Raw genomic sequence first — 57,671 nt, 5'->3', positions numbered from 1 at the left:
CTTAGGAGTGAAGAGGAGAGTGTAAAATGTAAAATCTCATCTTTCTCTTCATCTGTTGAAAGCTGGAATAGATTAAATGATCTCCCGAGAAGTAGCGCTTCACCCCTGAGCATTTGCAAATAATGGGGAACAGCCTCGGCTTTCAAAGCCTTACCCTTCAAACCGACGGTTGCACCGCCATTTGCAAACTGAATCTGCGTCAACCACAGCTGATCTACACGTTGCCGCGCCAGCCCTGTCAATAAGTTGGAAAATGGATAACGATTAGCAGTAACGACGGAGTCAAGCATTGTAAGCAGTTGTTTTCTCGCCACGGTTTGTTGATTCAATTTATGGTTCAACGTGACAAGCGACTCATCTTTCTGCATCCCTTTAAGCTGGGCTTCCTGTTCTGAAACCTGCTGCTGAGCAAGATCCAGACGTTGCTGCTTTGGCAGGAGCTGCTCTTCAATATCGACCACCTCTGCACGATAGAGCAGCTGTATCGCGACCAAAACAACCAGCAATACCGAAAGCCCTGCAACCATTTGCGACAAAGGCAAAATTACTTTTGTTGGCTTTAGCTCGTGTGTATATAAGTTTATCTGCTGCATTAGAGCTGACTCTCCCTTAATGCGGCACCCACGGCAGCAAAATTCTGTATGACAACCTCACTGCTAATATCTTCGTCTTCAAATAGAGGCGCAACATCGAGGTTTTTCACGCTGACTGCCACATTCTGGCCCAGCATATTGGCCAGGGGAAACGAGCCATCAGGCCCAACGAGTAATAATTCTTTGGGTGGAACCTGCCCCATCTGGCTTTCATAGTAGTCCAGTGATCGCTGTACTTCTAAGGCCAGTTGCTGAATAGTGGACTCCTGAGTTGCCGTATTTCTGAGTGCATCTAACGAGAAGTCAAAGCGGCGGGAGAAGTACATCGTGTCGCCCTTACTGACCAGAATCATTCCAAACCCTGGCCGCATAAACAACAAGGCAAGCCCGCTACCCACCGCGTCATAGCGCATGGATATATTGCGCAGCACCAGCTCGGTAATATCGATACTCTGAAGATCCAGCCCGACTTCTGCCATAAGTTTTACATTTTGTTGCAACAAGGCCTTGCGCGCACTGACAACATTGACCAGGCTGCCACGCCCTCTTGTAGCATCATCAGGGAAGTCGAAAACATCCGTAATAGCATCATCAAGTGAATAGTCTATTAAGTCCTTCACTTTCCAGCGAATAGCTTCAGATAGCTCTTCATCTGCAACAGGTGGCTTGTCTGTCTGAAATATTTGATATTGATCCGATGTAAGCACCAGATTGCATGGAAACCCTTTCAACCCATACTCATCAACCAGCCCCGCTAGCGCATCTTTCCTTTGGGCGGCTTTGCAGGCGATAAAGTCCTGAAACACGACACTGGCCGAGCCACCATCACCAGGGAGTGATTGGGCAATAGATATACCGTCAGAGCGTACCTCTACCCCCACCAAGCCTACCTTAGACTTTTTCTTAAATAACGAAATCAGAATGGTGTCTCCCCAATACGACAAGCTCTGTAATAACCATGATTCACTCTTTACAACCATAGTTAGAATAGTTCAGTAACTGTTTGTTTGCCAATCCATTGCTTATAAACAATTGTAAAAACATAAAAAAGGGAAGCTCCCTGGCTTCCCTTTTTTTAAAACGCAAATTCCATTGCGAGTAATAACCATTTCAACCCCCATCATAGCCCGATAATCAAGCACTCCAAACGAGGGATAGTGTGTGTCGTGGATAATAAGTGCGTGTCGTGGATAATACATGCAACAGGCAAACAATTCAGCCTTTTTCCAGCCGAGCTAGCCGCATTTAAGTTTTACCTGGGTACACCGCAGATGGGTCAGCCGCAGCAGCAGATCGGTCCAGCAAACCAACATCCAGCACCGGTGAAGCATCAATATGCTGCGCATCCATCATTTGTGCGACACGTTGAAGACTCGAAATAATCATCATCTTTTCCCAGTCCTGAAGGTCATTAAACTGCCGGGCAAACTGATCTTGCAGAGGGGTTGGGGCTGTTTTCATTGTTTCGTTGGCTTTATCCGTTAAATAAGCATGAACTTTTCGCTTATCTTCTTTGGAGCGCTCTCGATACACCAGCCCCCGCTTTTCCAATCGGTCAAGAATGGTCGTTACAGTTGCCTGGCTCAAACTCATATCAACAGCAAGCTCGCCAATCGTCACTTCCCCCTTATCCCTGATCGTCTGCAACAGCAGTATCTGAGGCGCGGTGAGTCCGGTAGTTTTTGCCAAATGTTTAGAGTGCAAATCTGTCGCTCTAATTACCCTTCGCAAAGCCACCAAGACCTGATCTACATGATTCAAAACAAACACCTTATTAAAGCCGATAAACGCGTGATTATAGCGTCACAACCAACTGCTGTCCCCTCATCCCTAAAACCATACCTACCTACACTGATTAGAAATAAATGTTTATTTAGTGTACTATATTTAGAGATCTAAATATTATTACAAGCTTAATTGCGAGATACCAGTCATTAAGCTGTCATATAGACAATAATATTATTTAGAACTCTAATATTATTATTTTAAGAATGGAGAGGTTTAATAAGAATGCAATCTATTACGCTCACCCCACCTAACGACACTGATGGACATTCAGTCTTTAGTCTAGTTGAGCAATGCCCTCCCTTAGATACTAACTCCTTGTACTGCAACCTATTGCAGTGCAGCCACTTTGCAAACACCTCCGTTATTGCCAAGTCAAACGGCAAAACAGTCGGATTTATTTCAGGCTACTTACTACCACGACAGAACAATACGTTATTCATATGGCAGGTAGCCGTAGACAGCTCAGCCAGAGGACAAGGCCTTGCGCAACGAATGTTGCGCCACATTATTGAACGTGATGTCTGCTCAAATATCACCCACATTGAAACCACCATCACTGAAAACAACGGTGCATCCTGGGCGCTCTTCGAAAGCATTGCAAAGCACTATAGTGCACCGCTCGTTCGCTCTGTGATGTTTGACAAAAAAGAGCATTTTTCAGGTGCACACGATAGCGAATTATTAGCAAGGATAGGCCCTCTTAGTAAGTAGCCCTGCCTCTGCCCCCCAATTTCCCAATTATTACTTTTAAACATTTAACAGGAGAGAACATGAAAATTTTTGAAGAGATAGAGTCGGAAGTTCAGAGTTATGCCCGCTCATTCCCCCGAATTTTTAACATGGCCAAAATGGAACATCTGTACGACGAAGATGGCACTCAATATCTGGACTTTTTAGCCGGCGCAGGAACGCTAAATTATGGCCATAACAACCCGCTATTTAAGCCGCTGCTGCTGGAATATATTGAAAATGATGGCATTACACACGGGCTTGACCTGCATACCAAAGCAAAAGCGGAGTTCTTGGAAACATTTAACGAAAAAATCCTTAAACCCAGAAACCTTAACTACGTGATGCAGTTTACAGGGCCAACCGGCACCAATGCCGTAGAGGCCGCTCTAAAACTGGCGCGTAACATTACCGGGCGCGAGAACATCATTTCGTTTACCAATGGATTTCACGGTGTAAGCCTGGGTGCTCTCGCTGCAACAGGCAACTCTCACCACCGTGGCGCTGCCGGTGTGAGCTTAAGTGGCGTGAGCCGAATGCCTTTTGACGGCTATCTGGGGGACGAAATAGATACCACGGCGTATCTGGATAAAGTGCTATCAGACTCCAGTAGCGGTATCGACCTGCCTGCAGCCATTATTGTAGAAACGGTTCAAGGTGAAGGCGGAATCAACGCTGCCAGCTTTGAATGGCTGCGCAACCTGGAGCAGGTGTGTAGAAAGCACGACATTCTTCTGATTGTGGATGATATCCAGGCAGGCTGCGGCCGCACAGGTACCTTCTTTAGCTTTGAAGAAGCAGGCATTAAACCTGACATGGTCACGCTCTCTAAATCGCTTGGAGGTTACGGCCTTCCATTTGCGGTTGTTCTATTCAGCCCTGAGCTTGACCAGTGGAAACCAGGCGAGCACAACGGCACATTCAGAGGAAACAACTTTGCTTTTGTAACCGCCAAAGCCGCCATTGATCACTACTGGTCGGATGACAAATTTTCTAACGAGATCAAGCTTAAAGGCGAATATATCACCCAACGACTGAACGAAATTGTAGAGAAATACGGCGAAGGTAACTTTACCACTTGCGGCCGAGGCATGTTTCAGGGAATCAACTGTGTAAATGGCGAACTGGCAGGAAAGATAACCAAAACAGCCTTTAAGAATGGGCTGATTATCGAAACCAGTGGCGCAGACGATCACATCGTTAAACTGCTGTGTCCATTAGTCATTAGCCTTGAAAACCTTAAGGCCGGAATCGACATCATCGAGCAAGCCATTAAAACTGTTTGCGACAACGAGCAAAAAATCCCTGAAGACAGTGATTATTTTGACGATGTCAAAATGGCAAGCTAGGCCATATCTATATTTATTCACTGCAAACCAGAGGGCGTTAAATGAATTTCGTACAGACCAACAACGCAGTTCAATGTGTTAGAACTCGCTATGTTGACGGCCGTGAAATATCGGAGGTTGTCGTTAGTTTTGATGACCAGCTCTGCACGATAGCGCCCCACGTTTCAGCACACTTATCAAGCGAAGAGATCAAACAGCTGGAAGCATGGCTGGCAGAGCGAGCCAGGCTGCAAAACAAGCTTAAAGAAAAACCGCTGGGCACCACCGTTTTAGAAGCACTACCAAGCCTTCTACAAGAAGCCACAGATGCGGTTCGTCATTTGGATTCACTGGATGTAACGCTCCATAACCAAATAACGCAAAGCCTAAATCTCTTTAGTGAGGCTCTCGACAGCGCTCTTCACACCAGCCGTCATGAGCAGTCAGAATTTGACTCTCTACAGCATGAAGAAGTTCTAAAAGAACAGCTGAACAGTATAAAGAGCAAAGTTTAGCCCCGTGCGCACCAGCAACTAATTTTGGAGAAAATAGCTACATGATTATCAGACAGTTAAGCGAAGCGAATAATTCAGAGCGACGAGTCGTTTCACCGGACGGAAACTGGGAAAGCACCCGCCTGCTATTGAAAGACGACAATATGGGCTTCTCGTTTCATATCACAACGATTTACAAGGGTGCCGATTTCAGAATGCACTATAAAAACCATCTTGAGTCAGTCTACTGCCTGTCAGGGGAAGGCGAAATAGAAAATCTGGAAGATGGAAAAGTTCACCCAATCAAAGAAGGTACGCTATACATCCTTGATAAGCATGACCAGCATATCTTGCGCGCCAAGCAAGAGATGAAAATGGCCTGTGTATTTAATCCGCCGCTAAATGGCAATGAGGTTCATAACAAGGAAGGAGCCTACGAGCTAGCCTAGCAATACGGCTGCATAGCTTATGCGCACAAGTCACGCTTTATGCGATACCTAACCATTCTAGAAGAGGAAAAAATGCACTTACATACCGTGGAAAAAATTGGCGGCACTTCAATGAACGACTATGAAGCGGTAAGGGACAACATCATTCTTAACCCCTCACAAAAAGAAAACATCTACAACCGAGTTCTAGTTGTCTCAGCTTACAGCGGCATAACCGATCTATTATTAGAGCACAAGAAAACCGGACACCCAGGTGTTTTCTCACTGTTTTCAAACAGTATCAATGATAACAACTGGCGTGAAATGCTTGAGAAAACCAAGCAAAAGATGTTTGACACCAATAAAGCGCTTTTTCAATCAGAGCAGCAACTGAGCGACGCCAACGAATTTATATCTGAGCGTATTGATGACGCGGAGTCCTGCCTTAGCCATTTACAACGACTCTGCAAACATGGCCACTTTTCGCTTGAGACACACCTTGACTCAGTCAGAGAGATGCTTGCCTGTATCGGAGAAGCGCATAGTGCCAGAAATACCGCACAGCTACTGAACCTAGACGGAATCAACGCCTGCTTTATCGACTTAACAGGCTGGCGAAGCATGGATCAGGTTTCTCTGGACGAGCGCATCGAAAAGGCCTTTAGCAACATAGACCTGTCAAGTGCCATTCCTGTTGTAACCGGATACGCTCACAGCGAAGAAGGGCTGATGACGCACTTCGACAGAGGCTACAGTGAAATGACATTTAGCCGCATTGCCGTATTAACTCAGGCAAGCGAGGCCATTATCCACAAGGAGTTCCACCTTAGCAGCGCAGATCCAAGGCTTGTTGGTGAAAACAACGCCGTCCCCATTGGGCGCACCAATTACGATGTAGCTGACCAACTTGCAAACCTGGGCATGGAGGCGATACACCCCAAAGCAGCCAAGGGCCTGCGACAAAATAAAATTCCTTTGCGCGTAAGAAATACATTTGAGCCCGACCACTATGGAACCTTGATCACCCAAGACTATGTGAGCGACTCACCCTGCGTCGAGATCATTGCAGGCCAAAAAGGCGTTTGGGCGGTAGAGCTGTTTGACCAAGATATGACAGGCAAAGTGACCGAGTATGATCACACCATAGTCGATACGCTTAAAAAACTAAATCTAACATTCACCGCAAAGGATGTTAATGCCAACACGATTACCCATTACATAAACACAGACTCAAGCACCTTGAAGCGCCTGGTATCACAGCTCAAGAAAAGTTACCCAGACGCAGAGATAAACCAGCAAAAGGTCGCCATCGTATCGGCAATTGGAAGTGACATGCAGGTTCCGGGCATTCTCTCCCGGACGGTTAACGCCCTCTCAGAGCAAGGCATTAGTATTCTGGCTATCCACCAGTCAATGCGACAAGTCGATATGCAATTCATTATCGATGAGCGCAATTATGATACCGCAGTTAAAAGTCTCCACCGCTGCCTGGTTGAAGTGCACGATCACGGAAGAGCAATATGTCTCGCATCATAGCGATAGCATTCCTGGTTTTAGTTGCAACCGCCATTAGTGCCGAAGACAGGCCTGACGTTTTAGAAGTCAAAGACTTGAAAAATCCCATGTATACGCCGTTTGTAGAACTTTACGTGCTCGAAGAGCTCAAGCGGCTACGCATCGATATGGCCGACCAAAAGCATGAAATGATCCAGCAAATTGTCGACAGGGAGCATAGCTCTGTCGACCGTGCGGTGACTTATGCAACCGATACGGTGACATATTTCTTCTACCTTATTGCCGGCGCTAGCTCAATTATGGTTTTGGTTGGCTGGAACTCATTACGAGAGATCAAAGATAGGGTTCACTCGCTGGCAGATGAAGAGATATCAAAGCTGGTATCAGAGTACGAAAATCGACTGCACGCCATCGAGCAGCAATTGAATCAGAAAACACGCCACATTGAGGAGAACAGAGAAGAAATCGAACTCACTCAAGAGGTTCAGTCACTATGGCTGAGAGCAGGCCAGGACTCAAACCTGTCAAGCAGGATCGAGACCTACGATGAAATCTTGAAATTAAGGAGCGACGACTGCGAAGCACTAACCTACAAAGCAGACAGCGTTCTAGAACTTAATGAACCTCAGTGGGCCGCAAATCTCTGCCATCAAGCATTAAAAATCGACCCTGAAAACTGTCACGCATTTTATCAATTAGGATGCGCCTACACAGCAATGGGGCAATTTGACGATGCCATCAAGTATCTATCAGAGGCCTTAGAGCGAAAAGACAGCTACCGGGAAGAGGTATTAAATGATGAGGCGCTAATTCCTCTAAAAAACCTACCCGCGTTTCAAAGCCTTACAAGCTCAAGTGAATGATAAACAGGTTTGAGATAACATTTCCCTGATAAGCCAAAGCGGCAACAAAAAAGCCCCAGTTTATGGGGCTTCATTTGCATTCCTTTGTTATGAACGTTACTTTTTTACAGTAATAACGCCCTAGAACGGTATATCATCGTCAAAGTCATCCATTGGAGCTGGCGCTGAAGGCGCGGCATGATTAGGCGCTTGTTGTCCATACCCACCCTGCTGCGGTTGCTGATAGCCTTGCTGGGGAGCTGCTGGCTGCTGAGGCACAGACTGGGGCTGTGCTGCACGTTGTTGCGGTGCCGCTTGATGCTGTGGCGCACTCTGAGGCTGCTGAGCATACCCGCCCTGCTGTTGCTGATGCTGGTGTTGAGCAGGAGCAGAGTAACCACCCTGAGACTGATCTGCACCACCGCGGGAGTCGAGCATCTGCATCTCATTGGCAACAATCTCTGTGGTATAACGGTCTTGACCGCCCTGATCCTGCCACTTTCTAGTCTGCAATCGCCCTTCAAGATAAACCTTTGAGCCTTTCTTTAAGTACTCTTTTGCAATCTCAGCTAACCGGTTAAACAGAACGACACGGTGCCATTCAGTTTTTGGCACCATTTGCCCTGTATTTTTATCTTTGTAACTCTCATCAGTAGCAACACTTAAGTTCGTGATTGCGCTTCCCTGGGGAGTGTAACGAGTGTCGGGGTCATTTCCCAGATTACCAATTAGAATTACTTTGTTAATACCGCGTGCCATTTATATCTCCTAAATACTAGAACCCCATGGTTCATAGCTTTCAATTTTTTTATCACAGAGAACGACTCTGATCTGTGTGACAAATGCTAACAGAAAAGACCTCATTAGACATCAAAGCAACGAGGATTAATTGTGATCTTTAGCCAACTAACGCCATTAAATTGTCAGCACGTTTTGGCCATTTAAGCCCGTTAACCGTCTACAATACGCTTGAGTGAAAGACCTCTGCCTAGATTAAGACCTCAACGCATAGCGAAATGAGCTCAGGGCATGCTCATCCAGGTGAGCCTTATCCACTTTAAGGTAAGCAGCCTTCTCTTCAATCACAACCACCACATCCTCTACCCCTTTAATATTGGCAAGCTCATCCGATGCATTTTCTGCGTCAGACTCCGATAAAAGCGCGTTCAGCTTGAGGGTCAAACTTGTCGAATAGCTTGGCGTTCGCATCGTCAATGCTATAAAGAACCATATCCCTGCAAGCGCCGCAGATGCATAATAGATAACCTCTCCCCCCCACTCTGAAAGAACCCAGCCACCAACAGCCCCACCTAAAAATGCACCTAAAAACTGGCTAGTGGAGTAGATTCCCATAGCCGTCCCTCTTGCGCCCGCCGGGGCCTGCTTACTGACCAAAGACGGCAAGCTCGCTTCAAGTAAGTTAAAGGCCATAAAAAACACAAATAACGCAAACCAAATTGAGATTAGAGAACTCCCAGCCAAGGCAAGGAAGATGGAGCCTATTGCCAACTGCAAAATAGCGCCGACAAAGACTGTTTTTATTTTCCTTTTTTTCTCGCCAATAATGATAAACGGAACCATCGCAAAAAATGCTGTCACCATTACCGAAAGATACACCCACCAATGCTCCTGCCTGTCGAGTTGAGCGTCATTTACGAGCGATAACGGAACTGCGATAAAGAGAGCTGTCAAAATGAGGTGCAATAAGAATATTCCTACATCGAGCCTCAACAAGTCTGAGTTTCTCAAAAGCTCAAAAAACTCACCTCGCACAGCTCTTGTGTCCCTATGGCTGTGTGTTGTCACGGGCGTTGGCACAATCAGCAATACAATCGCAATCCCCGCTATTGCAAATATGGCGGTGAGCCAAAAAATTCCACTTAGGCCAAAAAAATCAGCAACTAATGGCCCTGCAACCAGCGCCACCGAGAATGAGAGCCCGATAGACATTCCAACAACAGCCATCGCTTTGGTTCGACTTTCATCTGTTGTAAGGTCACTCAGTAGGGCCATCAATACACTGGCAATAGCGCCTGCCCCCTGCAACAAGCGACCTGCTATCACCCCGTAAATACTTTCAGATGTCGCCGCTATAACGCTACCAGCACAAAAGATCAGCAGCCCGATTACAATCATTTTTTTTCGGCCGAACCGATCAGACAGCATGCCAAAAGGAACCTGAAATAACGCTTGCGTAAGGCCATAGCCCCCGATAGCAATACCAATCAGAACGCCACTTGAGCCTTCCAGTTCACCACCAAGCAAAACAAACACAGGCAGAACCATAAACAGGCCAAGCATACGCATCGCATACAAAAGCGCGAGAGAAAATACGGAACGTTTTTCGCTGACGTTCATTAAGGTCGCTACTCCGAGCAAAAGAAATGGGGTTGTGATTTTACAGGGGTGGCATTTTAACAAAATGATCTACATCGTGCAGACAAAATATATTGCAAGTTAACTTTGAGACCTTTCCCTTTTACACAGTATAATCACCCTCTTTTTCAAAATAATTGGCTATTATGGATAAAATTCTTGTTCGCGGAGCTCGCACTCATAACCTTAAGAATATTGATCTCGAAATACCAAGAGATAAGCTTATCGTCATAACAGGGCTGTCAGGCTCAGGAAAATCCTCGCTCGCATTTGACACGCTCTACGCCGAAGGACAACGAAGGTACGTAGAGTCATTATCAACCTATGCCCGCCAGTTTTTGTCGATGATGGAGAAGCCTGATGTTGACCATATAGAGGGGCTCTCCCCGGCAATTTCCATCGAGCAGAAATCTACGTCTCATAACCCCCGTTCGACCGTAGGCACGATAACCGAAATCTACGATTACCTGAGGCTTCTTTTTGCCCGTGCAGGCGAGCCAAGATGTCCGGATCACGACGAGCCACTTGAAGCACAAACCATTAGCCAAATGGTTGACCAAGTCATGGCTCAGGAAGAAGATCTAAAGCTGATGATGCTCGCTCCAGTCGTCAAAAACCGAAAGGGCGAGCACCACCATATCTTCCAGGAGCTTCGCAGCCAAGGTTTCATCAGGGCCCGTATCGATGGAATCGTTTCTGACCTGGACGATACCCCCGATCTGGAAAAGAATAAAAAGCACACCATTGAAGTTGTGATAGACCGATTTAAGGTGCGGGAAGGTATTGAACAGAGACTCGCTGAGTCATTTGAAACCTGTATTGGGCTTACCGACGGTATTGCACTGGTTGCCCCCATGGAGGGACAAGGAGAAGAACTAATATTCTCTGCTCGATTTGCCTGTCCGCACTGTGGTTATGCAATAAGCGAGTTAGAGCCAAGAATTTTTTCTTTCAACAATCCAGCTGGCGCCTGCCCAACTTGCGACGGCTTAGGGGTTAAACAGTTCTTTGACACCCAAAAACTGGTAAAAAACCCAGAACTCACTCTTGCTGAGGGAGCCATTAAAGGCTGGGACAGGCGAACCGTTTACTATTACCAAATGCTAACCAGTCTAGCCGAGCATTACGATGTCGACCTGGATCAACCGTTTGAACAGCTACCTGAATCGTTTCGCCAAACGGTTTTATATGGCAGCGGCAATGAGAAAGTCTCCTTCAATTACGTAAATACCCGCGGCGATATAGTGCAGCGCCAACACCCTTTTGAAGGGGTGATGCCTAATATGGAGAGACGGTATCGCGAAACAGAGTCTCAAATGGTGCGAGATGATTTATCCAAACTACTAACACATAAATCATGCCCGGATTGCCATGGCTCAAGGCTTAAAAAAGCCGCAAGACACGTATTTGTGAAAGATAAAAAGCTACCTGACATTACAGAAATGCCCGTTGGCCAAGCATACGAGTATTTTTCTACATTAACATTGGAAGGTCGCAGAGGTGAAATTGCGGCCAAAATACTGGCAGAAATCCAGCTAAGGCTTCAGTTTCTAGTCAACGTAGGATTAGACTATTTAACATTAGACCGCAGTGCAGACACACTTTCGGGAGGAGAAGCCCAGAGAATTAGACTGGCAAGCCAAATAGGCGCTGGCCTGGTTGGCGTCATGTATATATTGGATGAACCCTCGATCGGATTACATCAACGTGATAATGACCGCCTGCTAAAAACCCTTACTCACCTGCGAGACCTGGGTAATACCGTTATAGTCGTAGAGCATGATGAAGACGCGATACGTCTCGCGGACTATGTAATCGACATAGGGCCAGGTGCTGGCGTGCATGGTGGTCAAGTCATAGCAGCCGGAACCCCTGCTGAGGTGATGGCAAATCAAAACTCCATTACCGGTCAGTACCTATCAGGCGGCAAAAGTATTGCGATTCCAAGCAACCGCGTTCCCTATGACAAAAAGAAAACTCTCAAGCTAAGCGGTGCGACAGGAAACAACTTAAATAGTGCCGACTTGACCATCCCTCTAGGCTTATTGACCTGTATAACAGGGGTATCTGGGTCGGGTAAATCTACGCTGATCAATGGCACACTTTACCCGATAGCCGCGACAGCTCTAAATAAAGCGACAACGCTATCCATACAGCCGCACAAGAAGATCGAAGGGCTCGAACAGCTGGACAAGGTCATCGATATCGACCAAAGCCCAATTGGAAGAACGCCTAGATCAAACCCTGCCACTTACACCGGCCTATTCACACCCATAAGAGAGCTTTATGCAGGCACGCACGAAGCAAGGTCTAGAGGCTATAAGCCAGGTCGTTTCAGCTTCAATGTAAAAGGGGGCCGCTGCGAAGCTTGCCAGGGTGATGGCGTTATCAAGGTTGAAATGCACTTTTTACCTGATGTCTATGTCCCTTGCGATAGCTGCAAGGGCAAACGATATAACCGGGAGACTCTCGACATAAAGTATAAAGGAAAAAGTATACACGAGGTCTTAGAGCTTACCGTAGAAGATGCCAGGGAGTTCTTTGATTCGGTCCCCTTTCTAGCCAAAAAGCTTCAAACTCTCATCGATGTGGGCTTATCATATATCAGGCTAGGACAAAGCGCTGTTACTCTCTCGGGCGGCGAAGCACAACGAGTTAAACTGGCGAAAGAGCTGTCAAAAAGAGATACCGGGAAGACGCTTTATATATTAGACGAACCGACAACGGGCCTTCATTTCTACGATATACAACAACTTCTGAATGTACTGCACAGGCTTCGGGAACACGGCAATACGATTGTGGTCATCGAGCACAACCTGGACGTTGTTAAAACTGCCGACTGGATTGTTGATCTAGGCCCCGAAGGCGGAACAGGGGGAGGAAACATAATTGGAGAGGGAACGCCTGAAGATATTGCGAGAATAGATGCCTCACACACCGGCCGTTTCCTTAAAGAACTACTGTCAAAGCCCTCTATTAGTAATTAGAGGCCAACGCAGTAACCCAATTCCAGAAATTGGAAATTAGAACGTAAAAAGCCGGCTGATTAGCCGGCTTTTTTAGGAGTCTAACAACGAATTATTCTTCGTCGTCACTCTCTACTTCGACTGGGCGATCTACAAGCTCGACATAAGCCATAGGTGCGCTATCTCCAGCACGCAAGCCACACTTGAGGATACGAATGTATCCACCAGGACGGCTCTCGTAGCGAGGACCTAACTCGTTGAACAACTTAGCAACGGCTTCGTTGCTACGCAGTCTTGCAAAGGCCAAACGACGATTAGCTACTGTATCTTTTTTAGCCAATGTAATTAAAGGCTCTGCTACTGTGCGTAACTCTTTTGCCTTAGGCAAAGTTGTTTTGATCAGCTCATGCTCTACTAACGATGAAGTCATGTTACGGAACATGGCTTTTCGATGTGAGCTATTGCGATTAAATTTACGACCACTTTTACGATGACGCATTTCTCTAATTCCTTACCTGATTACCCTGAGGTTAGCCACCCAGTACCCTGTCATCACCCTTCAAACTGGCTGGAGGCCAGTTCTCGAGACGCATACCCAGAGAGAGACCACGAGATGCCAAAACATCTTTAATCTCTGTAAGTGACTTCTTACCTAAATTAGGTGTTTTAAGAAGTTCTACCTCAGTACGCTGAATCAGGTCACCAATGTAGTATATGTTCTCGGCCTTCAAGCAGTTAGCAGAACGAACAGTCAGCTCAAGATCGTCAACTGGACGAAGAAGTATTGGATCAACTTCTTCCTCTTCCTCAACTTGCTCAGGCTCCTTCTCGTTATCAAAGTTAACGAACACCGACAATTGTTGTTGCAAGATGGTAGCTGCACGACGAATTGATTCTTCAGGATCAATCGTACCGTTTGTTTCCAAATCGATAACCAACTTATCCAAATCAGTACGCTGCTCTACACGAGCTCTCTCAACAGAGTAAGCTACGCGAAGAACTGGACTGAAAGAAGAGTCTAACTGCAATCTTCCGATTGCTCGCGTTTCGTCATCACCAGAAGCGCGCTGATCAGCAGGCTCATAGCCTCGACCAAGCATCACTTTCAGCTTCATGTTAATTTCGCCAGCCGCTCCCAAGTGACATATCACATGGTCTGGATTAGCGATTTCGACATCATGATCTAACTGAATATCACTTGCCAACACTGGGCCTTCGCCCTTTTTGGTCAACGTCAATGTTGCTTCTTCACGGCTATGCATAGTGATAGCCAAACCTTTAAGGTTTAGAAGGATTTCAATAACGTCTTCCTGAACACCTTCAATAGCACTGTATTCATGAAGTACGCCGTCAATCTCTGCTTCAACAACAGCACTACCTGGCATTGAAGACAGCAAAATACGACGCAGAGCACTACCTAATGTATGTCCAAACCCTCGTTCTAAAGGCTCTAAGATAACCTTAGCGTGCGTTGGGTTAATTTCCTGTACTTCAATGTTACGAGGATTCAAGAATTCATTTACTGAACGCTGCATAAACGGCCCTATTCGCTCTATTGTTCTGCTTAAACCTTACTTGGAGTAAAGTTCCACGATCAAGTTTTCGTTGATTTCAGCGGACAAGTCCGAACGCTCTGGCGCGGACTTGAACGTACCGACCAATTTGCTCGAATCAACTTCTACCCACTCAACCGGTGCACGGTTTGCTGCCAACTCAACTGCATTCTTTATACGCAGCTGGTTTTTCGCTTTTTCACGCACACTTACAACGTCACCTGCAGCTACTTGATAAGAGGCAATGTTAACCACCTTATCATTTACAAGAATACTCTTATGAGATACCAACTGACGCGCTTCAGCACGAGTTGAACCGAATCCCATACGGTACACTACGTTATCAAGACGCCGCTCCAAGATTTGAAGAAGGTTTTCACCCGCTGCACCTTTACGGCGAGCAGCTTCTTTATAGTAACCACGAAACTGTTTTTCCAGAACGCCATATGTACGACGAACTTTCTGTTTTTCTCTTAACTGTAAACCGTATTCCGACAAACGTGCTCTGCGCGCGCCGTGTTGTCCTGGAGGGGTTTCAACATTACATTTTGAATCAAGCGCACGAGCGCCACTCTTCAAAAATAAATCTGTCCCTTCACGACGAGACAGTTTACATTTTGGACCAATATAACGTGCCATTTACTGTCTCCTTGATTATACGCGACGCTTTTTAGGCGGGCGGCACCCATTGTGTGGAATAGGAGTCACATCAATAATACTAGTGATCTTATATCCGCAAGAGTTGAGTGCCCGAACAGCGGACTCACGTCCTGGCCCAGGACCTTTAACCATAACATCTAGGTTTTTTAGGCCGTATTCAGCAGCCGCTTTACCGGCTCTTTCAGCTGCTACCTGCGCAGCAAAAGGTGTACTCTTACGTGAACCACGGAAACCTGAACCACCTGCGGTAGCCCAAGACAATGCATTGCCTTGACGGTCTGTAATGGTCACGATCGTGTTATTGAATGAGGCGTGAATGTGCGCCATTCCATCAACAACAGTCTTTTTCACCTTCTTACGGGTACGTGTACCTGGCTTAGCCATTCCTGTATCCTATTATTTACGAATCGGTTTGCGAGGGCCTTTACGGGTTCTAGCATTGGTCTTACTACGCTGACCGCGCACAGGCAAGCTGTGACGGTGACGCAGACCACGGTAGCAACCAAGATCCTTCAAACGCTTAATGTTCATTTGTACTTCACGACGCAAATCACCCTCAACAGTCATGCTGGTGAGTTCATTACGTATTGCATCCAACTGCTCTTCGGTTAAATCTTTAACCTTGGCAGTCGTTTTAACGCCAGTAGCGTCGCAAAGCTTGTTTGCTGTAGTTCTACCAACACCATATATATAGGTCAGGGAGATAACAGCGTGTTTATTGTCGGGTATATTGACACCGGCTATACGAGCCATCTATCTTACTCCGCGTTTAACGCATTGCTATTAAGGGAACATCATAAAAAAGGCGCAAAATAATAACGCTTGATCAATAATAAATCAAGCGTTATTTATTCACACTTTTTTAGCAAAAAGGGTTTTAGCCTTGACGCTGCTTATGACGTGGTTCTGTGCAAATGACTCTTACTGCGCCATTGCGACGGATTATTTTACAGTTACGGCAAATTTTCTTTACCGATGCGCGCACTTTCATGATACGACTCCAATTTGAGCTGCACTATTTGAGGCTCTCTACCTCAACTACACCTTTTTAAGGTTAGATTTTTTCATGAGGGACTCATACTGGTGAGACATCAGATGAGACTGAACTTGAGCCATAAAGTCCATCACGACCACAACTACAATCAGCAACGAGGTACCCCCGAAATAAAACGGGACATTCCAAGCCACGACTAGAAATTGCGGAAGGAGAGCAACCGCTGTTATATAAAGTGCACCAAACAACGTTAAACGAGTCAGGACACTATCTATATAACGAGCAGTTTGCTCGCCTGGTCGAATACCAGGAACAAACGCTCCCGATTTCTTAAGGTTTTCAGCGACTTCTTTCGGGTTATACATTAACGCCGTATAAAAGAAGCAGAAAAATACCACAGCTATAGCGAACAGTAAAATATATAGCGGCTGGCTGGGGGCTAACGCCTGAGAAAAATCAGACAACCACTCCATCCCTTCACCTTTACCAAACCATTGCCCCAAAGATGCGGGGAACAACAGAATACTAGAAGCAAATATGGGGGGAATAACACCAGCCATATTCACCTTAAGTGGAAGGTGACTTGATTGCTGCGCATATACTTTTCGGCCTTGCTGACGTTTTGCGTAATTTACAGTGATGCGGCGCTGGCCGCGCTCCATAAATACTACAAACGCAACAATAGCTATAGCAAAAAAACCAATTAACAACAGCGCGAGAATATTAATCTCACCCTGCCTGGCTTGCTCGAACGACTGACCAAATGCACCTGGTAAACCGGCCACGATTCCGGCGAAAATCAACAAGGAGATACCGTTTCCAATCCCTCTCTCAGTAATTTGCTCACCAAGCCACATCAAAAAGATCGCGCCGCTTACAAATGTCGCTACAGCAACAAAGTAAAAGCTAAAGGTATCTGTAAAGGTCACCCCTTGAGAGGCTAACCCTACCGACATACCCATCGCCTGAACCGTTGCAAGCACTACGGTAGCATAGCGGGTGTACTGGCTTATCTTACGACGGCCAGATTCACCTTCTTTTTTGAGCTGTTCAAGCTGAGGACTCACCACCGTCATAAGCTGCATGATGATAGACGCAGAAATATATGGCATGATCCCAAGAGCAAAAATACTCATTCTCTCAAGAGCGCCACCAGAAAACATGTTGAACAAGCTCAAAATAGTTCCTTGATTTTGTTCAAATAGCGCTGCCAATCTATCGGGATTAATTCCAGGTACGGGAATGTGAGCACCGACGCGATAGATAACTATCGCGACGAACACAAACCACAACCTGGATTTTAATTCTGCAAAGCCGCTAGCCGCACCGGCCGGTAGTGATCCTGTCTTAGCCATTTAGTCCTCGACTTTTCCGCCTGCAGCAGTAATCGCTTCGCGTGCACCTTTGGTAACACCCAAACCTTGAATAGTAACTGCTTTAGTTAACTCTCCAGATAAGAATACTTTCGCTGTCTTGGTATCTCTTCTAACGAGGTTTGCATTTTTTAATGCATCCAGATCGATAACATCGACATCTAAAGTAGCAAGCTCACTCAAACGAATTTCAGCAGCAAATGCTGATTTTCTTGACGTAAAACCAAACTTTGGCAAACGTCTCTGCAATGGCTGTTGACCACCCTCGAAACCAGCTGGCACGGTACCACCAGATCTAGATTTTAGACCCTTGTGACCACGACCACAGGTTTTGCCCAAACCACTACCAATACCGCGACCAACACGCTTGGCTGCTTTCTTTGTACCGGGAGCAGAACTTAATGAATTAAGACGCATCTTATTCTCCCTCGACCTTAACCATATAATTTACTTTATTGATCATTCCGCGAACTGAAGGAGTATCCTCAACTTCTACAGTATGACCAATACGACGTAGTCCAAGACCTGCTACACATGCCTGATGCTTTGGTAGTCGGCCAATCGTGCTACGAGTTAATGTAACTTTGATTGTCTTAGCCTTAGCCATGGTCTTATCCTACAATATCTTCTACTGATTTCCCGCGCTTAGCAGCAATAGATTCTGGAGACTGCATCGCCTTCAAACCATTTACAGTAGCGCGAACAACGTTTACCGGGTTAGTTGAACCGTAACATTTAGCCAATACGTTCTGAACACCAGCAACTTCCAATACTGCACGCATTGCGCCACCGGCGATAACACCAGTACCTTCAGATGCTGGCTGCATGTATACCTTAGATGCTCCGTGACGTGCTTTAATTGGGTACTGAAGCGTAGTTCCGTTTAGGGCAACGTCGACCATGTTTTTACGTGCGGCATCCATAGCTTTTTGAATAGCAACTGGAACTTCTCTTGCCTTACCGCGGCCAAAGCCAACTCGACCGTTTCCATCACCAACCACTGTTAAAGCTGTGAAGCCAAAAATTCGACCACCCTTAACAACTTTAGCTACGCGGTTAACCTGTACCAGCTTTTCCTGAAGTTCAGGCGCCTTTTGTTCATTAACACTCATTGCTGACACCCCTTAGAATTCCAGTCCGCTTTCACGCGCCGCATCGGCTAACGCCTTAACGCGACCGTGGTATTTATAACCCGAACGATCAAAAGCTACCTGTGTAACACCTGCGGCTTTAGCGCGCTCAGCGATTAGCTTTCCGACTTTTCCTGCGGCTTCAACATTTCCAGTTGAACCATCTTTAAGCTCTTTCTCAACTGTTGAAGCTGAAGCTAGTACCTTACTGCCATCAGCAGAAAGTACCTGAGCGTACATATGCTGAGGAGTGCGATGTACCGATAAACGGGTTGCACCCAACTCCCTGATTTTAAAACGCGTACTGCGCGCTCTACGTTCTCTTGATTCTTTCTTTGCGCTCATAGTGTTACCTACTTCTTCTTAGCCTCTTTACGCCTTACATTCTCGTCCGAATAACGAACACCTTTACCTTTGTAAGGCTCTGGCGGACGGAAGGCTCGAATTTCTGCTGCAACCTGGCCAATCTTCTGCTTATCGATACCCTTAAGTACGATTTCAGTCTGCGTTGGCATTTCTGCAGAAATACCCTCTGGAAGCTCATACTCAACAGGGTGAGAGAAACCTAACGTAAGGTTTATCTTTTTGCCTTGAACCTGAGCCCTGTAACCAACACCGATTAGTTGCAGTTTTTTCTCAAATCCTTGGCTAACACCAACAACCATGTTGTTGACTAGAGCGCGTGCAGTACCTGCCTGTGCACGAGACGCTTTGGCTCCATCGCGCGCAGCAAACGTTATAACATTCTCTTCTTGCTTAACTTCAACTGCTGAATGCACATTTAAAGAGAGTGCACCTTTACTACCTTTTACTTCGATTTCTTGCCCGTCCAACTTCACCTGAGTTCCAGATGGCAGTTCGACAGGAGAATTAGCAACTCTTGACATGACTACCTCCTAGAATACGGTACAGATGACTTCACCACCGATACCTGCCTCTCGAGCAGCGCTATCAGTCATAACGCCTTTTGATGTTGAAATAATCGCAACACCTAAACCACCAGAGACCTTCGGTAACTCATCCACGCTCTTATACTGACGCAGACCCGGACGACTGACGCGTTTGATCGCCTCAATAACCGGCTTTCCATCGAAATATTTTAGCTCTATAGTTAATGTAGGCTTAGCCTCAGCATCAACACCAAAATCTTCTATAAAACCTTCTTTCTTAAGCACTTCGGCTAAAGACACCTTCATTTTTGATGAAGGCATAGAGACAGAGGCCTTTTCAGCCAACTGTCCATTACGAATACGCGTAAACATATCCGCAAGTGTATCTTGCATACTCATTTGTATGAGACTCCTGCTCTTTTTAGTTGTGCAGCGGAAAGAGAGCGACACTATACACTAGCTGCCGCTCTCAGAAAACCGCTTACCAACAGTGAATTACCAGCTAGCTTTCTTCAAGCCAGGGACATCACCGTTCATACCGTATTCGCGTAACTTTATGCGAGACAACTTAAACTTACGATATACACCATGTGGACGACCAGTAACCTGACAACGGTTACGAAGTCTACAAGGGCTTGCATTACGTGGTAGTTTTTGCAATTTAACTTGCGCATCCCAACGATCGTCATCAGACGTATTAGGATTTGCAATAATCGCCTTTAGCTCGGCACGCTTTTCAGCAAACTTTGCTACAGTTTTCTCGCGCTTTAGTTCACGCATTTTCATCGATATTTTTGCCATGATTCCTTACCTTATTTCTTAAAGGGGAAATTAAAGGCTTTCAGCAATGAACGGCCTTCTTCATCCGTCTTAGCTGAAGTAGTAATCGTGATATCGAGACCTCTAATCTTATCCACTTTATCGTAATCGATTTCAGGGAAAATGATCTGCTCTCGAACACCCATGCTGTAGTTTCCACGACCATCGAACGACTTAGGATTTAAGCCTCGGAAATCCCTAACTCGAGGAATAGCAACATCAACTAATCTCTCGAAAAATTCCCACATACGATCGCCGCGAAGAGTTACCTTACAACCAATTGGGTAGCCTTCACGAATTTTAAAGCCTGCTACGGACTTTTTCGCCTTTGTGATTACAGGCTTTTGACCCGCAAGCTTTTCCATATCCGCCACAGCGTTATCGATCTGCTTTTTATCACCTAAAGCTTCACCAACACCCATATTGAGTGTGATTTTTTCTATCTTCGGTACCTGCATAACGCTTTTGTAAGCGAACTCACTTTGCAGAGCAGGCATCACCGATTTTTGATACACTTCTTTCATTCTAGGCATAATAACCACCTGCAAGCGTTAGCTGCCGATAACCTCGTTATTCGACTTATAGACACGGACTTTAGCGCCATCTTCCAAGACTTTAAAGCCAACCCTATCCGCCTTGTTTGTAGCTGAGTTAAATATAGCTACATTTGAAGCTTGTATTGGTGCTTCCTTCTCGACGATACCGCCTGGAGTGCCCAACATAGGATTTGGCTTGGTGCTTCGCTTTATCATGTTTATACCTGATACAACGACACGACCATCTTGCAGAACGCGGACAATTTTGCCGCGCTTGCCTTTGTCCTTGCCCGCTATGACGATCACTTCATCGTCACATTTGATCTTTTTCATAACCGGCCTCTCATTCTTAAAGCACTTCAGGTGCTAAAGAAACAATCTTCATGTACTTCTCACCACGCAACTCTCGAGTCACAGGGCCAAAAATACGAGTACCAATAGGTGCATCCTGCTGATTAAGCAATACTGCAGCGTTACCATCGAAACGAATCAATGATCCGTCTGGACGACGAACGCCTTTGCGAGTACGTACTACGACAGCATTTAGGACCTGACCTTTTTTAACTTTACCGCGAGGAATTGCTTCCTTTACGGTAACTTTTATTACGTCGCCAATTCGAGCGTAGCGTCTATGTGAACCACCCAGTACCTTGATACACATAACGCGACGAGCACCACTGTTATCTGCGACGTCTAGCATCGATTCAGTTTGAATCATCACTTTTCTCCAAAACTAACCAATGTGCCTTTTAGACAAGACTCCCCAAGAGGGCGAATTACACTTTAGAAGCACTCTCGACAATCTCGACTAACTTCCAGCACTTCGTCTTAGATAAAGGACGACTCTCCTGGATAGTTACTGTATCGCCGATATTACACTCATTGTTTTCGTCATGAGCATGAAGCTTGGTTGAACGCTTCACGTATTTTCCGTATATCGGATGCTTTACGCGTCGCTCAATCAAGACAGTGATGGACTTATCCATCTTATCACTCACGACCTTACCGCTTAGCATGCGAGCATTAGATGCAGCTTCAGTCATTTTAGTTACCTGCCTTTTGATTCAACACTGTTTTTACACGAGCGATGTCGCGCCTAACGTTGCGAAGAAGGTGACCTTGATTAAGTTGACCAGTAGACTTACGCATGCGCAAGTTAAACTGCTCTTTCAACAAGCTCATCAACTCTGTGTTCAGCTCTTCAACTGATTTTTCACGCAATTCATTCGCTTTCATTACATCACCGTCCTCGAAACAAATGTTGTAGGAACAGGTAATTTGGCTGTTGCCAGCGTAAATGCTTCACGAGCAAGCTCTTCAGAAACACCTTCAATCTCAAACAACATACGGCCGGGTTGAATCTGGCAAATCCAGTATTCTACATTACCTTTACCCTTACCCTGACGAACTTCAAGCGGCTTCTGTGTAATAGGTTTATCTGGAAAAACACGAATCCAGATCTTACCAGTACGCTTAACTTGACGAGAGATCGTTCTACGAGCAGATTCAATCTGACGCGCAGTAATTCGACCTCTACCTGTCGCCTTTAGGCCAAACTCTCCAAAGCTAACTTTGCTTCCTCGTTGGGCCAGGCCGCGGTTACGGCCCTTTTGCATTTTACGAAATTTGGTACGTTTCGGTTGCAACATATTATGGCCCCTTACCTCGAAGCTTTAGAAGCTTTCTTCTTAGGCGCTTCTTTTTCGGCTCGTACCTGTTCAATACCGCCTAAAATTTCGCCTTTGAAGATCCAAACTTTCACACCAATGATACCGTAGGTAGTTGATGCTTCGTGAGTTGCGTAATCGATATCAGCTCGTAAAGTATGCAGAGGAACCCTGCCTTCACGATACCATTCTGAACGCGCAATTTCTGCACCACCCAAACGGCCACCCACCTGAATTTTGATTCCCTTAGCGCCTTGACGCATAGCGTTTTGAACTGCACGCTTCATGGCACGGCGGAACATAACTCGACGCTCCAGTTGGTTTGCTACACTCGCAGCCACCAATTTAGCATCAAGATCAGGTTTTCTGATTTCTTCAATGTTGATGTGCACAGGCACACCCATCATTTCACTAATTTGTCTACGCAACTTGTCTACATCTTCACCCTTCTTACCGATAACAATCCCTGGACGGGCGGTATGAATGGTAATGCGTGCATTTTGCGCAGGACGTTCGATTACAATTTTGCTTACTGACGCTTTTGAAAGACGCTCAAGCAAAAACTCTCGCACCTCAATATCATTCAGCAAGTTATTAGCATAATCTGCTTTTTCTGCGTACCAGATCGAGTTGTGGTCTTTCACAATACCCAGTCTGATACCAGTAGGATGTACCTTTTGACCCATCTTAGTATCTCCTAGTTATCAGCGACCATGACCGTAATATGGCATGTACGTTTCAGTATACGGTCAGCTCGACCCTTAGCACGTGGCCTGATTCGCTTCATCGTAGTCGCTTCATCAACAAAGATAGTAGAGACTTTCAAATCATCGACATCTAAACCGTCGTTATGCTCAGCATTCGCAATTGCGGACTCGAGCACTTTTTTAATCAAATGTGCAGCTTTTTTAGGGCTGAACGTCAAAATATTCAGGGCGTCCTCAACGGCTTTTCCGCGAACCTGGTCTGCGACCAAGCGCGCTTTCTGAGCAGATAGGTTAGCACCCTTTAATTTAGCGGCTACTTCCATCTCAATTACCTCTAAGCTCTACCGTTTTTTGGCTTTTTTATCTGCCGCATGCCCACGATACGTGCGGGTTGCTGCAAATTCGCCCAATTTATGGCCAACCATATCTTCTGTAACAAACACTGGAACGTGTTGACGCCCATTGTGTACAGCGATGGTCAAGCCAATCATCTCTGGAAATATTGTTGAACGACGAGACCAAGTCTTAATTGGTTTCTTGTCCTTTTTCTCCAGAGCTGTTTCTACCTTCTTTAACAAATGCAGGTCTATAAAAGGACCTTTCTTCAAAGAACGTGACACAGCGTAATCCTCATACTATTAATTACTTGGCCGATCGACGACGCACTATCATCTTATCAGTACGTTTGTTTTTGCGAGTTTTATGCCCTTTGGTCGGAACACCCCAAGGTGTTACTGGATGACGTCCGCCAGAGGTTCTCCCTTCACCACCACCATGTGGATGGTCAACTGGGTTCATAACAACACCACGCACTGTTGGCCTTACACCGCGCCAACGTGATGCACCCGCTTTACCTAACTGCCGCAAGCTGTGCTCACTGTTAGACACTTCACCCAAGGTTGCACGACACTCTGACAACACTTTACGCATCTCACCTGAACGCAAACGCAAAGTTGCATAAGCACCTTCACGTGCGACCAATTGAGCGTAAGTACCAGCGCTACGAGCAATCTGAGCACCCTTACCAGGTTTAAGCTCTATACAGTGAATAACACTACCCACAGGTATATTTCGCATTGGTAAAGTACTACCTACTTTAATAGGGGCATCTTCTCCTGAGCGAACTTCATCCCCTGCTTTAACACCCTTAGGAGCGATAATATAACGTCGCTCACCATCAAGGTATTTCAGCAGAGCAATATGCGCAGAACGGTTTGGATCGTATTCAATACGCTCAACCACAGATGGGATACCATCTTTGTTCCGCTTAAAGTCTACAATTCTGTATTGCTGCTTATGACCACCACCGATATGACGAGTAGTGATGCGACCGTTATTATTACGGCCACCAGACTTCGATTTCTTTTCTACCAACGGCGCATAAGGACGCCCCTTATGTAGGTCAGGATGATAAACCTTAACTACATGACGACGACCGGGAGACGTTGGTTTAGTTTTTACGACTGGCATAGTACGACCCCTACTTACTCGACATCCATAAAGTCGATATCCTGACCTTCCGCTAATCTAACATAAGCTTTTTTAGTATCTTTACGCTTACCTAGACCACGAACCGTGCGCTTAGTCTTGCCTTTAAGATTGGATACCTGAACACCTTCAACCTTGACTTCAAAAAGCGTCTCGACCGCTTTTTTGATTTCTGCCTTGGTTGAGTCAGTAGCCACTCGAAAAACAACTTGACCAGACTCAGCTGCTAGAGATGCCTTTTCAGAAACAAGAGGTCCTAGCAATACTTTATAAATACGCTCTTCGTTCATCCCAGCATCTCCTCAATCTTCTTAAGCGCCGACACAGTCACTACAACTTTGTCATACGCTACGAGACTTACAGGATCAACTCCAACAACGTCACGAACATCAACACTTGGAATATTGCGAGATGCAAGATACAAGTTTTCTTCTACGTTTTCAGAGATGATCAAAGCACTCTCAAGACCCAAGTCTTTCATCTTTGCAGTAAAAGCTTTTGTCTTAGGTGTTTCTGCAGTCATTTCTTCCACAACAACAAGACGATCCTGGCGAACCAATTCAGAGTAAATTGAGCGAAGCGCTCCGCGATACATCTTCTTATTGACTTTCTGACCATGATCCTGTGGCTTTGCAGCAAATGTAACACCACCTGAACGCCAAATAGGACTACGAATAGTTCCCGCTCGAGCACGACCAGTACCCTTTTGACGCCAAGGCTTCTTACCACCACCACGAACTTCAGATCTAGTTTTCTGCCCTCGAGTCCCCTGACGAGCACCCGCCAAATAGGCAGTAACAACTTGATGAACTAAAGTTTCATTATACTCTCCAGCAAAAGTTGCGTCTGATACAGACACAGTCCCTTTACCAGAACCAGCGATTGTTAATTCCATCGTATCTCCCCTTAGGCCTTAACTGCAGGCTTGACCACTACGTCACCGCCAGTTGCACCAGGAACCGCACCCCTAACCAAGATCAGGCCACGCTCCTCATCAACACGCACAACTTCCAGATTCTGAACAGTAGACTGTTCATTACCCATTTGGCCTGCCATTTTCTTGCCTTTTATTACACGCCCCGGGGTCTGACACTGACCGATTGAACCAGGTGCCCGGTGAGACAAAGAGTTACCGTGAGTAGCATCTTGCATGCTGAAGTTCCAACGCTTAACACCGCCCTGAAACCCCTTACCCTTTGAATTACCAGTCACATCAACTATTTGACCAGCTTCAAAGAGAGACACTGAAAATTGATCACCCGCCTTAAGCTCTTCACCTTCAGACTCTGCAAGACGAAATTCAATAAGACCACGACCCGCTTCAACACTTGCTTTCGCATAGTGACCAGCAGCCGCTTTAGTAACGAGAGACGCACGACGCGAACCATAAGCTACCTGCACTGCACGATAGCCATCCACTTCGTTTGTTTTAACTTGAGTGACGCGATTATCTTCAACTTCGATAACCGTCACAGGGACAGACTGACCCTCATCTGTAAAGATACGAGTCATACCAGCCTTACGGCCGATTAAACCAATTGCCATTTTTCACCTCAAAGTGTACGGGGCTTTAACCCTCTATGGCCCTACATCCGTAGTTACACTCACCGGTTTTACCCGGCTGAAATTAACCTAAGCTAATCTGGACATCAACACCAGCAGCTAGATCAAGTTTCATAAGCGCATCTACAGTTTTTTCTGTAGGTTCCACAATATCCAATAAACGTTTATGTGTACGAATTTCGTACTGGTCTCTAGCATCTTTATTAACATGCGGAGAAACCAAGATAGTAAAACGCTCTTTTCTTGTAGGCAGAGGGATAGGTCCACGAACCTGCGCACCAGTTCTCTTTGCCGTGTCTACGATTTCTTGCGTAGACTGATCAATCAGGCGGTAGTCAAAAGCCTTTAGCCTGATTCTGATTTTTTGACTCTGCATTGGATCAGAACTCCAGTTCCAAACTTATAAATTTAAGCTGTCACCTTATAAAAAGGAGCCGCATTGTACGGTTTACAATCAACCGTGTCAAGCATAGCCTAAATACAAACAAAAAGGGCTGCTTACGCAGCCCTTTTCTTATCTATAAGATTATCGATTATTCAATAATCTTAGCAACAACACCAGCTCCAACTGTACGTCCACCTTCACGGATTGCGAAGCGTAGACCTTCTTCCATCGCGATAGGCGCGATCAAAGTAGCAGTCAACTGAACGTTATCACCAGGCATTACCATCTCGATACCTTCTGGCAACTCACAAGCACCAGTTACATCAGTAGTACGGAAGTAAAACTGTGGACGGTAACCTTTAAAGAATGGAGTGTGACGACCACCCTCATCTTTACTCAAGATGTACACTTCTGCTTCGAACTGAGTGTGAGGAGTAACAGAACCAGGAACCGCAAGAACCTGACCACGCTCTACCTCTTCACGCTTAGTACCACGCAAAAGAACACCAACGTTCTCACCTGCACGACCTTCGTCAAGCAGCTTACGGAACATCTCAACACCAGTACAAGTAGACTTCAAAGTATCCTTAAGACCGATGATTTCAATTTCATCACCAACTTTAACAATACCACGCTCTACTCGACCAGTTACAACAGTACCACGACCAGAGATAGAGAATACATCTTCAACAGGCATCAAGAATGGCTGATCGATTGCACGCTCTGGCTCAGGGATGTACTCATCAAGAGTTTCAACCAACTTCTTAACAGCCGAAGTACCAAGCTCGTTGTCGTCCTGGCCATTTAGTGCCATCAATGCAGAACCCGCAATGATTGGAGTGTCGTCTCCAGGGAATTCGTACTGATCAAGAAGCTCACGAAGCTCCATTTCAACCAATTCTAGCATTTCGTTGTATTCTTCAGTTCCTACACCACCACAATCTTCAGCAAGAAGATCAGCTTTGTTTAGGAATACAACAACGAAAGGTACACCAACCTGACGTGAAAGCAGGATGTGCTCACGAGTCTGTGGCATTGGGCCATCAGTTGCACCACAAACCAGAATAGCGCCATCCATCTGAGCAGCACCAGTGATCATGTTTTTAACATAATCGGCGTGCCCAGGGCAGTCAACGTGCGCGTAGTGACGAGTCGGAGAATCATACTCTACGTGCGAAGTCGCAATTGTAATACCACGCTCTCTTTCTTCTGGCGCGTTATCAATACCGTCAAACGCAACAGACTCACCACCCCAAACTTCAGCACATACGCGAGTCAGAGCAGCCGTCAAAGTAGTTTTACCATGGTCAACGTGACCGATAGTACCAACGTTTACGTGTGGTTTGGAACGCTCAAATTTTTCTTTTGCCACGATTACACCTCGTAATTCTCTAAGTTTTTGACATTAAGACTTATTAATAATTGCTTCTGCAATATTGTTTGGGGCTTCTGAATACTTCAAAAACTCCATTGTATAGGTTGCACGACCCTGAGTAGCTGAACGCAAATCTGTCGCATAGCCAAACATCTCTGACAGCGGCACCTCTGCATCTACAACCTTTCCAGCTGCAGTATCACTCATACCCTGAATCAAACCACGACGCCGATTAAGATCACCTACTACATCACCCATATTAGCTTCGGGCGTAACGACCTCAACCTTCATAACAGGCTCAAGCAACACCGCACCGCCGCTTTCGGCTAGTTTTTTGGTTGCCATACTGCCTGCGATCTTAAAGGCCATTTCGTTCGAGTCAACATCATGAAACGAACCATCATATAATGTTGCCTTTAAACCAAGCAGGGGATAGCCAGCAAGAACACCATTTTGCATCTGCTCGGCTACACCCTTCTGAACTGCTGGAATATATTCTTTTGGAACTACTCCGCCAACAATCTCATTTACGAATTCAAGATCCTCCTGACCCTCTTCGCCAGGCTCAAACTTGATCCAAACATGACCATATTGACCACGACCACCTGATTGGCGAACAAACTTCCCTTCAATCTCACATGCATTTCGAATCGCTTCCCGGTAAGCAACCTGAGGCTTACCAATGTTAGCTTCAACACTAAACTCGCGACGCATTCGATCCACAATGATATCAAGGTGCAATTCACCCATTCCCGATATAATGGTCTGCCCCGTCTCCTCATCAGTTTTAACCCTAAATGAGGGATCTTCTTGCGCAAGCTTACCCAGCGCAACCCCCATTTTCTCCTGATCAGGCTTGGTTTTTGGCTCAACTGCAACAGATATAACAGGCTCTGGAAACTCCATACGCTCCAACACTATCGGAGACTCTGAAGAACACAAAGTATCTCCCGTTGTAACATCCTTAAGTCCAATTCCCGCTGCTATATCCCCTGCTCTAACTTCCTTTATCTCTTCTCGGCTGTTAGAGTGCATTTGCACCATCCTACCAATACGCTCCCGTTTACCCTTAACCGAGTTCAAAACCGAGCTACCCGACTCTAAAACTCCAGAATAAACCCTGAAAAATGTCAACGTACCAACAAATGGGTCTGTCGCTATTTTAAAGGCGAGCGCCGAAAAGGGCTCATCATCATTCGCATTCCGATGCTCCGCAGTACCATCCTCCAGCAATCCTTCAATCGCCTTAACCTCGGTAGGTGAGGGCAAGTATTCAATAACAGCATCAAGCATTGCCTGAACACCCTTGTTTTTGAATGCTGACCCCCCGATAACAGGAACAATCTCATTCGAGAGCGTCCTAATCCGGATTCCTTTCTTAATCTCTTCTTCAGAAAGTTCACCGCCTTCGAGGTATTTATCCATCATCTCGTCGGTAGATTCAGCCGCAATTTCCACAAGGTATTCGCGCATCTCTGCACACTTATCTTGCAACTGGGCAGGAATATCACCGTACTCAAAGGTCGTACCTTTATCATCTTCATTCCAGATAATTGACTTCATTTTTATGAGGTCAACCACCCCTTCGAATGCTTCCTCAGCACCAATAGTCATCTGAAGAGGCACGGGCACGGCACCTAACCGCTCTCGCAATTGGCCCACAACCGATTCGAAGTCAGCACCCGCACGATCCATTTTATTCACAAAAACCATGCGCGGAACTTCATATTTGTTAGCTTGTCGCCATACAGTCTCTGTTTGAGGCTGAACACCAGATGAGCCACACAGAACCACTACCGCACCATCAAGAACACGCAATGATCGCTCCACCTCTATGGTGAAGTCTACGTGCCCTGGCGTATCAATAATATTGACCCTGTGCTGATCAAACTGCTGCTGCATACCACTCCAAAAGCAAGTAGTCGCCGCAGAGGTGATCGTAATGCCACGCTCTTGCTCTTGCTCCATCCAATCCATTGTTGCTGCACCATCATGAACCTCACCTATCTTGTGAGAAATCCCGGTGTAGAACAGGACCCGCTCTGTTGTTGTAGTTTTACCTGCATCAACATGAGCGCAAATACCGATATTACGATAACGGTCAATTGGAGTTTTACGTGCCACCTGTTAATCCTCAAAACAGAAACACCCCTTTCATAAAAAGAGGCACTTCTAAAACATTAGAAACGATAGTGAGAGAAAGCTTTGTTAGCCTCAGCCATTCGGTGAACATCTTCACGCTTCTTAACTGCGGCACCCTTTCCTTCAGCCGCATCCATAATTTCACCAGCAAGACGCAATGCCATTGTCTTTTCCCCACGCTTACGCGAGTACTCAACCAACCAACGCATAGCCAAAGCCATTTGGCGAGATGGACGAACTTCGACTGGAACCTGGTAGGTCGCACCACCAACGCGGCGAGACTTCACCTCTACCATTGGCTGAATGCTTTCCAGCGCCTTGTCAAAAATCTCTAAAGGCTCGCCTTTCTCTTTAACAGCATCCAGCGCACCATAAACAATTTTTTCTGCTACAGATTTTTTACCACTAATCATTACGTGGTTCATAAATTTGGCAAGCAATTGGCTTCCAAACTTTGGATCAGGCAAAACTTCACGTTTTGCTACAACTCTTCTTCTTGGCATGATAAGCCCTCAAATAAAAAAGGTCTTCAGGTTCGCCTGAGACATCGGGAACACCCTGTCGCTCAGCCTTACTCTTACCCTAAGAATGATCGCTCACTCCAAGGCAATGGTCTCTCAACCCAGGGTTACCCCTTAGGTCGTTTAGCACCATATTTAGATCGACCTTGCTTACGATCAGCAACACCTGAAGTATCCAAGCTACCACGAACTGTATGGTAACGAACACCAGGCAAGTCTTTTACACGACCACCACGAATAAGAACAACACTGTGCTCCTGCAAGTTGTGACCTTCACCACCGATGTACGAAGTAACCTCAAAACCGCTAGTCAAACGTACACGACAAACTTTACGCAAAGCCGAGTTAGGCTTCTTCGGTGTAGTTGTGTAAACACGAGTACAAACGCCACGACGCTGAGGGCAAGCCTTCAACGCAGGAACGTCACTCTTAGTAACTTGACGCTTACGAGGCTTACGTACCAACTGATTAATAGTTGCCATATAAGCAAACTCCAATTAGTAAATAAACAACAAACCCAAAATGGGCAATAATGTTACGGGGCGCAAGTCTAATCACGCCCTTCAACATAGTCAAGGCCGCTGTTGTATTTTTAAACAAACAGCGGCCTTAATATGTACCTTGTTAGGAAAAACTGCTTCCTAAATGTAATTACTTGTTCAACTCAGCACTCAACGCCTCTACAACATCAGCCGCACTTACGCCGATGTCATCTACCTTAGACGTCTTACGCTTCTTGCGCTCAGAATGGTAAGTCAAGCCAGTACCTGCTGGAATTAGTCGACCAACAACCACGTTTTCTTTCAGGCCTCTCAAGTAATCACGCTTACCTGTCACAGCACCCTCAGTTAAAACTCTCGTGGTTTCCTGGAAGGAAGCTGCAGAGATAAACGACTCAGTTGCCAGCGACGCCTTGGTAATACCTAACAACATTCTCTCAGAAGTTGCTGGTGTAAGCCCTTCGGCCAAGGCCTTTTCATTTTCCTCAACCAGCTTGACGTACTCCACCTGATCACCCTTGATCAAGTCAGTATCACCAGAATCCAATATATCGACCTTACGCAGCATTTGACGAACAATAACCTCAATATGCTTATCGTTAATCACAACACCTTGTAGTCGGTATACATCTTGAATTTCATTCGTTATATAACGAGTCAACTCCACTACACCAAGCAGTCGCAAGATATCATGAGGGTTAGAAGGACCATCGGATACAACCTCACCCTTTTCAACCTGCTCACCTTCGAACACGTTCATCTGGCGATGCTTATGTATCAGAACCTCATATGGGTCACCCCCATCCACAGGCGTTATGACCAGGCGCTTTTTACCCTTAGTCTCCTTACCAAAGCTAACAACACCACTAATTTCAGCAAGAATTGATGGCTCTTTTGGCTTACGCGCTTCAAACAGATCTGCAACCCTGGGCAAACCACCCGTAATATCTCGAGTCTTTGACGACTCCTGAGGAATACGTGCAATTACATCACCCTTTTCAACCTCTCCGCCATCTCTAAGACTTAAAAGCGCATTAGCAGGCAAGAAGTATTGAGCAGGCGCATCATTAACTGGCAGCTTAAGCTCATTACCGTCTGAGTCGACTAGCTGAACCATCGGACGAATATCTTTACCTGCAGCAGGTCGATCTTTTGGATCAATAACCTGAACGCTCGATAGGCCTGTAAGCTCATCAGTCTGAGTATTAATAGTAATACCCTCTTCCATGCCTACAAACTTAACAATACCCTCCATCTCAGTGATGATGGGGTGGGTGTGTGGATCCCATTTTGCCACAATCGCACCCGCATCAACCTGGTCTCCGTCTTTAGCAGTAATAAGCGCACCATATGGAAGCTTATACCACTCTCTTTCTCGACCATGATCGTCAGCTACTGCTAGCGCAGAAGAACGGGATGCAACCACAAGATTCCCATCTTTGCGTTCAATAGACTTCATATTATGAAGCCTGATCTTCCCGCCGTGCTTAACTTGAATATTATCTACCGCAGAAGATCTAGATGCCGCCCCACCAATGTGGAACGTACGCATCGTAAGCTGCGTACCCGGCTCACCAATTGACTGTGCAGCGATTACACCAACAGCCTCACCTGGGTTTACGATATGCCCGCGAGCCAAGTCTCGGCCGTAACAGGCAGAACAAACACCGTACTTGGTTTCACAAGTTATTGCTGAGCGAACCCAAATCTCATCGACACCAGCCTCTTCGATTTTTTCAATCATTCGTTCGTCAAGGAAAGTACCTGTTGGCAGCACTGCATTATCTTTATCACCAGGAGCAAAAACATCTTTAGCAGTTACTCGGCCCAGCACTCGATCTCCCAAAGGCACGACCACATCGCCACCTTCGATCATAGGCGTCATCAACAGACCTTCTTCTGTGCCACAATCCTGTTCAGTTACTACAAGATCCTGCGCCACATCAACGAGCCTACGAGTCAAGTAACCAGAGTTCGCTGTTTTTAGTGCCGTATCTGCAAGCCCCTTACGAGCACCGTGAGTAGAAATAAAGTACTGAAGTACGTTTAGTCCTTCACGGAAGTTAGCAGTAATTGGTGTTTCAATGATCGAACCATCCGGTTTAGCCATCAAGCCACGCATACCTGCCAACTGACGAATCTGAGCAGCGGAACCCCGAGCACCGGAATCTGCCATCATGTAGACTGAATTAAACGAGTCCTGGTCGACCTCATTCCCCTCTCGATCCACAACACTTTCTTTACCGAGAGTATCCATCATCGCCTTCGCTACTTTATCGTTAGCGCGCGACCAGATATCGATAACCTTGTTGTATTTCTCGCCCTGAGTCAGAAGACCCGATGCAAACTGTGATTCAATTTCCTTAACCTCTGTAGTCGAGGCATTGATAATTGTTTCTTTCTCATCAGGGATTACAAAATCGTTCACACCGATCGATGCGCCAGACAGCGTAGCCTGCTTGAAACCTAAGTACATTAGCTGGTCAGCAAATATTACCGAGTCTTTCAGACCACACTTACGATAAGACGTGTTAATCAGTTTGGAAATCGCCTTTTTGGTCATGTTTTGATTGACCAAAGAGTATGGTAAGCCGTCAGGTAAAATATCAAACAACAATGCCCGCCCTACAGTTGTATCTACAACCGACCTTGACACAGTTTTGATGCCATCCTCATCAACCGAAATCTCTTCGACGCGGATCTTCACCTTCGCCTGAAGGTGAACCTGATTACTATTATATGCGCGATGAGCCTCTTTAATATCAGAGAACACCATCCCCTCCCCTTTAACGTTGATCTTTTCTCGGGTCATATAATATAAACCGAGAACAACATCTTGCGAGGGAACAATAATCGGCTCACCGTTAGCTGGCGATAGGATATTGTTAGTAGACATCATCAGCGCACGAGCCTCTAACTGAGCCTCTAACGTAAGCGGAACGTGTACCGCCATTTGGTCGCCATCGAAGTCAGCGTTGTACGCAGCACACACCAAAGGGTGCAACTGAATCGCCTTACCTTCAATCAACACAGGTTCGAACGCCTGAATACCCAAGCGGTGGAGAGTAGGTGCACGGTTAAGCATTACCGGGTGCTCACGAATAACTTCCGCAAGAATATCCCAAACCTCTGCAGTTTCCCGCTCTACCATTTTCTTGGCAGCTTTAATTGTTGTAGCTAAACCACGGTGCTCTAATTTACTAAAAATAAATGGTTTGAATAATTCAAGCGCCATTTTCTTTGGCAAACCACACTGATGAAGTCTCAAGCTAGGCCCTACAACGATGACCGAACGACCAGAGTAATCAACTCGCTTACCCAGAAGGTTCTGACGGAAACGGCCCTGCTTACCCTTGATCATGTCAGCCAAAGACTTCAATGGTCGCTTATTAGACCCGGTAATAGCTCGGCCACGGCGACCGTTATCCAGTAACGCGTCCACAGCTTCTTGAAGCATTCGCTTTTCATTTCGAACAATAATATCTGGTGCGCTTAGTTCGAGTAGTCGCTTCAAGCGATTATTTCGATTGATAACCCGACGATAGAGATCATTCAAATCAGAAGTCGCAAAACGGCCACCATCAAGAGGAACAAGAGGCCTCAAATCAGGTGGAAGAACAGGTAGAACCTTTAACACCATCCACTCTGGATTGTTACCTGAATTATAAAATGCTTCCAGCAGCTTAAGACGCTTAGACAACTTCTTGATCTTGGTTTCAGAACTCGTCGCAGGAATTTCTTCCCTTAACTCGGATATTTCACCTTCAAGATCGATATCTTTTAACAAAGCCTGGACAGCTTCCGCACCCATTTTGGCATCAAATTCATCACCAAATTCTTCCAGCGCTTCATAATATTGCTCGTCAGTTAACAACTGACCAGCTTCCAGCGTTGTCATACCAGGATCAATGACGATAAACGACTCAAAATATAGAACACGCTCTATATCTCTCAGCGTCATATCGAGCAGCATCCCTATACGAGAAGGAAGTGACTTAAGGAACCAAATATGGGCAACAGGGCTAGCTAATTCAATATGCCCCATTCGGTCACGACGCACGCTCGCTAGCGCGACCTCTACGCCACATTTCTCACAAATAACACCGCGATGCTTTAGTCGCTTGTACTTGCCGCATAAGCACTCATAGTCTTTGATTGGGCCAAATATTTTGGCACAAAAAAGGCCGTCTCTTTCAGGTTTGAAAGTACGGTAATTAATCGTTTCAGGCTTTTTAACTTCACCGTATGACCATGAACGAATCATCTCTGGCGAAGCCAGACCAATGCGAATCGAATCAAATTCCTTACTGTGATTCTGGTTTTTAAGTAAATTTAATAAATCTTTCATCGGTTTCCGCTCCAGAAGGAGTTGGTTCTGGGCGGGCAACTGCCCGCCTCCGCTAATATTAGGTTAAATCGATAATCTAGTTTGAGTAACAGCGAATTGTCGTTACTCGTTTTCAAGCTCAATATCGATACCTAATGAGCGAATTTCCTTAACCAATACGTTAAATGACTCCGGCATACCCGGCTCCATACGGTGATCGCCATCGACGATATTCTTGTACATCTTAGTTCGACCGTTAACGTCATCAGACTTAACAGTTAACATTTCTTGCAATGTATACGCAGCGCCGTAAGCTTCTAGAGCCCACACTTCCATTTCACCGAAGCGCTGACCACCAAATTGAGCTTTACCACCCAACGGCTGCTGAGTAACAAGACTATAAGACCCTGTTGATCGAGCGTGCATTTTGTCATCAACCAAGTGGTTCAGCTTCAACATGTACATATAACCGACGGTTACCGGGCGATCAAACTTTTCACCGGTTCGGCCATCGTATAAAGGAGTCTGGCCTGAGTCATCCAAACCTGCCAGTCGGAGCAACGCCTTTATCTCAGGCTCTTTCGCACCATCAAATGCAGGTGTCGCCATAGGCACACCATGTCGAAGATTGTTAGCTAGCTCGACTATTTCAGCATCGCTAAATGCATCCAGCGCTTCCTGCTTACTTGCGATACCATTGTATATATCAGACAAAAATGCTCTTAGCTCAGCGATATCTCGCTGCTCCTTGATCATCTGGTTAATTTTGACCCCTAACCCTTTAGCAGCCATACCCAAATGCGTCTCAAGAACCTGACCAACGTTCATTCGGGATGGAACACCCAGCGGGTTCAGAACAATATCAACAGGCTCGCCATGCTCGTCATAAGGCATATCTTCAACAGGCATAATAACCGAGATAACACCCTTGTTACCATGGCGTCCGGCCATCTTGTCCCCTGGCTGAATGCGACGTTTTATAGCAACATAAACCTTAACAATTTTAAGTACACCCGGCGCCAGGTCATCACCTGTCTGAAGTTTGCGTTTTTTATCCTCAAAACGCTCTTCATGCTCTTCCCTTCGCTCTGCTAATTGAGCTTCAGAGCGCTCAAGTGCTTCATTAAGATCGTCGTCGGCCATACGAATCTTAAACCACTCAGAAAGGCTGATACTATCAAGGTATTCATTAGTAAGCGTGTCACCCTTCTTAAGGTTTGGCGCGCCTACAACTTCCTTACCTAGCAATAGCTCGCGTAACCGCTCATACGTTGCAGTTTCGACAATTCGGTACTCATCTTTAAGATCTTTTCTGAACGTATTAAGCTGGGCATTTTCAATATCCAATGCACGCTGATCTTTTTCAACACCATCTCGGGTGAAGACCTGAACATCGATAACAGTCCCGCGAGTTCCCGTAGAAACCCTTAGTGAGGTATCCTTAACATCAGAAGCCTTCTCACCGAAAATAGCTCTGAGCAATTTTTCTTCTGGCGTTAACTGGGTTTCACCCTTAGGCGTCACCTTGCCAACCAGAATATCGCCAGCTCCGACCTCAGCACCAATATATACAACGCCCGACTCATCAAGTTTGGCAAGCGCGCTTTCACCTACATTCGGGATATCTGCCGTAATCTCTTCGCTACCCAGCTTTGTATCACGAGCAACACACGTCAACTCCTGAATATGGATAGTGGTAAACCGATCCTCTTTTACAACTCTTTCAGAGACTAAAATCGAATCCTCAAAGTTGAAGCCATTCCAGGGCATAAATGCTATTCGCATATTTTGCCCTAACGCAAGCTCACCCATATCAACAGATGGACCATCAGCCATTACATCGCCGCGCGCCACCTTATCACCACCTTTAACCAGTGGCTTTTGGTTAATACATGTATTCTGATTGGAACGGGTATATTTAGTAAGACTATAAATATCAACACCAGCGTCACCAGCATCTACTTCATCATTGTTAGCCCTAACAACAATTCGGGATGCATCGACGCTTTCAACAATACCGCCCCGTTTAGCAACAACACAAACACCAGAATCCTGAGCCACAATTCGCTCAATCCCCGTACCTACCAAAGGTTTTTCAGCTTTAAGTGTAGGAACTGCCTGACGTTGCATGTTCGACCCCATAAGAGCCCGGTTCGCATCATCGTGCTCAAGGAACGGGATAAGCGATGCTGCAACAGAAACAACCTGACGAGGCGATACATCCATATAATTAACGCGCTCTGGAGGCATTACCGTAAATTCATTCTTATGACGAACAGTAACCAACTCTTCTGTCAGAGTGCTAGACTCATCGATAATCGCGCTAGCCTGTGCGATCACGTAATTACTCTCTTCGATTGCTGACAAGTATTCGATTTCGTCTGTAACGACGCCATCAACAACCTTTCTATAAGGACTTTCTAAAAAACCAAAAGAGTTGGTTCTAGCATAAGTCGCCAAAGAGTTTATCAGACCGATGTTTGGTCCTTCAGGGGTTTCGATTGGGCAAACTCGGCCATAGTGCGTCGGGTGAACATCTCGCACTTCAAACCCTGCTCGCTCTCGAGTCAAACCACCAGGCCCCAAAGCCGAAACTCGTCGCTTGTGTGTAACCTCGGAAAGCGGGTTATTCTGATCCATAAACTGTGATAGCTGACTAGATCCGAAGAACTCCTTAACCGCAGCCGCGACCGGCTTAGCATTGATCAAATCTTGAGGCATCAAACCATCAGATTCTGCCATACTTAGACGATCTCGAACGGCACGCTCAACACGGACAAGGCCAACACGGAATTGGTTCTCTGCCATCTCGCCAACAGATCGAATTCTACGGTTACCCAAATGGTCGATATCGTCGACCATTCCTTTACCGTTACGAATATCTATCAAGGTTTTCAGAACCTGGATAATGTCTTCATTATCCAGCGTACCTGCACCCTCTTCGTTTTCCCGCCCAATTCGGCGATTGAACTTCATTCTACCCACAGCAGAAAGGTCATACCTTTCCTCTGTGAAGAACAAGTTCTTAAACAAATTCTCTGCTGATTCTTTCGTTGGCGGCTCGCCTGGACGCATCATTCGGTAAATTTCGACCAACGCCTCAAGCTGACTTCTTGTAGGATCAACCCGCAATGTGTCAGACATAAATGGGCCGCAGTCAAGATCGTTAGTATAGAGGGTTTCAAGTTCTTCAACACCCGCCTCTACCAACGTTTGAACGACTTCTTCAGTAATTTCAGTATTACATTCAACTAGCAGCTCACCTGTCCGCTCATCAACAATATCTTTTGCTGTAACTTTTCCAAAGATATAATCTAGCGGGACTTCAAGCTCACTAATACCTGCTTTTTCCAGCTGCCTGATATGACGAGCTGTAATACGTCGCCCCTCTTCAACAATGACATTGCCTTCATTATCTTTTATATCGAAGCTAGCGATATCACCCCTTAAGCGGGATGGCACCAACTCTAACGTACATACTTCCTCTGAAACTTTATGTTTGCTCGTTTCAAAGAACATATCCAGAATTTGCTGAGAGTCGTACCCTAATGCTCGCATTAAAATTGAAGCCGGCAGCTTGCGGCGACGGTCAATACGAACAAAAACAGCATCTTTGGGGTCAAACTCAAAATCGAGCCATGAACCACGGTAAGGAATGACACGCGCACTGTACAACAACTTACCTGAAGAGTGCGTTTTACCTTTGTCATGGTCAAAAAATACGCCAGGAGAGCGGTGAAGCTGGGATACGATAACCCGCTCTGTTCCATTAATGACAAATGTACCGTTGTCGGTCATTAAGGGCATTTCGCCCATGTAAACTTCTTGTTCCTTAATATCTTTAATTGCTTTGTTCGCTGACTCTTTGTCGTAGATAATTAAGCGAACTTTAACGCGCAGCGGTGCAGCGTATGTAACACCACGCAACTGACACTCTTTTACATCAAATGCCGGCTCACCCAAACGGTAGCTAACATATTCCAGCGCAGCATTACCTGAGAAGCTGAGGATAGGAAAAACAGATTTAAATGCAGCATGTAGGCCCAAGTCTTCTTTGGCTCCGGGCTCTGCGTCTTTTTGTAAAAAACCGCGATATGAATCCATTTGGATAGATAGCAAATAAGGCACATCCATCACAGTCGGCAGTGTACCGAATTCTTTACGAATGCGCTTTTTCTCAGTATATGAGTAGGTCATTTATGTTCCCCAGCTTTATGACTCAACACCTTTGGCGTCTCTTTTCGGCTTGATACCGATAAGTTGAAACTGTCTTGCTGCGCCGATAAAAATAAATACAACATCGGCAAATTAGATATAGCACATACAACGGAAAAAGGCCGACAATTAATATTGCCAGCCGATTCCGATTTAGCTTAACCGCAAAAGTTTATCATCAAGTAAATTACTTGATTTCAACTGATGCGCCAGCTTCCTCAAGCTCTTTCTTAGCTGCTTCAGCGTCGTCTTTGCTAACACCTTCTTTAACAGTAGAAGGAGCGCCGTCAACCATAGCTTTTGCTTCTTTAAGGCCAAGACCTGTAATAGCACGTACCGCTTTGATAACGTTAACTTTCTTGTCGCCAGCACCAGCTAGAACAACGTCAAATTCAGTTTTCTCTTCAGCTGCTGCTGCGTCGCCGCCAGCTGCTGGAGCTGCAACTGCAACAGCTGCTGCTGCAGATACACCAAACTTCTCTTCCATTGCTTCAACAAGCTCAACAACTTCCATTACGCTCATTTCTGCAATTGCATTTAAAATATCGTCTTTAGACAGAGCCATGACTCAAATCTCCTGAAAAATAATAACTAGAATAATTAGGCTGCTTCTTGTTTCTGATCGCGAACTGCAGCAACAACACGCGTAACCTTCGACGGAACTTCGTTGAATGTACGCACAAGTTTCGTAATAGGTGCTTGCATGACGCTTGCCAACATCCCCAACGCCTGATCGCGCGTAGGTAGTTTGGCCAAACGGTCAATCTGCTCAGCTCCCAACAGTTCACCACCAACAGCGAGTGCTTTAATTTCGAATTCTTTGTTTTCTTTAGCAAAATCCTTAAGCAACCTTGCAGCCGCACCAGGATCTTCCATAGAGAAAGCAAGAATGGTTGGTCCAACCAATGCTTCTTTAATGCATTCGAAGTCAGTCCCGCCAACAGCAAGTTTAGTAAGAGTGTTACGAACAACTCTCAAATAAACGCCATTTTCGCGAGCCTGTTTCCGCAGTACGGTCATATCATTAGCGGTAACGCCACGATAATCAGCCAAAACTGCAGACAAAGCACCACCGGCAGCCTCGTTGACCTCAGCGACTATCGCTTTTTTGTCTTCGAGTCCAATTGCCACTGGATTTCTCCTTCACACGCTGACTATCGTCAGCAATTTCATATCTGCTAACCCTTGATTTACAAAAAGTTAGCAACCGCACGGTGAAAGCACTCAAAGAGTAAGGTCACACCGTCTGCGCAGGAAATTAAGCATTAAGCATACACTCAACACACCTGCGGTCTTTGACAGCCTCGGCTCTAGCCTAGACTTCAAAGTTCTTTTTGTTCTATCTCTTAAAAAGAGATAGAACCTTGATCTATCACTAACCCAGGCCCCATAGTAGAAGAAACGGTAACTTTCTTCATATAGACACCTTTAGCTGATGCAGGCTTAGCTTTCTTAAGGTCTGCCATCAGCGCTTCTAAATTCTGCTTAATTGAATCCGCAGAAAACTCAACATTCCCCAAAGGGCTGTGAATGATGCCGTTTTTATCTGTGCGATATCTAACCTGGCCCGCTTTCGCATTCTTAACCGCAGTAGCAACATCTGGAGTCACAGTACCCACTTTAGGGTTAGGCATTAAGCCGCGAGGCCCAAGAATCTGACCCAGCATACCAACAACACGCATTGCATCAGGGCTTGCGATCACAACATCAAAGTCAAGATTACCTTTCTTAACTTCCTCTGCCAGATCATCCATACCTACAACATCTGCGCCTGCTTCTTTTGCTTTTTCTGCATTTTCACCCTGAGTAAAAACCGCCACACGCACATCTTTACCAGTACCATTCGGCAGAACAGTCGAACCACGAACAACCTGATCTGATTTACGCGCATCTACACCAAGATTGATAGCAACATCAACAGATTCTTTAAACTTGATCTGAGAGGATAGGTCAGACAGAATTGCAACAGCTTCATCTATGGAGTATGCCTTCCCTGCTTCAACTTTCTCAGCAATCGCTTTTTGACGCTTTGTTAGTTTAGCCATCTTATACGCCCTCCACATTCAGCCCCATACTTCGGGCTGTACCTGCAATAATTCTTACCGCAGCATCCAAGTCACCTGAGTTCAGGTCAGGCTCTTTTGTGGTTGCAATCTCTTCAAGCTGGGCACGAGTAACAGTGCCAACCTTTTCAGTATTAGGTCGACCGCTACCACTTTTAATACCAGCAGCCTTCTTCAACAATATTGAAGCAGGCGGCGTCTTCATGATAAAGGTAAAGCTTCTATCAGCGTAAACCGTAATTACCACTGGAACTGGCAGACCAGCTTCCATACCTTGAGTTTTCGCGTTAAACGCCTTACAAAACTCCATAATATTCACACCATGCTGACCCAATGCAGGACCAACCGGCGGACTCGGATTCGCCTTACCAGCTCCAACCTGAAGCTTTATATATGCTTCTACTTTCTTCGCCATACTTCCTCCTAACGGGTTCGAACGCTAAAAAGCTCCCCGTCGAGACACAAAAAGCCCACCCTGCGAACAGAATGAGCACCATATAAATACTTTCTGAAAAGTTAGTCTTTTTCTACCTGACCAAAACCTAACTCAACTGGCGTAGATCGCCCAAATATAAGAACAGCAACCTTAACTCTACTCTTCTCATAATCGACCTCTTCCACAACCCCATTAAAGTCTGCAAAAGGCCCATCAATAACACGAACAATCTCTCCTGGCTCAAACAACGTTTTAGGCCGAGGCTTTTCTGCCCCACTCTCAACGCGCTGCAAAATTGCCATTGCTTCTTTTTCAGTTATTGGCGCCGGCTTTTCCTTAGTACCACCAATAAACCCAAGAACACGAGAGGTAGACTTAACCAAATGCCAGGTTTCATCATCCATTTCCATCTGAACCAACACATAACCTGGATAAAACTTTCGCTCACTCCTGCGCTTCTTCCCGTCGCGCATTTCAACAACCTCTTCGGTTGGCACCAACACATCACCAAACCGATCTTCCAACCCCTTAAGAACCATTTGCTCTTTAAGAGATCTCATTACCTGCTTTTCGTATCCAGAATACGCATGGACCACATACCAACGCTTAGACATTCGCAGCCCCCCTATCCTATTAATCCAGACACTAACCAGCTTATAAGAGAATCAAGCCCCCACAAGATCAACGCAACAACCAATACAAACACAATCACAATCATTGTCGTCTGCGTAAGCTCTTGGCGCGTCGGCCATACAACCTTTCTAATCTCGGACTTGGCATCCTTCAACAATGCGGAAAACTTCTTCCCCTTCAAGGTCTGAAGAGCAATAAAACCTGCCACACTCGCCAACACCAATAGCGCTAAAACCCTATAAAGCAAAGACTCTGCTGAAAAATAATGATTACCCGCTACCGCAACAACCACAAGCGCGACTACCGAAAACCATTTCAGGCCATCAAAGCGACTTTCGTCAACTTCCACTTTTGCATTCATCTTTACTTGCCCTACCGCTATAAATAGTGGCAGGCCAGGAGGGAATCGAACCCCCAACCTGCGGTTTTGGAGACCGCTGCTCTGCCAATTGAGCTACTGGCCTAAATTAACTACAAAACTTTAAAGAAGCCTCACCACCCATACCAAACTGGAGCTCATAACCGGAATTGAACCGGTGACCTCCACCTTACCAAGGTGGCGCTCTACCGACTGAGCTATATGAGCGTCGCCTAGAATTTGGAGCGGGTGGCGGGAATCGAACCCGCATCATCAGCTTGGAAGGCTGAGGTAATAGCCATTATACGACACCCGCGAAGTGGTGGAGGGGGGTGGATTCGAACCACCGAAGCTTTCGCGTCAGATTTACAGTCTGATCCCTTTGGCCACTCGGGAACCCCTCCTTATAAGAATCGCAACGAGACTTACAAGATCACAAAACACACAACAAAGAAATGGAGCTGGCGGACGGAATCGAACCCCCGACCTGCGCATTACAAGTGCGCTGCTCTACCATCTGAGCTACGCCAGCTCTGTACCGCGTTTTGCGAGGCCGCTATACTAAGGTAACTTTTTTTCAGATGCAACACTTTTACAAAAAATTTGTCTTTTTCCTGGCGACATTTTTAATTCCTCTAGTGTTTTCGCTATTTTTTGGTCAAGCTCAGGCGTATACGCATCTTCTGTTGCCAGCCAATACTCGAACCCCTTCTTGCCCAGCTCCTTTACCTTTGGGCTATACCCCTGCCCCTGCCTCCGCTCCAGCATCCTGCGAGCTGAGTCAATATTTTCAAACACACCCAGAGAAATACCATTGGCCAACTCCCCCTGAGTTATCAGGTAACTATCCACCTTAGACTCTTGCAGCTCTCTAAGCTTGGAGATCGCAGCTTTTCGACTCTCATAGGGCTGTAAATAAACCCAATAATTGGGTGCTCGCACAGTCGTTTGAGTAATCATCTCAGCTTTTATTCCAGTGCGCTGCATCGACTCCAACGCAAACTTTGCCTTCCCTCTATCCGCTAGAGGCCCTATCAATAAGCACAACTGATCATTAGCATCGCCTGCTAACCGCTTGCCGATGGAACCTCCCCCCGCAGACTCGCCAAGAAGAGCCAACACCTGAATACCTGCAGCAGCACGATACCCTTCCCCGTCAGTCTCTCGACCACCCAGACTCGCTGACCACTCAAGCAATGCAAATAATGCATTTAACAATAATAATGTTAAAAAAATCCAGCGCACCTTTCCTCCTTATGCTCAACAGGTCGCCATACCACATTCTTCCCCAGAGGCAATAGACCCCTATACACAGGGCCGCCTATATCAAGATGTATTGGCTATATCAATCTGAGGATTTGTTTGGCCTTACGCTAACTTCACCCGCATTTATCGCATGCAGTTCTTCGCCCGATTTAACCAGCAGGCGCCCCCTGCCATCAACTCCCATACACAAGCCAGATAATCCGCTTCCACTAACCTGCACCCCCCTTCCATGAAGAATATCAAACCTTGACCATTCAGCAAGAAGCCCCTCCAACCCACACAATCGATACCGCTCAATAGTGGTGATTAAACTCTCAATAAGCAAACTCGCCCACAGACTTCTATCAATAGACAAATCACTTGCCACAGCACTAATCGACGTCCAAGGCTGGTCAACCACACTGCCTTCATCCTCACTCATCAAAACATTAATACCAAGCCCTGCGACCACCTTCCACCCCAGCTCAGCCTCTCCTTTAAGCTCGACTAAAAGACCCGCCAGCTTCTTGTCTCCCACCCATATATCATTGGGCCATTTGAGACCAATATCTGCCACTCCGTTGGCCGACAAACAATTTGCAACTGCAACCCCCAATGCCAAGCTAAGCCCTTCAAGCGCCTCAGCCCCGCCCGCCAAATTAAACGACAGACTTAGATACAAGTTTTTAGCATAGGGGCTATGCCACACACGCCCACGACGCCCTCGCCCGCTACTCTGGCGCTCAGACAAACAAAGGGCATAGCCGTCAGAGCCTGACTCTTCTCGCATTAGAAATGAGTTGGTTGAGTCAACATCCTGCAATAAATATAATCTTTCAAACGGAGTCGATGACTGGTTTAAGTGGCCAACAATCGCATCTCGACTTAATAAATCAAGCCCTCCTACAATGCGATAGCCCTTCCCCTTAACCACTTCTAAAGCCACACCAGAAGCCTCTAACTTCCCTAACGCCTTCCAGACAGCTGTACGACTGACACCAAGCTCTAAGCCTATCTCAACACCTGAGTGATACTGCCCGTCCGCCAAGCAGTTTAACAACCTTACCAATTCCATAATCGGGAACCTAATGACCACCAAGCCAGCAATTATATAGCTTAGTCGCAGAAACAAAAAAGCCCATCCAGAAGGACAGGCTTTTTAAAAACTCACTCACCAGCTACTGAATAGGCGTCGCAGTGAGATTAGAGGTGATATTAGCGTTCTGTATGCTCATACCATAGATTAAGGTTGAGGGCTGAGCTGCATCAGGGTGAATCGTTTGAACACTACCAAACGACAACTCCTTAAAGCGTGTATTCGCATTAACTGCGAACCCGAGCGGGCGGTCAGACTTTAACGAAGGCGTAGCATCCATTTCAGCTTTGCTCACGTAACGATACCCAGCTGAAGACCCATCCAGGACTTTTTCATCCCCCTTATTACCAACCACACCATTGGAGTCGGCCCCATCAGCCTTCTTCACAACCTTAGTTTGATAAACATCTATAGATATATCATTCTGGAGACCATAGGTGTTATTAATTCCATCCCCATCATTAGTTGTAATGTTATCAAACACAATTTGCATTGGCCGATTTGTACTTGAACCGCCTTGCGACTCCCAAGTAAAGCTATTTCTTTTGGACTCACTCACCGCTTCTGCCAGGATGTTCTTTAAGCTGACTGTAATCCCTTCATCGCCGCGCTCTTCCCAAATGCCTCCAGCGGCATCGCATGCAGCCGCACTAGTTGCATTTCCTCCTACACAAATATCCCCTGAACCGCCAGCCTTTATAATCATGGATGAGCCTGTTTCGTAGCGCTTTACTATAAAGCTGCCAAAGCTCGCGCCGCTGACTTTATCACCCAACCGAAGGTCGGAGATATCCATTACACTCCATGACTCACCCTCAACTATCGCAAGCCCTTCATCCGTTACATCAATCGTCATATTCCGCTTATGAATGTCATAATCAAGCCCGGTAGCCCAGATACCACTGCCATTTTCATCAACCATTAGAGCAGCACGACCATTTGTTATATGCATATCAGAGTTAATAGTCAAACCCTCTCCAGACGAGCCTCCGGTACCTATTGTCATATGCCCGTCAATTGTAAAGTCATAAGAAGGGAACACTCCTAGAGCAAGCAGCAACTCAGAGCCTCCTTGCAGATCCTGACTTTTTAGTTGGCTGTCATTTTTACCCACCTGCAGCCCATCTATTTTGTAACCGCCTGTGAAGTCTTCAAAGCCGATACGTATTCCATCAAAAAACTCAGTACCATTAATTGTTTCAGCTTTCGTTACATTTAATGTCAAATCCCCTTGACCCCATGACTGCAAGCCACTAAACATTACGGCATTGCCATCATCGACATAGGTTATATTGGAAACATTACTGTCGGATGCAAATTGATCAACCAAACTCCATTGAGCATTTATTCTTAAGCCCTGCTCTCCTGCATCTGCATGCCCACCAGCCTGAACATAGAATATATTTGTGAAATCCACCCCATCAACAGTTTGATCAGCGAATATAAAATTCATATCAATGCTACCAATACTCTTCAATGTCGAAGGGCCACCCGTTAAGGCATTGCCTGCGAGGTAATCATCAATCCTCGCCTTAGTTTCTCCGAGTACAACTTTATCGATATGCAAAGTAGCATCAACTTTGTCCCAGGCAATCGCCAGACCAAGCTGGCCGTCGGGATCAGCCGCAACATCAAGAGTTAGGTTATCAATATTGTATCCGCCAGTCATACCTAACGCGCCGAGCCAGTTACCATCATCTCCCCAGGCAAAATCGTAGCGGTTAATCGTATTTTGTGCGTCAATAGTAATGCCAGTAGACCCAATTCTACCCCCTCCTCGCAGCTGGATATTCGAGGTCATATCATACTTACCCCACAGAGCCCCACCACTTAAGGAAGGATTTGAACTATGCCTAATAGCCCCAACGGTGTATTCACCAGTATAATTAGGCAAGCGAATATCCAAGTAATCACCCACAACATCAGTTCCAACATCCAAGGTCATCACAGACGAAGAACTAGAATCAATATCATCAAACCAGAAACTATTTCCCTGCGTGCGATAACCAAACGCACCGTCAGTCATCGTATAGCTTGACTCGAACGTATACCCATTTGAACTAAGAGCGCCACCACCTCGAATGTTAAGATTTCCAACTAATTGGTAATCCCAGAAAAAACCACCGCCACTCGGCCCTGTCATATTCCCGGACTCAGTCCCCAAACGTATATCTGAGAACTCAAAGCGAGTAGGCGAAATATCATAGGCGATATTCAAACTACCATCATCAGTAATATCAAAAACATACTGCTGCTTTGCAGCAGCAGCCGAATCGGAAGGATCAGAAATACGCACACCCTGAATAGCAATGCCGGCACCATCGTCAAAGTAAGCAATCTCCCCTACTTCTACATGCAAATCCATATCAAGCGTGATACCACTTTGTCCACTCACCCCAGACATAACCTCATCATCTAGCTGCATCATTTCCGCAAACAGTGACGACGACAGAAGCGAACATGACAAACCCAACACTAGCGCCTTATTATTCATGAACTTATCCATCTTTAATTATTTCCAGTCGGGAATACCAGCAAGTTGCCCTGCATGGTGACACCGCCATCTATCTCAACAGTGTAAATATCGGTCTGCTGAAAGCCTGCATCCGTTGGTCGAGCAGTACTGCTGGTAGCATAGGTATACTGCAACTGATCTACCATAATCTGATCTGGCAATCCTATCTCGAGAACCTCTCGATTAAACTTTGCCCCATCGCCACCAAACCCAGAGTTGATATTGCGAACCTTTAAGGTCAACCCCTGAAATGAGAAACTGCCTTTAAAGTCATCTAGCACAAACCAGCCTCCATTCTGCTTGGTCTGATAGGCCAAACGAGCACCACAGCGCTTACTGTCGGAACAATCACCAAAGTAGGCGTTCTGGATAGGGCCTCCATTTTCGTTAATGGATATCTCACCCGACAAGTAAACACCGGCCTGCCCCGAAATAACTGACATCTCATCATCATCAATTGAAGACAATTCAGCCGAGACAGTCGTAGTTCCAAAAAGAAACAACGAAGACAATAAGAATAACACTGGTCTCTTATTCACATTAGATAGCATCATTCAACTCCTAGTTTGCCAGGTCATGACTGGAAATTTTGAGATACTGAATCGTCATCCCTTCAATTTTAGCGGAGCCAAAATTCTGTCCACCCGCACTAATATCACCAATATGCATCGCACCAATGTTCAAATTGCTTTTAAAGTCCGGTTTCGTATAGTAATCATTAAAGAAATCCCAGGCCGCCCGGCAACTATCATTTCCGCAGCTCTCTCTCTTGCCATTTGTTGGCAAGTTAGCCATGTACCCCTTTTGGCTGGCATATTCAGTAATACTCGCTATTTCAAAAACAAAATTTCCAGGCTGAATAGTGCCATCCAGCGCCTCAGTTACACCAATAGACATGGGTTGAAACGTGTTACCAAGTGCCAACTCAAGTTCAAAGTTTTTCATGTAGATAGTATTGCCGCAGTTCTGCCCTGATGCATCACAGGCATTAATAGATAACTCAGGTGTATAAAAGTTAAGTCGAAACTCCCCAACCAACTGCTTCTTATTGTCGTCACCCCAAAGCCTTAAGTAACTGCCATCAAAGACCGCACTTTTCGCATGTATACTTAGATTATCAGACTGATTGCTACCAACCTGAACCTGCAATTTCAGCCCTATATCAGGCCGCTCCCCCAATATAACCTCAGACGAAGCAGCATCAATTCCTGTCGGCCGACTACCACAAGTCCCACTCCCCATTGTTGCACCAGCGAGAACACAGTCATAACCTTCAGCGTTTGCTGCATACTGTTTTAAAACAGTCGCACCAGAAGAGTCGATTTCTGTATCCAAAGAACCATCAAGATCTCGATCTAAATTAACTGTTGTGGTCGCTTCGTATTTTTTGGGCGCAGAGAACTGCAAAACGGCTTTATCTTCAATGCCGATATCATCGCCATCGATTAACTCAATTTCATAGGGGTTAACCAAACGCCCCAAGTTAACGCCCGTTAGGTTCTCACCATAATTACTACCAGAGTTGGCGATATAAAGCTGCGAGACCGTTATTTCAACATCCTGGTCACCTGCCGTGTTTTTAATCCCAGTAATTTTGAACGATTGTCCAGCCCCCGCATCGGTACGAGCATCAAAAACAAAGTCCTCAAAAACCAGGCCAATACCCGCACCATCAACATCGGACAGCTCATCATCAGACAATGAGGCAAGCTCAGCATTTGCCGCACCGCACACGACCAGCGCCGAAAACGAACATCGAGTGACTAATCTTTTAAGCTTGTCACCTTGCATACTTCCCCCATTTATCATCAAAATAGTCCATTACCTCGGTCAATATATTCCGTTCTAACTCTTGGCACCCCATTTAGCGCCTCTTCAAGATTTACCGTCACACTACTGTTCGGGATATTAAAAAAGGCTCCCGAGGTCGCCTTAACAAAATCTTCTGCACTTGGGTTTTGTTCTCGAACATCCTGCAGCCATTCTAGATCTTTGGTCTGAAACGATATAAACATTCCACTTGAAGAGCCTGTTAAATAGCGATTACCATTTTGCTCTTCGATTTGGCCAATTGGAAAGCTCTCGAATTGCTCAAGATTAAAGCACGCATCCACACCCAATACTTTGCAATCATTCACATAAATTATAATATCGCCGCCTGGACAGCTCCAAAACGAGCAGTTTGGAACCTCTATTTCACTCGATGAAAAACCGCCTAACAAGTTTTTAACCGACCACCGAGTAAAACCTCCCGCACCACTTAATACAAAGGTTTGGTTATCTGGAATACCGATCATTGTTGATCTAATCGGGTCATAATTCCCATACTGGTCAACAAGCTGGGCCTGAGCCTCAATAGGACTATCCCCTTCAAGCAATGGGGTAAGCAAAACCAGCAGCTGATCCGCGAAGTTACCATTTGAGCTGGCAGCCTTCATCCCTTCACCCTGATCCCTAATATCAACATCAACATTCCCGGTAAGCGCTTCAATATTACCGGACAGAACCCCCTGAGCCTCACCAAAACCGATGCGAACCCCGGTCATCTCATTGGAGCTTTCATCATAAGCAAACTCAATGAATGGGTCAGTAATTTTGAATGGGACAATCTCTCCATTCTGATAACCACTTCCATCAGCCTTTATAGGGCGAGCCGCATCAGGGTTTTGATTAAAATAGTTAGAGTCATATATATAACCTAGCGAGAAATCACGAGCCATTACATCCGCAGGTTTCTGAACGCCATATGGATCATCTCTTTCATAGCGGCCCAACTCCATATACTCGATATTGCTTTGTATCTCTATATCCATCCCCATATTAATGCGGGTGTAAGATGTATTTTTTGACGCTTCAGGGTGATAGGTTTTATCGATCGAGATGTATGCCTGACCCACAACATCGGACAAAACTTCATCACTGACAGGTTTAAGCTCCGCAGACACATTTGAAGCAGCAAGTAATAACCCACCCCCCAATGATATCCAGGCTTTGGTTGTTCTATTTATTTTTATTTGAAATCTGGACTTAAGAGCTTTCATCTTAACTCCTCCTTATTCGTAGCGGCGAAATCTCTGTCGCCTTATTATTCAATTCTCCGAACAATTGCTACTTAACCTTGCAAACTGTGTACTATTGTATTTATTATGATTTCATTCTAGCTTCAGTTTCATAACTTAACGTGAATAAGATCATATTCAACACAAACTCTGAGTAGTTTTTAACCACAGCTTGCACTGGTTCTCATTTTAACTAAAAAACCAGCAAAATCTTGAAAGCTCTACACGAGAGCTAAAACAACCCCTGCCCCCTATCAATATATTCAGTCTTCGCCCGATTAATCCCATTGAGTGAACTCACGAAATCGACCTGCAACCCTCCGGAAGGCACATTAAAAAACGCCCCTTGCACAGCATTCATATAGTTAGAGGCAGTATTACTACCCTGCACATTTTTCATCCACTCAAGATCCTGGGTCTGAAAAGAAAGAAACAACCCATCCGCCGCACCAATGGTATTTCCTTGCTCATCCTTTTTACCGATATGCAAAGAGTTGAAGTTTTGTAGAGGAAAGCAAACACTAATACCCAACAAGGCACACTGATCTGCAGTAAAGTTTATACTTCCGAGCCAGCCAAAATCCAAATTGAACGGCGAACCATTAAGTATACCCACAGAGGTCGCTCTTGCAGTATCCCTCTGCCCGTTATGAGATCCGCCATGATGAATCAGGTTGGCTGAAGTGCCGACTTTATTTCCTGAAAGCAATCCTCCATGCTCCACAATAACGTTAGGCATTTGGTCATCACCATAACCCAGGCAAAATGTGTTGTACCATGGACAACCAGAATAACCGTTTTGCCTCAGTGCCTGCTGAAGATTCCCTACTGTCCCTTTAATATCTATATCAACATTGCCCGTTAAACTTTGAATGTCGCCGCTAAGCAACCCTTGGGCCTTACCAAAGCCGATTCGGCTACCAATAATTTTGTCGCCCTCAAAAGCAAACTCTATAAAAGGATCTTCGATCTTGAACGGAACGATATCCCCATCTTTATAGGTAATAAGCTGACCGTTATCGTCATAGTGTTTTGGCTTGGGCACATTAGGATTGTCGATATGATATTGTTCATCGTAAATATAACCCAGCGACATATTCTCGATAATAATATCAGCAGCCTGGGACTCTTGCTGGCCGGTTTCATTATCTATCCGGGCATAACGACCTAATTCCAATTTATCAATATTGGACTGGATATCAATATCCATCCCCATATTAAGGCGAGTATAAGAGATATTTGAATCAGACGGGTTAACGGTTTTATCAATAGAGAAAAAGGCCTGCCCTGTAATATCGGACATCTCTCTATCATCAATAGGCTTTAGTTCGGCAAAGGCATTTACACCAACCAATACATTTGAAAGAAGCACACTGACGGCAAATTTATTTTTATTTAACGACCAAAAGCCAGGCATAGAACACCTTCTTAATACAACTATTAAGACGATTACATTCCATTTCCACCGTCGCTTAACAAATATCTAGCGCTTAACCACTAGCACTAACATCACTCCTCATAACCAATACGCAATAACATGCGTAAAAGCACAATAAGTGACAGTATATTCATACATTTGTACCATTTATAACGTTTTATTGTGAACTTTGGTACCAGATCACAATTTTGGTACTAATGAACACTTTAATCAGTGTACTAAGCTTCGGTCAATTTTGGTGTTTAGATATGTCCTATTTCGTAACGATATATTTCACCCTTTCACAGCCCCATTTAATTTTTTGACAAACTAGAATAATCCTACCCCCCTATCTACATACTCGCGCCGAACACCTGTTACACCATTATAAACTTCACTAAGATTCACCTTTACAGAACCTGTAGGAATATTCAAAAAAGCACCAGATGAGGCTTTTACAAAGTCATTCATTGCTTGGTTCCCTGCTTTTCCTGTAGACCACTCCATATCCCTGGTTTGAAATGAAAGAAACAAGCCTGAAACCGTATCTGTTATATACTGCCTTCCATCTATCTCCTCCACTTTACCTACAGGCATGCTCTGAAAGTTAGTAAGCGGAAAGCAGGTCGGAATACCTAGCATGACACAATTATCAGACTCGACATAAATATTAAAGCAAGACAGCAACCCGAACAGACCACAGCCAAAAGCGCTGGAAAACTCAGAACGAGAGTTACTGCCAATAAGTCCAGCACCTGATAATAACGGAACAGCCCCTGCGGCAATAAAATCAGCTCCAGCAATCTTAAACTCAGAGCCATTTTCCATCCCAATAAATGAAGAGCGAACCGGATCAGCATCACCATTTGAGTCAACCAAAGACGCCTGAGCACTTAAATCCCCTCCTGCGACCAAAAGAGGCGTTAAAAGAGTCAATGCCTCCTCCAAAATATTGCCATTTTGCTGCTGCCGCGCCTCCGACAGACCATCCACTCCATCTCGTATATCAACATCAACAGCGCCGGTTAATGATAAGATATTTCCGGATAGAACCCCTTTAGACTCGCCAAATCCTATTCGCATCCCTATTACATCGCCTGTCACTTCATCACGAGCAAACTCGAAAAACGGGTTATTAATCTCAAAAGGCGCTATTTCACCATCGCTGTATTTGATCACCCGCCCATAGCGGTCAACCCCCTTCGCTAGCATGGGAACGGACTTGTATTTGTTAGCGTAGCTATCACTATGAATATATCCCAGGCCAAAGTTTTCCATCAAAATATCCGAACCTATGACTTCCAACCCCTCCTCTTCGCCAGTACAGTAATTGCACGCAGTGCCATTAAGGGCGGGATTCGTAGGATGCTTTTCCCAGCGATGATAAGTCCCCAACTCAAGTTTGTCTGCTGTCAATTGCGTCTCCACCTTCATCCCTAGATTAACCCGGGTATAAGACACATTTGACTCTGTAGGATGACTGGCCTGATCAACCGAGACGTATGCCTGACCAGTAACCGCAGACATCTCCTGGTCAGAAATAGGCTTCAATTCAGCTTGAATAGTATTTGAGATACTTAAAGACAATAAAATAGAGGGTGCCAAAGCCCGGCAAAAACTCATGCTATTACTCCCTTAGCTTCCACATGCTCCGCATGCCGATCAATTCACGTACTTGTGTATTGGCCCTTATTTTAATTAGCGCCTAAAGAATATTCCGAGACGCGCATCACTTATATGCACCATCGTACATTTTTATACTTTCTAGATCTGGCACCATCTGGATTAGCAAAAACTAATTGAGCCCATTTGAACTCATTATTAACCACTGCCCCTGACTCCGCTTCGAGGCTGTGAAAGTATCCATAGGCTCCCCGCTGTATAATATCGTCGCCTAACGACTTCGAAGATATAAGAAAATGGGAAGACAATACAAGAAAACACACTCCCGCGATCAAGGGGATTTGTTTCCGAGCCATATGGATGACTACGTGCATGAGAGGCATCCCATCAGAGCCCTTGATGCCTATGTTGAATGTTTAGACTTAGGAAAGCTCGGCTATCAACATACCTTAGAAAACAAGGTTAATAGCGGGCAGCCTGCCTACCCTCCCGGTGCGTTACTCAAGCTTTACCTCTACGGATATCTAAACCGCATTAAGTCGAGTCGTCGGTTGGAACAAGAGTGCCACCGTAATATAGAGGTGATGTGGTTAGTTCAAGGGCTTAAGCCAAGCTATAAGACGATCGCTAATTTTCGCAGCCAAAACCGGCGTGCGATTCGGGAGACTCATAAAGAGTTTATTTTATTCTGCAAGAAACTTTCGTTGTTTGGAGGCCAGTGCATTGCTATTGACGGCAGTTTCTTTAAAGGAAGCGCGAGCCGCAAGAGCTTTACGACCACCACAGGTCTCAAGAAGAAGCTCAAAAAGCTAGAGGCGCATATCGAGCAATGGCAGAACGAGCTAGATCAGCAAGATGCGCAGGAAAAGGAAGAAGAAAACAAGCCCAGTGATATTGAACTGGAAAAAGTGCTTCAGCAACTCGAAGACTGGAAAAAAGAAAAACAAGATAAAGAGAGCGAATTAAAAAGGTTAGAAAAATCTAAAAAAACACAAGAGAGCAGTACAGACAAAGATGCCCGTTTACTGAACAAAGGAACTCAAAAGGTATCCGGCTACAGCGTACAGATAGCAGTAGATAACAAGCATCACTTGATCGTTTGCGAAGAAGTCACAACGGAGCCAAACGACCTTAAACAATTGCACCCAATGTCGCTAAAAGCAAAGAAAATACTGAATTCAGATGAGTTAGAAGTGCTTGCTGATGCGGGCTATTACAGCGGGGCGCATATTGCTAAGTGTGTAAAAGATAAGATAACACCTTATGTTCCCAAGCCTAAAACGGGGGGTAAAGGGAAAAAGGGAAGGTACACAAAAGACCAGTTCATATATGATGCGAGGAAAAATCATTATGTGTGCCCTGCAGGAGAGTCATTAAACCAACGAGGGTCGCCCCGCACACAGAACGGACAAGTATTTCATCGCTTCAGTGCATCAGAAACAGTCTGTAAAAGCTGCCCCCAAAAAGCAAGCTGTCTTGGGGAGAAAATACCTTGCCGAGTCGTGTGGCGAAGTGAGAATGCAGACCTGCTCACAGCTCATCAAGAACGAATGAAGGTAAGCAAAGGAAAAATGCGCGAGCGAAGTACACTCGTTGAGCACCCATTTGGCACGATGAAATCTAGAGCAGGTTGGAGCCACTTCCTGCTAAGAGGCCAAGAGAAGGTAGCGGCTGAGTTTAGTTTAATGGCGTTATGTTATAATCTCACACGTGCACTTAATGTGTTGGGGTTCGACAGGCTCCTTGAGGAGATAAAAAATAAAGCTCTGTTTCGCCTTAATAGAAGGAGCCCAGAGCTATATTTAAAGGCCTATAAGTATTACCTGTTTCTACAGACAATAATTATAAAGGCCGTTGTAATGACGCCAGATTCGCTTCGAGTTCGTTTTGAAGTCAAAGAATCTCTTGCTTGTTAATACTTTCACAGCCTCTTCGCTGCATCAAGGCTGCGATCCGCTCTTTTTGCTTGCACCCGGAGTTTCACTTTCATCCAGGCAATAAAAAACCCCAGCAAGTTGCCCTGCTGGGGTTTCGTATTTAGATGCCTGACGATGACCTACTCTCACATGGGGAGACCCCACACTACCATCGGCGCTGAACCGTTTCACGACTGAGTTCGGGATGGGATCAGGTGGTTCCAGTTCGCTATTGTCATCAGGCAAAACCTTGGTCGGCTGATAGTTTAGCTATAAGTTTCAGGCTTATATCGTTTCAATCAACCCACATCAATTCTGCGATGTCTTTAACATTCAGTAAGCAATTAAGTCTTCTAACATCTCGGATCATAATCACATTATCCGGTAATACTGTTTGTTTTTAATCTCTCTATTGAGAGACTCAAAACTATTTGGGCGTTATATAGTCAAGCCTCACGGGCAATTAGTACTGGTTAGCTCAACGCCTCACAACGCTTACACACCCAGCCTATCAACCTCATAGTCTTTAAGGGCCCTTTAGGGAGCTCGAAGCTCCAGGGAAATCTTATCTTGAAGGGGGCTTCCCGCTTAGATGCTTTCAGCGGTTATCCTGTCCGAACATAGCTACCGGGCAATGCTACTGGCGTAACAACCCGAACACCAGAGGTTCGTTCACTCCGGTCCTCTCGTACTAGGAGCAACTCTTCTCAAATTTCCAACGTCCACGGCAGATAGGGACCGAACTGTCTCACGACGTTCTAAACCCAGCTCGCGTACCACTTTAAATGGCGAACAGCCATACCCTTGGGACCGGCTTCAGCCCCAGGATGTGATGAGCCGACATCGAGGTGCCAAACACCGCCGTCGATGTGAACTCTTGGGCGGTATCAGCCTGTTATCCCCGGAGTACCTTTTATCCGTTGAGCGATGGCCCTTCCATACAGAACCACCGGATCACTATGACCTACTTTCGTACCTGCTCGACGTGTCTGTCTCGCAGTTAAGCGCGCTTATGCCATTACACTAACCGCATGATGTCCGACCATGCTTAGCGCACCTTCGTGCTCCTCCGTTACTCTTTGGGAGGAGACCGCCCCAGTCAAACTACCCACCACACAGTGTCCTCGATCCGGATTACGGATCTGAGTTAGAACCTCAAACATACCAGGGTGGTATTTCAAGGATGGCTCCACCCGAACTAGCGTCCGGGTTTCAAAGCCTCCCACCTATCCTACACAAGTAGGCTCAAAGTTCACTGTGAAGCTATAGTAAAGGTTCACGGGGTCTTTCCGTCTAGCCGCGGATACACTGCATCTTAACAGCGATTTCAATTTCACTGAGTCTCGGGTGGAGACAGCATGGCCATCGTTACACCATTCGTGCAGGTCGGAACTTACCCGACAAGG

The 57,671-nt window shown here is 45.7% G+C and carries 61 protein-coding genes, 5 tRNA genes and 2 rRNA genes (2 of these 68 only partly in view); 8 read left to right on the top strand and 60 right to left on the bottom strand.

What is annotated here, in order from left to right:
* The 3 genes from MY523_RS20730 to MY523_RS20720 form a co-directional block, all read right to left on the bottom strand.
* Positions 1-593 carry the 5' portion of a PilN domain-containing protein gene (locus tag MY523_RS20730; protein ID WP_250656573.1) on the bottom strand. The gene continues 22 nt to the left of window position 1, outside the view, so 593 of the gene's 615 nt are visible here — the first part of the coding sequence; the start codon lies at positions 591-593; its stop codon lies off the left edge, out of view.
* On the bottom strand, positions 593-1,573 hold the full coding sequence (locus tag MY523_RS20725) for a type IV pilus biogenesis protein PilM (RefSeq protein ID WP_250656572.1): 981 nt from the start codon (positions 1,571-1,573) through the stop codon (positions 593-595). The genes MY523_RS20730 and MY523_RS20725 overlap by 1 nt, the downstream gene beginning before the upstream one ends.
* Before the next feature lie 265 nt (positions 1,574-1,838).
* Positions 1,839-2,354 carry a MarR family winged helix-turn-helix transcriptional regulator gene (locus MY523_RS20720; protein WP_250656571.1) on the bottom strand — a complete coding sequence of 172 codons (516 nt, stop codon included), beginning with the start codon at positions 2,352-2,354 and terminating at the stop codon, positions 1,839-1,841.
* Between the two features lie 249 nt (positions 2,355-2,603).
* On the opposite strand from MY523_RS20720, the gene ectA reads away from it, so the two are divergent.
* From ectA to MY523_RS20690, 6 genes are all read left to right on the top strand, one after another.
* The gene (gene ectA, locus MY523_RS20715) at positions 2,604-3,092 is read left to right on the top strand and encodes a diaminobutyrate acetyltransferase (protein WP_250656570.1); all 489 of its coding nucleotides are present in this window, start codon (positions 2,604-2,606) and stop codon (positions 3,090-3,092) included.
* Positions 3,093-3,151: 59 nt separating this feature from the next.
* On the top strand, positions 3,152-4,459 hold the full coding sequence (gene ectB, locus MY523_RS20710) for a diaminobutyrate--2-oxoglutarate transaminase (protein ID WP_250656569.1): 1,308 nt from the start codon (positions 3,152-3,154) through the stop codon (positions 4,457-4,459).
* A gap of 41 nt (positions 4,460-4,500) precedes the next feature.
* On the top strand, positions 4,501-4,953 hold the full coding sequence (locus MY523_RS20705) for a hypothetical protein (RefSeq protein ID WP_250656568.1): 453 nt from the start codon (positions 4,501-4,503) through the stop codon (positions 4,951-4,953).
* A gap of 41 nt (positions 4,954-4,994) precedes the next feature.
* Positions 4,995-5,381 carry an ectoine synthase gene (locus tag MY523_RS20700; RefSeq protein ID WP_250656567.1) on the top strand — a complete coding sequence of 129 codons (387 nt, stop codon included), beginning with the start codon at positions 4,995-4,997 and terminating at the stop codon, positions 5,379-5,381.
* Between the two features lie 72 nt (positions 5,382-5,453).
* Positions 5,454-6,896: an aspartate kinase gene (locus MY523_RS20695; protein ID WP_250656566.1), complete on the top strand. Its 1,443-nt coding sequence runs from the start codon at positions 5,454-5,456 to the stop codon at positions 6,894-6,896.
* A complete protein-coding gene (locus MY523_RS20690) occupies positions 6,881-7,738 on the top strand; it encodes a tetratricopeptide repeat protein (protein ID WP_250656565.1) in 858 nt (285 codons plus the stop codon). The genes MY523_RS20695 and MY523_RS20690 overlap by 16 nt, the downstream gene beginning before the upstream one ends.
* Positions 7,739-7,858: 120 nt before the next feature.
* Here MY523_RS20690 and ssb read toward each other — a convergent pair whose 3' ends face one another.
* Both ssb and MY523_RS20680 read right to left on the bottom strand, forming a co-directional pair.
* The gene (gene ssb, locus MY523_RS20685; protein WP_250656564.1) at positions 7,859-8,476 is read right to left on the bottom strand and encodes a single-stranded DNA-binding protein; all 618 of its coding nucleotides are present in this window, start codon (positions 8,474-8,476) and stop codon (positions 7,859-7,861) included.
* A 234-nt stretch (positions 8,477-8,710) separates the two neighbouring features.
* Entirely contained in the window at positions 8,711-10,075 is a 1,365-nt protein-coding gene (locus MY523_RS20680) for an MFS transporter (RefSeq protein ID WP_250656563.1), read from the bottom strand.
* A 164-nt stretch (positions 10,076-10,239) separates the two neighbouring features.
* On the opposite strand from MY523_RS20680, the gene uvrA reads away from it, so the two are divergent.
* Entirely contained in the window at positions 10,240-13,080 is a 2,841-nt protein-coding gene (gene uvrA, locus MY523_RS20675) for an excinuclease ABC subunit UvrA (RefSeq protein WP_250656562.1), read from the top strand.
* 91 nt (positions 13,081-13,171) lie between these two features.
* On the opposite strand, the gene rplQ is transcribed toward uvrA, so the two are convergent.
* The 53 genes from rplQ to MY523_RS20410 all read right to left on the bottom strand — a co-directional run bounded on the left by rplQ (position 13,172) and on the right by MY523_RS20410 (position 54,349).
* Entirely contained in the window at positions 13,172-13,558 is a 387-nt protein-coding gene (gene rplQ / locus MY523_RS20670) for a 50S ribosomal protein L17 (protein WP_250656561.1), read from the bottom strand.
* Between the two features lie 31 nt (positions 13,559-13,589).
* Positions 13,590-14,594 carry a DNA-directed RNA polymerase subunit alpha gene (locus tag MY523_RS20665; protein WP_250656560.1) on the bottom strand — a complete coding sequence of 335 codons (1,005 nt, stop codon included), beginning with the start codon at positions 14,592-14,594 and terminating at the stop codon, positions 13,590-13,592.
* A 36-nt stretch (positions 14,595-14,630) separates the two neighbouring features.
* Entirely contained in the window at positions 14,631-15,251 is a 621-nt protein-coding gene (rpsD, locus tag MY523_RS20660) for a 30S ribosomal protein S4 (protein WP_250656559.1), read from the bottom strand.
* A 15-nt stretch (positions 15,252-15,266) separates the two neighbouring features.
* On the bottom strand, positions 15,267-15,656 hold the full coding sequence (rpsK, locus tag MY523_RS20655; protein ID WP_250656558.1) for a 30S ribosomal protein S11: 390 nt from the start codon (positions 15,654-15,656) through the stop codon (positions 15,267-15,269).
* Positions 15,657-15,668: 12 nt separating this feature from the next.
* A complete protein-coding gene (rpsM, locus tag MY523_RS20650; RefSeq protein WP_250656557.1) occupies positions 15,669-16,025 on the bottom strand; it encodes a 30S ribosomal protein S13 in 357 nt (118 codons plus the stop codon).
* Between the two features lie 124 nt (positions 16,026-16,149).
* Complete coding sequence (rpmJ, locus tag MY523_RS20645) at positions 16,150-16,263, bottom strand: 50S ribosomal protein L36 (protein ID WP_250656556.1); 114 nt, start codon at positions 16,261-16,263, stop codon at positions 16,150-16,152.
* Between the two features lie 47 nt (positions 16,264-16,310).
* Entirely contained in the window at positions 16,311-17,621 is a 1,311-nt protein-coding gene (secY, locus tag MY523_RS20640; protein WP_250656555.1) for a preprotein translocase subunit SecY, read from the bottom strand.
* The gene (gene rplO, locus MY523_RS20635) at positions 17,622-18,056 is read right to left on the bottom strand and encodes a 50S ribosomal protein L15 (RefSeq protein ID WP_250656554.1); all 435 of its coding nucleotides are present in this window, start codon (positions 18,054-18,056) and stop codon (positions 17,622-17,624) included.
* 1 nt (position 18,057) lies between these two features.
* Positions 18,058-18,246, bottom strand: a complete 189-nt coding sequence (rpmD, locus tag MY523_RS20630; protein ID WP_250656553.1) for a 50S ribosomal protein L30 — start codon at positions 18,244-18,246, stop codon at positions 18,058-18,060.
* A gap of 4 nt (positions 18,247-18,250) precedes the next feature.
* Positions 18,251-18,751, bottom strand: coding sequence for a 30S ribosomal protein S5 (rpsE, locus tag MY523_RS20625; protein WP_250656552.1), 501 nt, complete (start codon positions 18,749-18,751; stop codon positions 18,251-18,253).
* Between the two features lie 12 nt (positions 18,752-18,763).
* A complete protein-coding gene (rplR, locus tag MY523_RS20620) occupies positions 18,764-19,114 on the bottom strand; it encodes a 50S ribosomal protein L18 (RefSeq protein ID WP_250656551.1) in 351 nt (116 codons plus the stop codon).
* A gap of 8 nt (positions 19,115-19,122) precedes the next feature.
* Positions 19,123-19,656, bottom strand: a complete 534-nt coding sequence (gene rplF, locus MY523_RS20615) for a 50S ribosomal protein L6 (protein ID WP_250656550.1) — start codon at positions 19,654-19,656, stop codon at positions 19,123-19,125.
* Positions 19,657-19,665: 9 nt separating this feature from the next.
* Positions 19,666-20,058: a 30S ribosomal protein S8 gene (rpsH, locus tag MY523_RS20610; RefSeq protein WP_250656549.1), complete on the bottom strand. Its 393-nt coding sequence runs from the start codon at positions 20,056-20,058 to the stop codon at positions 19,666-19,668.
* 96 nt (positions 20,059-20,154) lie between these two features.
* A complete protein-coding gene (gene rpsN, locus MY523_RS20605; RefSeq protein WP_250656548.1) occupies positions 20,155-20,460 on the bottom strand; it encodes a 30S ribosomal protein S14 in 306 nt (101 codons plus the stop codon).
* An 11-nt stretch (positions 20,461-20,471) separates the two neighbouring features.
* Positions 20,472-21,011 carry a 50S ribosomal protein L5 gene (gene rplE, locus MY523_RS20600; protein ID WP_250656547.1) on the bottom strand — a complete coding sequence of 180 codons (540 nt, stop codon included), beginning with the start codon at positions 21,009-21,011 and terminating at the stop codon, positions 20,472-20,474.
* A gap of 18 nt (positions 21,012-21,029) precedes the next feature.
* Positions 21,030-21,347, bottom strand: coding sequence for a 50S ribosomal protein L24 (gene rplX / locus MY523_RS20595; RefSeq protein ID WP_250656546.1), 318 nt, complete (start codon positions 21,345-21,347; stop codon positions 21,030-21,032).
* A gap of 16 nt (positions 21,348-21,363) precedes the next feature.
* A complete protein-coding gene (rplN, locus tag MY523_RS20590) occupies positions 21,364-21,732 on the bottom strand; it encodes a 50S ribosomal protein L14 (RefSeq protein WP_250656545.1) in 369 nt (122 codons plus the stop codon).
* A 58-nt stretch (positions 21,733-21,790) separates the two neighbouring features.
* Positions 21,791-22,057: a 30S ribosomal protein S17 gene (gene rpsQ, locus MY523_RS20585; RefSeq protein WP_250656544.1), complete on the bottom strand. Its 267-nt coding sequence runs from the start codon at positions 22,055-22,057 to the stop codon at positions 21,791-21,793.
* Between the two features lies 1 nt (position 22,058).
* Positions 22,059-22,250: a 50S ribosomal protein L29 gene (rpmC, locus tag MY523_RS20580; protein WP_250656543.1), complete on the bottom strand. Its 192-nt coding sequence runs from the start codon at positions 22,248-22,250 to the stop codon at positions 22,059-22,061.
* Positions 22,250-22,663 (bottom strand): 50S ribosomal protein L16, encoded by a 414-nt coding sequence (rplP, locus tag MY523_RS20575; protein WP_250656542.1) that lies wholly within the window; start codon positions 22,661-22,663, stop codon positions 22,250-22,252. Before rplP ends, rpmC begins: the two co-directional genes overlap by 1 nt.
* An 11-nt stretch (positions 22,664-22,674) precedes the next feature.
* The gene (gene rpsC, locus MY523_RS20570) at positions 22,675-23,367 is read right to left on the bottom strand and encodes a 30S ribosomal protein S3 (RefSeq protein WP_250656541.1); all 693 of its coding nucleotides are present in this window, start codon (positions 23,365-23,367) and stop codon (positions 22,675-22,677) included.
* 11 nt (positions 23,368-23,378) lie between these two features.
* A complete protein-coding gene (rplV, locus tag MY523_RS20565; RefSeq protein WP_250656540.1) occupies positions 23,379-23,711 on the bottom strand; it encodes a 50S ribosomal protein L22 in 333 nt (110 codons plus the stop codon).
* Positions 23,712-23,729: 18 nt separating this feature from the next.
* Positions 23,730-24,008, bottom strand: coding sequence for a 30S ribosomal protein S19 (gene rpsS / locus MY523_RS20560; protein ID WP_250656539.1), 279 nt, complete (start codon positions 24,006-24,008; stop codon positions 23,730-23,732).
* Positions 24,009-24,030: 22 nt separating this feature from the next.
* Positions 24,031-24,858, bottom strand: coding sequence for a 50S ribosomal protein L2 (rplB, locus tag MY523_RS20555; protein WP_250656538.1), 828 nt, complete (start codon positions 24,856-24,858; stop codon positions 24,031-24,033).
* A 14-nt stretch (positions 24,859-24,872) separates the two neighbouring features.
* Positions 24,873-25,166 carry a 50S ribosomal protein L23 gene (gene rplW / locus MY523_RS20550; RefSeq protein ID WP_250656537.1) on the bottom strand — a complete coding sequence of 98 codons (294 nt, stop codon included), beginning with the start codon at positions 25,164-25,166 and terminating at the stop codon, positions 24,873-24,875.
* Positions 25,163-25,771, bottom strand: coding sequence for a 50S ribosomal protein L4 (gene rplD / locus MY523_RS20545; RefSeq protein WP_250656536.1), 609 nt, complete (start codon positions 25,769-25,771; stop codon positions 25,163-25,165). Before rplD ends, rplW begins: the two co-directional genes overlap by 4 nt.
* A gap of 11 nt (positions 25,772-25,782) precedes the next feature.
* A complete protein-coding gene (rplC, locus tag MY523_RS20540) occupies positions 25,783-26,421 on the bottom strand; it encodes a 50S ribosomal protein L3 (RefSeq protein ID WP_250656535.1) in 639 nt (212 codons plus the stop codon).
* 82 nt (positions 26,422-26,503) lie between these two features.
* Positions 26,504-26,815, bottom strand: a complete 312-nt coding sequence (gene rpsJ, locus MY523_RS20535; RefSeq protein ID WP_048384310.1) for a 30S ribosomal protein S10 — start codon at positions 26,813-26,815, stop codon at positions 26,504-26,506.
* Positions 26,816-26,972: 157 nt separating this feature from the next.
* Positions 26,973-28,196: an elongation factor Tu gene (gene tuf, locus MY523_RS20530; protein ID WP_250656534.1), complete on the bottom strand. Its 1,224-nt coding sequence runs from the start codon at positions 28,194-28,196 to the stop codon at positions 26,973-26,975.
* Positions 28,197-28,229: 33 nt separating this feature from the next.
* Positions 28,230-30,323, bottom strand: a complete 2,094-nt coding sequence (gene fusA / locus MY523_RS20525; RefSeq protein WP_250656533.1) for an elongation factor G — start codon at positions 30,321-30,323, stop codon at positions 28,230-28,232.
* A 56-nt stretch (positions 30,324-30,379) separates the two neighbouring features.
* Positions 30,380-30,844, bottom strand: a complete 465-nt coding sequence (gene rpsG, locus MY523_RS20520) for a 30S ribosomal protein S7 (RefSeq protein ID WP_250656532.1) — start codon at positions 30,842-30,844, stop codon at positions 30,380-30,382.
* A 125-nt stretch (positions 30,845-30,969) separates the two neighbouring features.
* Entirely contained in the window at positions 30,970-31,344 is a 375-nt protein-coding gene (rpsL, locus tag MY523_RS20515; protein WP_250656531.1) for a 30S ribosomal protein S12, read from the bottom strand.
* Between the two features lie 169 nt (positions 31,345-31,513).
* Positions 31,514-35,710 carry a DNA-directed RNA polymerase subunit beta' gene (rpoC, locus tag MY523_RS20510; RefSeq protein WP_250656530.1) on the bottom strand — a complete coding sequence of 1,399 codons (4,197 nt, stop codon included), beginning with the start codon at positions 35,708-35,710 and terminating at the stop codon, positions 31,514-31,516.
* A 102-nt stretch (positions 35,711-35,812) separates the two neighbouring features.
* Positions 35,813-39,886, bottom strand: a complete 4,074-nt coding sequence (gene rpoB / locus MY523_RS20505; protein ID WP_250656529.1) for a DNA-directed RNA polymerase subunit beta — start codon at positions 39,884-39,886, stop codon at positions 35,813-35,815.
* A 205-nt stretch (positions 39,887-40,091) separates the two neighbouring features.
* The gene (gene rplL, locus MY523_RS20500) at positions 40,092-40,469 is read right to left on the bottom strand and encodes a 50S ribosomal protein L7/L12 (protein ID WP_250656528.1); all 378 of its coding nucleotides are present in this window, start codon (positions 40,467-40,469) and stop codon (positions 40,092-40,094) included.
* 35 nt (positions 40,470-40,504) lie between these two features.
* Positions 40,505-41,035, bottom strand: a complete 531-nt coding sequence (rplJ, locus tag MY523_RS20495; RefSeq protein ID WP_250656527.1) for a 50S ribosomal protein L10 — start codon at positions 41,033-41,035, stop codon at positions 40,505-40,507.
* A gap of 215 nt (positions 41,036-41,250) precedes the next feature.
* Positions 41,251-41,949, bottom strand: coding sequence for a 50S ribosomal protein L1 (gene rplA, locus MY523_RS20490; protein WP_250656526.1), 699 nt, complete (start codon positions 41,947-41,949; stop codon positions 41,251-41,253).
* 1 nt (position 41,950) lies between these two features.
* Entirely contained in the window at positions 41,951-42,382 is a 432-nt protein-coding gene (rplK, locus tag MY523_RS20485) for a 50S ribosomal protein L11 (RefSeq protein WP_250656525.1), read from the bottom strand.
* A 101-nt stretch (positions 42,383-42,483) separates the two neighbouring features.
* The gene (gene nusG, locus MY523_RS20480; RefSeq protein WP_250656524.1) at positions 42,484-43,017 is read right to left on the bottom strand and encodes a transcription termination/antitermination protein NusG; all 534 of its coding nucleotides are present in this window, start codon (positions 43,015-43,017) and stop codon (positions 42,484-42,486) included.
* 11 nt (positions 43,018-43,028) lie between these two features.
* Positions 43,029-43,397 (bottom strand): preprotein translocase subunit SecE, encoded by a 369-nt coding sequence (gene secE, locus MY523_RS20475; RefSeq protein WP_250656523.1) that lies wholly within the window; start codon positions 43,395-43,397, stop codon positions 43,029-43,031.
* A 27-nt stretch (positions 43,398-43,424) separates the two neighbouring features.
* Positions 43,425-43,500, bottom strand: a tRNA-Trp gene (locus MY523_RS20470).
* Between the two features lie 46 nt (positions 43,501-43,546).
* Positions 43,547-43,622, bottom strand: a tRNA-Thr gene (locus tag MY523_RS20465).
* A 13-nt stretch (positions 43,623-43,635) separates the two neighbouring features.
* Positions 43,636-43,710: transfer RNA gene (locus MY523_RS20460), tRNA-Gly, on the bottom strand.
* Positions 43,711-43,714: 4 nt separating this feature from the next.
* Positions 43,715-43,798 (bottom strand) — tRNA-Tyr (locus MY523_RS20455).
* Positions 43,799-43,850: 52 nt separating this feature from the next.
* Positions 43,851-43,926: transfer RNA gene (locus MY523_RS20450), tRNA-Thr, on the bottom strand.
* A gap of 29 nt (positions 43,927-43,955) precedes the next feature.
* A complete protein-coding gene (locus MY523_RS20445; RefSeq protein ID WP_250656522.1) occupies positions 43,956-44,639 on the bottom strand; it encodes an SPOR domain-containing protein in 684 nt (227 codons plus the stop codon).
* Between the two features lie 100 nt (positions 44,640-44,739).
* Complete coding sequence (locus tag MY523_RS20440; protein WP_250656521.1) at positions 44,740-45,714, bottom strand: biotin--[acetyl-CoA-carboxylase] ligase; 975 nt, start codon at positions 45,712-45,714, stop codon at positions 44,740-44,742.
* A 103-nt stretch (positions 45,715-45,817) separates the two neighbouring features.
* Positions 45,818-48,229 (bottom strand): DUF6160 family protein, encoded by a 2,412-nt coding sequence (locus MY523_RS20435; RefSeq protein WP_250656520.1) that lies wholly within the window; start codon positions 48,227-48,229, stop codon positions 45,818-45,820.
* A 14-nt stretch (positions 48,230-48,243) separates the two neighbouring features.
* On the bottom strand, positions 48,244-48,804 hold the full coding sequence (locus MY523_RS20430) for a hypothetical protein (RefSeq protein WP_250656519.1): 561 nt from the start codon (positions 48,802-48,804) through the stop codon (positions 48,244-48,246).
* Between the two features lie 7 nt (positions 48,805-48,811).
* A complete protein-coding gene (locus MY523_RS20425; RefSeq protein WP_250656518.1) occupies positions 48,812-50,041 on the bottom strand; it encodes a hypothetical protein in 1,230 nt (409 codons plus the stop codon).
* A 17-nt stretch (positions 50,042-50,058) separates the two neighbouring features.
* Entirely contained in the window at positions 50,059-51,291 is a 1,233-nt protein-coding gene (locus MY523_RS20420) for a hypothetical protein (protein ID WP_250656517.1), read from the bottom strand.
* A 250-nt stretch (positions 51,292-51,541) separates the two neighbouring features.
* Positions 51,542-52,726 carry a DUF6160 family protein gene (locus MY523_RS20415; RefSeq protein WP_250656516.1) on the bottom strand — a complete coding sequence of 395 codons (1,185 nt, stop codon included), beginning with the start codon at positions 52,724-52,726 and terminating at the stop codon, positions 51,542-51,544.
* A gap of 330 nt (positions 52,727-53,056) precedes the next feature.
* A complete protein-coding gene (locus tag MY523_RS20410) occupies positions 53,057-54,349 on the bottom strand; it encodes a DUF6160 family protein (protein WP_250656515.1) in 1,293 nt (430 codons plus the stop codon).
* Positions 54,350-54,645: 296 nt separating this feature from the next.
* Between MY523_RS20410 and MY523_RS20405 the strand changes: the two genes are divergently transcribed.
* Positions 54,646-56,265 carry an IS1182 family transposase gene (locus MY523_RS20405; protein WP_250655547.1) on the top strand — a complete coding sequence of 540 codons (1,620 nt, stop codon included), beginning with the start codon at positions 54,646-54,648 and terminating at the stop codon, positions 56,263-56,265.
* Positions 56,266-56,392: 127 nt separating this feature from the next.
* Here MY523_RS20405 and rrf read toward each other — a convergent pair.
* A 5S ribosomal RNA gene (gene rrf / locus MY523_RS20400) occupies positions 56,393-56,508 on the bottom strand.
* Positions 56,509-56,707: 199 nt separating this feature from the next.
* Positions 56,708-57,671, bottom strand: a 23S ribosomal RNA gene (locus tag MY523_RS20395); it runs 1,929 nt beyond the window's last position.

It is taken from the genome of Alkalimarinus coralli (genome assembly GCF_023650515.1).
In the GTDB taxonomy this organism is placed as follows: Bacteria; Pseudomonadota; Gammaproteobacteria; order Pseudomonadales; family Oleiphilaceae; genus Alkalimarinus; species Alkalimarinus coralli.
This window is presented reverse-complemented; position numbering and strand designations above follow the sequence as displayed.

Excerpts from the sequence above, each read along its gene's own strand:
- MY523_RS20725 (WP_250656572.1), bottom strand. The coding sequence starts at position 1,573 with ATGGTTGTAAAGAGTGAATCATGGTTATTACAGAGCTTGTCGTATTGG.
- ectA (WP_250656570.1), top strand. The coding sequence starts at position 2,604 with ATGCAATCTATTACGCTCACCCCACCTAACGACACTGATGGACATTCA.
- ectB (WP_250656569.1), top strand. The coding sequence starts at position 3,152 with ATGAAAATTTTTGAAGAGATAGAGTCGGAAGTTCAGAGTTATGCCCGC.
- MY523_RS20705 (WP_250656568.1), top strand. The coding sequence starts at position 4,501 with ATGAATTTCGTACAGACCAACAACGCAGTTCAATGTGTTAGAACTCGC.
- MY523_RS20700 (WP_250656567.1), top strand. The coding sequence starts at position 4,995 with ATGATTATCAGACAGTTAAGCGAAGCGAATAATTCAGAGCGACGAGTC.
- MY523_RS20695 (WP_250656566.1), top strand. The coding sequence starts at position 5,454 with ATGCACTTACATACCGTGGAAAAAATTGGCGGCACTTCAATGAACGAC.
- MY523_RS20690 (WP_250656565.1), top strand. The coding sequence starts at position 6,881 with ATGTCTCGCATCATAGCGATAGCATTCCTGGTTTTAGTTGCAACCGCC.
- ssb (WP_250656564.1), bottom strand. The coding sequence starts at position 8,476 with ATGGCACGCGGTATTAACAAAGTAATTCTAATTGGTAATCTGGGAAAT.
- MY523_RS20680 (WP_250656563.1), bottom strand. The coding sequence starts at position 10,075 with ATGAACGTCAGCGAAAAACGTTCCGTATTTTCTCTCGCGCTTTTGTAT.
- uvrA (WP_250656562.1), top strand. The coding sequence starts at position 10,240 with ATGGATAAAATTCTTGTTCGCGGAGCTCGCACTCATAACCTTAAGAAT.
- rplQ (WP_250656561.1), bottom strand. The coding sequence starts at position 13,558 with ATGCGTCATCGTAAAAGTGGTCGTAAATTTAATCGCAATAGCTCACAT.
- MY523_RS20665 (WP_250656560.1), bottom strand. The coding sequence starts at position 14,594 with ATGCAGCGTTCAGTAAATGAATTCTTGAATCCTCGTAACATTGAAGTA.
- rpsD (WP_250656559.1), bottom strand. The coding sequence starts at position 15,251 with ATGGCACGTTATATTGGTCCAAAATGTAAACTGTCTCGTCGTGAAGGG.
- rpsK (WP_250656558.1), bottom strand. The coding sequence starts at position 15,656 with ATGGCTAAGCCAGGTACACGTACCCGTAAGAAGGTGAAAAAGACTGTT.
- rpsM (WP_250656557.1), bottom strand. The coding sequence starts at position 16,025 with ATGGCTCGTATAGCCGGTGTCAATATACCCGACAATAAACACGCTGTT.
- rpmJ (WP_250656556.1), bottom strand. The coding sequence starts at position 16,263 with ATGAAAGTGCGCGCATCGGTAAAGAAAATTTGCCGTAACTGTAAAATA.
- secY (WP_250656555.1), bottom strand. The coding sequence starts at position 17,621 with ATGGCTAAGACAGGATCACTACCGGCCGGTGCGGCTAGCGGCTTTGCA.
- rplO (WP_250656554.1), bottom strand. The coding sequence starts at position 18,056 with ATGCGTCTTAATTCATTAAGTTCTGCTCCCGGTACAAAGAAAGCAGCC.
- rpmD (WP_250656553.1), bottom strand. The coding sequence starts at position 18,246 with ATGGCTAAGGCTAAGACAATCAAAGTTACATTAACTCGTAGCACGATT.
- rpsE (WP_250656552.1), bottom strand. The coding sequence starts at position 18,751 with ATGAGTGTTAATGAACAAAAGGCGCCTGAACTTCAGGAAAAGCTGGTA.
- rplR (WP_250656551.1), bottom strand. The coding sequence starts at position 19,114 with ATGAGCGCAAAGAAAGAATCAAGAGAACGTAGAGCGCGCAGTACGCGT.
- rplF (WP_250656550.1), bottom strand. The coding sequence starts at position 19,656 with ATGTCAAGAGTTGCTAATTCTCCTGTCGAACTGCCATCTGGAACTCAG.
- rpsH (WP_250656549.1), bottom strand. The coding sequence starts at position 20,058 with ATGAGTATGCAAGATACACTTGCGGATATGTTTACGCGTATTCGTAAT.
- rpsN (WP_250656548.1), bottom strand. The coding sequence starts at position 20,460 with ATGGCAAAAATATCGATGAAAATGCGTGAACTAAAGCGCGAGAAAACT.
- rplE (WP_250656547.1), bottom strand. The coding sequence starts at position 21,011 with ATGCCTAGAATGAAAGAAGTGTATCAAAAATCGGTGATGCCTGCTCTG.
- rplX (WP_250656546.1), bottom strand. The coding sequence starts at position 21,347 with ATGAAAAAGATCAAATGTGACGATGAAGTGATCGTCATAGCGGGCAAG.
- rplN (WP_250656545.1), bottom strand. The coding sequence starts at position 21,732 with ATGATTCAAACTGAATCGATGCTAGACGTCGCAGATAACAGTGGTGCT.
- rpsQ (WP_250656544.1), bottom strand. The coding sequence starts at position 22,057 with ATGACTGAAGCTGCATCTAATGCTCGCATGCTAAGCGGTAAGGTCGTG.
- rpmC (WP_250656543.1), bottom strand. The coding sequence starts at position 22,250 with ATGAAAGCGAATGAATTGCGTGAAAAATCAGTTGAAGAGCTGAACACA.
- rplP (WP_250656542.1), bottom strand. The coding sequence starts at position 22,663 with ATGTTGCAACCGAAACGTACCAAATTTCGTAAAATGCAAAAGGGCCGT.
- rpsC (WP_250656541.1), bottom strand. The coding sequence starts at position 23,367 with ATGGGTCAAAAGGTACATCCTACTGGTATCAGACTGGGTATTGTGAAA.
- rplV (WP_250656540.1), bottom strand. The coding sequence starts at position 23,711 with ATGGAAGTAGCCGCTAAATTAAAGGGTGCTAACCTATCTGCTCAGAAA.
- rplB (WP_250656538.1), bottom strand. The coding sequence starts at position 24,858 with ATGCCAGTCGTAAAAACTAAACCAACGTCTCCCGGTCGTCGTCATGTA.
- rplW (WP_250656537.1), bottom strand. The coding sequence starts at position 25,166 with ATGAACGAAGAGCGTATTTATAAAGTATTGCTAGGACCTCTTGTTTCT.
- rplD (WP_250656536.1), bottom strand. The coding sequence starts at position 25,771 with ATGGAATTAACAATCGCTGGTTCTGGTAAAGGGACTGTGTCTGTATCA.
- rplC (WP_250656535.1), bottom strand. The coding sequence starts at position 26,421 with ATGGCAATTGGTTTAATCGGCCGTAAGGCTGGTATGACTCGTATCTTT.
- rpsJ (WP_048384310.1), bottom strand. The coding sequence starts at position 26,815 with ATGCAGAGTCAAAAAATCAGAATCAGGCTAAAGGCTTTTGACTACCGC.
- rpsG (WP_250656532.1), bottom strand. The coding sequence starts at position 30,844 with ATGCCAAGAAGAAGAGTTGTAGCAAAACGTGAAGTTTTGCCTGATCCA.
- rpsL (WP_250656531.1), bottom strand. The coding sequence starts at position 31,344 with ATGGCAACTATTAATCAGTTGGTACGTAAGCCTCGTAAGCGTCAAGTT.
- rpoC (WP_250656530.1), bottom strand. The coding sequence starts at position 35,710 with ATGAAAGATTTATTAAATTTACTTAAAAACCAGAATCACAGTAAGGAA.
- rpoB (WP_250656529.1), bottom strand. The coding sequence starts at position 39,886 with ATGACCTACTCATATACTGAGAAAAAGCGCATTCGTAAAGAATTCGGT.
- rplL (WP_250656528.1), bottom strand. The coding sequence starts at position 40,469 with ATGGCTCTGTCTAAAGACGATATTTTAAATGCAATTGCAGAAATGAGC.
- rplA (WP_250656526.1), bottom strand. The coding sequence starts at position 41,949 with ATGGCTAAACTAACAAAGCGTCAAAAAGCGATTGCTGAGAAAGTTGAA.
- rplK (WP_250656525.1), bottom strand. The coding sequence starts at position 42,382 with ATGGCGAAGAAAGTAGAAGCATATATAAAGCTTCAGGTTGGAGCTGGT.
- nusG (WP_250656524.1), bottom strand. The coding sequence starts at position 43,017 with ATGTCTAAGCGTTGGTATGTGGTCCATGCGTATTCTGGATACGAAAAG.
- secE (WP_250656523.1), bottom strand. The coding sequence starts at position 43,397 with ATGAATGCAAAAGTGGAAGTTGACGAAAGTCGCTTTGATGGCCTGAAA.
- MY523_RS20440 (WP_250656521.1), bottom strand. The coding sequence starts at position 45,714 with ATGGAATTGGTAAGGTTGTTAAACTGCTTGGCGGACGGGCAGTATCAC.
- MY523_RS20435 (WP_250656520.1), bottom strand. The coding sequence starts at position 48,229 with ATGAATAATAAGGCGCTAGTGTTGGGTTTGTCATGTTCGCTTCTGTCG.
- MY523_RS20430 (WP_250656519.1), bottom strand. The coding sequence starts at position 48,804 with ATGATGCTATCTAATGTGAATAAGAGACCAGTGTTATTCTTATTGTCT.
- MY523_RS20425 (WP_250656518.1), bottom strand. The coding sequence starts at position 50,041 with ATGCAAGGTGACAAGCTTAAAAGATTAGTCACTCGATGTTCGTTTTCG.
- MY523_RS20420 (WP_250656517.1), bottom strand. The coding sequence starts at position 51,291 with ATGAAAGCTCTTAAGTCCAGATTTCAAATAAAAATAAATAGAACAACC.
- MY523_RS20415 (WP_250656516.1), bottom strand. The coding sequence starts at position 52,726 with ATGCCTGGCTTTTGGTCGTTAAATAAAAATAAATTTGCCGTCAGTGTG.
- MY523_RS20410 (WP_250656515.1), bottom strand. The coding sequence starts at position 54,349 with ATGAGTTTTTGCCGGGCTTTGGCACCCTCTATTTTATTGTCTTTAAGT.
- MY523_RS20405 (WP_250655547.1), top strand. The coding sequence starts at position 54,646 with ATGGGAAGACAATACAAGAAAACACACTCCCGCGATCAAGGGGATTTG.